This window comes from Sphingobacterium sp. GQ94 (assembly GCF_059758715.1).
In genome coordinates this window covers 115,343-173,013 of record NZ_JCAXEC010000002.1, presented here as the reverse complement: position 1 = coordinate 173,013, position 57,671 = coordinate 115,343, and the positions used below count along the sequence as shown (strand labels likewise).

At 34.0% G+C, this 57,671-nt stretch carries 33 protein-coding genes (1 of these 33 cut by a window edge); 12 read left to right on the top strand and 21 right to left on the bottom strand.

The annotated features are described in order from the left end of the window. The 8 genes from AC6CHH_RS02445 to AC6CHH_RS02410 all read right to left on the bottom strand — a co-directional run. Positions 1 to 1,812 carry the 5' portion of a TonB-dependent receptor gene (locus tag AC6CHH_RS02445; protein WP_498279366.1) on the bottom strand. 1,509 nt of this gene lie to the left of the window's left edge, so the window shows 1,812 of its 3,321 coding nt (coding positions 1–1,812); its start codon is at positions 1,810 to 1,812; its stop codon lies off the left edge, out of view. A gap of 178 nt (positions 1,813 to 1,990) precedes the next feature. Next, entirely contained in the window at positions 1,991 to 3,217 is a 1,227-nt protein-coding gene (locus tag AC6CHH_RS02440) for a FecR family protein (protein WP_498279364.1), read from the bottom strand. A gap of 112 nt (positions 3,218 to 3,329) precedes the next feature. Beyond that, positions 3,330 to 3,917, bottom strand: a complete 588-nt coding sequence (locus tag AC6CHH_RS02435; RefSeq protein WP_498279362.1) for an RNA polymerase sigma factor — start codon at positions 3,915 to 3,917, stop codon at positions 3,330 to 3,332. A 360-nt stretch (positions 3,918 to 4,277) separates the two neighbouring features. Then, positions 4,278 to 5,840, bottom strand: a complete 1,563-nt coding sequence (locus AC6CHH_RS02430) for a RagB/SusD family nutrient uptake outer membrane protein (protein WP_498279360.1) — start codon at positions 5,838 to 5,840, stop codon at positions 4,278 to 4,280. Between the two features lie 20 nt (positions 5,841 to 5,860). Next, complete coding sequence (locus AC6CHH_RS02425) at positions 5,861 to 8,959, bottom strand: SusC/RagA family TonB-linked outer membrane protein (RefSeq protein WP_498279358.1); 3,099 nt, start codon at positions 8,957 to 8,959, stop codon at positions 5,861 to 5,863. Between the two features lie 30 nt (positions 8,960 to 8,989). Beyond that, positions 8,990 to 13,381, bottom strand: a complete 4,392-nt coding sequence (locus AC6CHH_RS02420) for a GH92 family glycosyl hydrolase (RefSeq protein ID WP_498279356.1) — start codon at positions 13,379 to 13,381, stop codon at positions 8,990 to 8,992. A 3-nt stretch (positions 13,382 to 13,384) separates the two neighbouring features. After that, the gene (locus AC6CHH_RS02415) at positions 13,385 to 14,695 is read right to left on the bottom strand and encodes an MFS transporter (RefSeq protein ID WP_498279760.1); all 1,311 of its coding nucleotides are present in this window, start codon (positions 14,693 to 14,695) and stop codon (positions 13,385 to 13,387) included. 29 nt (positions 14,696 to 14,724) lie between these two features. Then, a complete protein-coding gene (locus tag AC6CHH_RS02410; RefSeq protein WP_498279354.1) occupies positions 14,725 to 16,512 on the bottom strand; it encodes a class I mannose-6-phosphate isomerase in 1,788 nt (595 codons plus the stop codon). Positions 16,513 to 16,760: 248 nt separating this feature from the next. Here AC6CHH_RS02410 and AC6CHH_RS02405 point away from each other — a divergent pair, with 248 nt between their 5' ends. After that, entirely contained in the window at positions 16,761 to 17,498 is a 738-nt protein-coding gene (locus tag AC6CHH_RS02405) for a GntR family transcriptional regulator (protein ID WP_498279352.1), read from the top strand. Positions 17,499 to 17,543: 45 nt separating this feature from the next. Here AC6CHH_RS02405 and AC6CHH_RS02400 read toward each other — a convergent pair whose 3' ends face one another. The 3 genes from AC6CHH_RS02400 to AC6CHH_RS02390 all read right to left on the bottom strand — a co-directional run bounded on the left by AC6CHH_RS02400 (position 17,544) and on the right by AC6CHH_RS02390 (position 24,534). After that, a complete protein-coding gene (locus AC6CHH_RS02400; RefSeq protein ID WP_498279350.1) occupies positions 17,544 to 20,129 on the bottom strand; it encodes a TonB-dependent receptor in 2,586 nt (861 codons plus the stop codon). Between the two features lie 460 nt (positions 20,130 to 20,589). Next, positions 20,590 to 21,399 carry a response regulator transcription factor gene (locus AC6CHH_RS02395; protein ID WP_498279348.1) on the bottom strand — a complete coding sequence of 270 codons (810 nt, stop codon included), beginning with the start codon at positions 21,397 to 21,399 and terminating at the stop codon, positions 20,590 to 20,592. Positions 21,400 to 21,402: 3 nt separating this feature from the next. Beyond that, positions 21,403 to 24,534 carry a two-component regulator propeller domain-containing protein gene (locus tag AC6CHH_RS02390; protein WP_498279346.1) on the bottom strand — a complete coding sequence of 1,044 codons (3,132 nt, stop codon included), beginning with the start codon at positions 24,532 to 24,534 and terminating at the stop codon, positions 21,403 to 21,405. Positions 24,535 to 25,005: 471 nt separating this feature from the next. Between AC6CHH_RS02390 and AC6CHH_RS02385 the strand changes: the two genes are divergently transcribed. The 4 genes from AC6CHH_RS02385 to AC6CHH_RS02370 all read left to right on the top strand — a co-directional run bounded on the left by AC6CHH_RS02385 (position 25,006) and on the right by AC6CHH_RS02370 (position 32,822). Further along, the gene (locus AC6CHH_RS02385) at positions 25,006 to 28,176 is read left to right on the top strand and encodes a SusC/RagA family TonB-linked outer membrane protein (protein ID WP_498279344.1); all 3,171 of its coding nucleotides are present in this window, start codon (positions 25,006 to 25,008) and stop codon (positions 28,174 to 28,176) included. A gap of 2 nt (positions 28,177 to 28,178) precedes the next feature. Continuing rightward, entirely contained in the window at positions 28,179 to 29,996 is a 1,818-nt protein-coding gene (locus tag AC6CHH_RS02380) for a RagB/SusD family nutrient uptake outer membrane protein (protein WP_498279342.1), read from the top strand. 135 nt (positions 29,997 to 30,131) lie between these two features. Further along, entirely contained in the window at positions 30,132 to 30,806 is a 675-nt protein-coding gene (locus AC6CHH_RS02375) for a DUF3823 domain-containing protein (protein WP_498279340.1), read from the top strand. A 165-nt stretch (positions 30,807 to 30,971) separates the two neighbouring features. Beyond that, positions 30,972 to 32,822, top strand: coding sequence for a glycoside hydrolase family 2 protein (locus AC6CHH_RS02370; RefSeq protein WP_498279338.1), 1,851 nt, complete (start codon positions 30,972 to 30,974; stop codon positions 32,820 to 32,822). Positions 32,823 to 32,906: 84 nt separating this feature from the next. On the opposite strand, the gene AC6CHH_RS02365 is transcribed toward AC6CHH_RS02370, so the two are convergent. From AC6CHH_RS02365 to AC6CHH_RS02350, 4 genes are all read right to left on the bottom strand, one after another. After that, positions 32,907 to 33,263 carry a hypothetical protein gene (locus AC6CHH_RS02365; protein WP_498279336.1) on the bottom strand — a complete coding sequence of 119 codons (357 nt, stop codon included), beginning with the start codon at positions 33,261 to 33,263 and terminating at the stop codon, positions 32,907 to 32,909. Between the two features lie 181 nt (positions 33,264 to 33,444). Next, positions 33,445 to 34,548, bottom strand: a complete 1,104-nt coding sequence (locus tag AC6CHH_RS02360; RefSeq protein ID WP_498279334.1) for a helix-turn-helix domain-containing protein — start codon at positions 34,546 to 34,548, stop codon at positions 33,445 to 33,447. A gap of 200 nt (positions 34,549 to 34,748) precedes the next feature. Continuing rightward, positions 34,749 to 35,957 carry an MFS transporter gene (locus tag AC6CHH_RS02355; protein WP_498279332.1) on the bottom strand — a complete coding sequence of 403 codons (1,209 nt, stop codon included), beginning with the start codon at positions 35,955 to 35,957 and terminating at the stop codon, positions 34,749 to 34,751. Positions 35,958 to 36,064: 107 nt separating this feature from the next. After that, positions 36,065 to 36,994, bottom strand: coding sequence for a DUF5106 domain-containing protein (locus AC6CHH_RS02350; RefSeq protein ID WP_498279330.1), 930 nt, complete (start codon positions 36,992 to 36,994; stop codon positions 36,065 to 36,067). Between the two features lie 330 nt (positions 36,995 to 37,324). Here AC6CHH_RS02350 and AC6CHH_RS02345 point away from each other — a divergent pair, with 330 nt between their 5' ends. Then, positions 37,325 to 38,227 (top strand): DUF3078 domain-containing protein, encoded by a 903-nt coding sequence (locus tag AC6CHH_RS02345; protein WP_498279328.1) that lies wholly within the window; start codon positions 37,325 to 37,327, stop codon positions 38,225 to 38,227. Positions 38,228 to 38,310: 83 nt separating this feature from the next. Here the strand turns inward: AC6CHH_RS02345 and AC6CHH_RS02340 are convergent, their stop codons facing one another. Then, positions 38,311 to 39,975, bottom strand: coding sequence for an ABC1 kinase family protein (locus AC6CHH_RS02340; protein WP_498279326.1), 1,665 nt, complete (start codon positions 39,973 to 39,975; stop codon positions 38,311 to 38,313). Between the two features lie 282 nt (positions 39,976 to 40,257). On the opposite strand from AC6CHH_RS02340, the gene AC6CHH_RS02335 reads away from it, so the two are divergent. Then, positions 40,258 to 40,848: a YceI family protein gene (locus AC6CHH_RS02335; RefSeq protein ID WP_498279324.1), complete on the top strand. Its 591-nt coding sequence runs from the start codon at positions 40,258 to 40,260 to the stop codon at positions 40,846 to 40,848. A 106-nt stretch (positions 40,849 to 40,954) separates the two neighbouring features. On the opposite strand, the gene AC6CHH_RS02330 is transcribed toward AC6CHH_RS02335, so the two are convergent. Together AC6CHH_RS02330 and AC6CHH_RS02325 are read right to left on the bottom strand one after the other, a co-directional pair. Next, positions 40,955 to 41,815 (bottom strand): aminotransferase class IV, encoded by an 861-nt coding sequence (locus tag AC6CHH_RS02330; RefSeq protein ID WP_498279322.1) that lies wholly within the window; start codon positions 41,813 to 41,815, stop codon positions 40,955 to 40,957. 15 nt (positions 41,816 to 41,830) lie between these two features. Then, entirely contained in the window at positions 41,831 to 42,871 is a 1,041-nt protein-coding gene (locus AC6CHH_RS02325; RefSeq protein ID WP_498279320.1) for an RluA family pseudouridine synthase, read from the bottom strand. A gap of 45 nt (positions 42,872 to 42,916) precedes the next feature. Between AC6CHH_RS02325 and AC6CHH_RS02320 the strand changes: the two genes are divergently transcribed. The 3 genes from AC6CHH_RS02320 to AC6CHH_RS02310 all read left to right on the top strand — a co-directional run bounded on the left by AC6CHH_RS02320 (position 42,917) and on the right by AC6CHH_RS02310 (position 47,279). Continuing rightward, positions 42,917 to 43,795, top strand: a complete 879-nt coding sequence (locus tag AC6CHH_RS02320) for a 1-aminocyclopropane-1-carboxylate deaminase/D-cysteine desulfhydrase (RefSeq protein ID WP_498279318.1) — start codon at positions 42,917 to 42,919, stop codon at positions 43,793 to 43,795. Between the two features lie 69 nt (positions 43,796 to 43,864). Further along, complete coding sequence (locus AC6CHH_RS02315; protein WP_498279316.1) at positions 43,865 to 45,154, top strand: BamA/TamA family outer membrane protein; 1,290 nt, start codon at positions 43,865 to 43,867, stop codon at positions 45,152 to 45,154. Between the two features lie 40 nt (positions 45,155 to 45,194). Further along, positions 45,195 to 47,279: a TonB-dependent receptor gene (locus tag AC6CHH_RS02310; RefSeq protein WP_498279314.1), complete on the top strand. Its 2,085-nt coding sequence runs from the start codon at positions 45,195 to 45,197 to the stop codon at positions 47,277 to 47,279. Positions 47,280 to 47,283: 4 nt separating this feature from the next. Here AC6CHH_RS02310 and AC6CHH_RS02305 read toward each other — a convergent pair whose 3' ends face one another. Continuing rightward, entirely contained in the window at positions 47,284 to 48,018 is a 735-nt protein-coding gene (locus AC6CHH_RS02305; protein WP_498279312.1) for an SIMPL domain-containing protein, read from the bottom strand. 340 nt (positions 48,019 to 48,358) lie between these two features. Here AC6CHH_RS02305 and AC6CHH_RS02300 point away from each other — a divergent pair, with 340 nt between their 5' ends. Both AC6CHH_RS02300 and AC6CHH_RS02295 read left to right on the top strand, forming a co-directional pair. Beyond that, positions 48,359 to 51,151, top strand: a complete 2,793-nt coding sequence (locus AC6CHH_RS02300; protein ID WP_498279310.1) for a S9 family peptidase — start codon at positions 48,359 to 48,361, stop codon at positions 51,149 to 51,151. A gap of 200 nt (positions 51,152 to 51,351) precedes the next feature. Continuing rightward, positions 51,352 to 53,541, top strand: a complete 2,190-nt coding sequence (locus tag AC6CHH_RS02295; protein WP_498279308.1) for a glutamine synthetase III family protein — start codon at positions 51,352 to 51,354, stop codon at positions 53,539 to 53,541. A 58-nt stretch (positions 53,542 to 53,599) separates the two neighbouring features. Here AC6CHH_RS02295 and AC6CHH_RS02290 read toward each other — a convergent pair whose 3' ends face one another. Both AC6CHH_RS02290 and AC6CHH_RS02285 read right to left on the bottom strand, forming a co-directional pair. Beyond that, complete coding sequence (locus tag AC6CHH_RS02290) at positions 53,600 to 54,658, bottom strand: NAD(P)-dependent alcohol dehydrogenase (RefSeq protein WP_498279306.1); 1,059 nt, start codon at positions 54,656 to 54,658, stop codon at positions 53,600 to 53,602. Between the two features lie 327 nt (positions 54,659 to 54,985). Then, complete coding sequence (locus AC6CHH_RS02285) at positions 54,986 to 57,664, bottom strand: cation-translocating P-type ATPase (RefSeq protein ID WP_498279304.1); 2,679 nt, start codon at positions 57,662 to 57,664, stop codon at positions 54,986 to 54,988. Positions 57,665 to 57,671 lie beyond the last annotated feature (7 nt).

Genomic DNA, 57,671 nt, shown 5'->3' with positions numbered 1-57,671 from the left:
TGAGCGAGCTAAAGAGAGGTAATCACTACCGTCCGCATTCTTATGCAAAATAAGTTTGCCATTTTCATCGCGACCAGTTGCATAATAGGTAGCAGGATTTTTGCGCTTATCTAAAGTTGAACCGTTAAATGCATCCCAAGAAAATTTAGCATTTGCTTTCAAACCTTTGGTTAATAACCCGGATAAATCCTGTGTTATATTAAGTAAAGATTGAGCATTATTCCAAAAATCCTCTGAAAATCCTGTGCTGTTTAACGCATAATACGGATTTTGTCCAACCAATGGTTGTGCATGTGTTCCATCAGAATAAACAGTCGGTATAGCAATTGGAGTGGTGTGTAAAACCATTTCATACATAGCCCCCATATCAACACCTAATCTATTCTTCGTTTCATATTGATTTGATAGGCTTAAACCTAAGTCAGTGGAAGGTGATAGTTTAACATCAATATTAGATCTAAAATTTACCTTATCGTAATTTACGGAAGGATCATAATTAGGCGACTTATTGGGTTCAAAAATACCATTTTCAACAACGTACGAACCAGAAACGAAATATTTAATCTTTTCCCCTCCACCTGTAACATTAACATTTAGGCGATCGGTGGTCGTATTATTTTTAAAAATTTCGTCCATCCAATCTACATTCGGATAAACGTCTAGATCGGTTTTATTTACATATAAATCTTTCATTTCTTGAGGGAAAGCGTACCTTCCTGATCCTTCAAAATTTATATCGTTATAATAATCAATCCATTGTGAAGCATTAGCCAGTTTGGGTAAACTAGTTGGACTAAGTACTCCTCTTTCCAATCGAGCGTTAATTATAGGCTTGTCCAATAGCTTACCTCGCTTAGTTGTAATTAAAACGATGCCGTTTGCCCCCCTTACCCCATAAACTGCAGTAGCAGTGGCATCTTTTAAAATAGAAAATGCTTCAATATCCTCCGGGTCAACTAAATCTAAGGAACGTTCAATCCCATCAACTAAAATAAGCGGACTAGAATTCGCACCAAAACTACTAATTCCACGAATCCAAAAAGAGGCACCCGAACCTGGCTCACCAGATCCTTTTACAGAGACAATACCTGCTAATTGTCCTGCCAAACTACTACTTAATTTAGAGACAGGAACCTTAAGATCACTAACCGCCACGGTAGAAATTGCTCCAATTATACTGGCTTTTTTTTGCGTACCATAGGCAACAACGACTGTTTCTTCCAATTTATTTACGGATGGTTCTAAAAAAACTTTAATTATTTGTTGAGAACCCAACTCTACTTCTTTGGTCTTATAGCCAATTTGTGAGAAAACAAGGACTTGTTGATTATCTACAACTTCCAATGTAAATTCCCCATTCTCGTTCGTACTTGTTCCATTGGAGCTTCCCTTGGCAACAATGGAAACCCCTTGTAGAAGCACTCCTGCATCATCAGTTACTGTACCCGAAATAGTTCGTTGCTGTTTTATCGCTTTAGTCTCTTGGATATTGGGTGCCTTTGATGGCTTGGTATTACTCTTCGTTAACTTGATAATAACGGTATTTTTATCCAGTTCATAGGAGAGCATTTGAGGTGTCAATATTTCATCCAAAACAGCCTTGAAATTCTTATTTTTAACTTCAACAGTAATCCTCTTGTCTTTGTTTATTGATTCACTATTGTATAAAAAATCATAACCTGTTTGGTGTTGAATTTCATCTAGAATTTCAATCAGGCTACCCTTTTTAATTGTTAAAGAAACATTTTGACCAAAACTTGTAGCGTGTACATTTAGCATGGTCGCGATGAGAATAATAATTGTTAATTTCATTCTAATTAATGCTTTAGTTAAGGTTTCACGCCCTAATTGGCATTTTTCATTAATCATTTTATACATTTGTAATTGTTTGGTGTTAATTGTTATACATTCTTTGGTCAATTCTTCACTAAACATCTAGATCGGGGGTGTTGGTAGCACTTCCGATTAGTTTTTAGACAGATTCTAAACGTTACATAACTAGGACCCTCCCGTCCTGGATTTTAAATTTATAATTAGATATTTTTTCTAGTTGATTTAATAAATCAGTTAATTTCTTAGTTCTTCGGACCATACCTGAAAATTTATCATTCGAGGTAGAATTAATGGAGAATTCTTTAATATCGTACCAGCCCTTAATTTTTGAAAGAACGGTTTGAATATCATCTTCGTTAAACCTAAAATACCCCTCACGCCATGCTAATACTTCTTTTATATCTGCTTTTCGAAAATCGATTGTTTGATTTTTGAGATCAGAGATAGATTGAAAACCCGGTTTCAGATACCGTTTATGTTCTCCGACACTTATCAGTACTTTCCCAGATATTAGTGTGGTAATAATTTTATCGTTTTTTAAATTTGGTGAAACATTGAATTCTGTCCCAAGGACTTCTATTGCTGTTCCATTTGCAGTTACCACAAATGGTCTATTTTGTTCATGGGCAACTTTCAAATAGGCTTCTCCTTTTAGTTCTATGGCGCGGATATTCTCACTAAATTCATCCGGATAGGTAATACTGGCGTCGGAATTTAACCAGACATGAGTACCATCGGCAAGCTCGAGATGTATTGAAGTTCCTTTGGGACTTACTAAAGTTCTATTTACAACTGAATTACTATTTGCTTCCGATATTCTGTAAACATTGTTTCCCTTGTCATCTTTCGCCACTTCAAGGCCTTCATTTGCCAGATCCTGAATGTTTTCATTGGAAATAACAATTTGTTTACCATCTGATCTTAGCAAAATTGGTTCTTCTTGATTAGGAAGGTTGATTTCATTTTTTTGGGCTAGCGAGCGCACTTCCGAATTTTGAAACTCTTTAAGATTCAGGATAACATATCCAATTGAAATAAAAACCAAGATGCATGCAGCAACTTTTCCAATCCAACGGCTATTACTATATTTTTTCGATGGTATTTTTCCTGGCTGGGTTTTATCAATATTTGACAAAATAGAATTAAGAGTTTTCTTTTTATCAAATTCACCCGGTTGTTGCTGTATCTGTTTTCTTAATTCAATTTCCTCTTCAATCAAATCATCAAAAGTTGAATCTTCGCAGTCATTCAGAAGTATTAATAATTCCCGAAGTTCCACTTCATCAATTTCATAGGATAAATATTTCTTAAAAAGAATTTGTAGTCTTTCTTGTTGCATAATTTGGTCAATGGCTGTGTCATGATTACAGTTAATCTGACTCATTTACATACAATACACCGGAAAAGAAAAAAGGGACTACAGAAAAAAAGAATTTTTAAAAATTAAAATGAAAACCTTATCGATTTTAATTCTCTAGCCATAGAGGTTGGGCGTATTATTTCCTAATTAGATGGATCAAAATTAAGAGGGATAATAAGTTTTTACTAAGGCCAAAATTACGAAGGTGTTTTAGTGATTTGACGATATGATTTTTAACAGTGTTTTGAGATATATTTAATTTTTGTGCTATTTCTTGATGAGACATCCCTTCGATTCTACTCAAGGTAAAGACGCGCTCTTGTTGCTTAGGGAGACTAGAAAAACAATTCGAGAGCTCTTCTGCTAACTCTTTGTTTTCAAGTATTTTATCAGGAGCATCACTAAACTTGTTTAGATGAAATAATAGCCTATCAAATGCCATTTGAGATCGTTTGATTCCTCTTAATTTATTTAAGCATTCTCTTTTTGTCATCGTGTAAATATAGGGCCAGATAAGAGATTCTGCACGTAGTTCTAACCGTTTATTCCACAGTTTAACAAAAACTTCTTGAACAATATCTTCACTCCAACCAGTGTCTTTCAATAAAAAATAGGCCAAATCATACACCTCATCTGCATATTTATTATAAATAGCAGTCAAAGCAGATTGTTTCCCAAAGATTAAATCTAGCACTAAAACCTGGTCTGTTATTTCAGCCTTCATTAAGAATATATTTAGGTTCGGTTATTTCCATAATATATCATTTTTGAGATGATATTGGGAACCAATTTAATAATTATTCATGTTAACAAAGAATTATTATTATTTTAAGTAGAAACTCTCAAGATTTCTTACAGATAATTTCCTGCTAGAAAAATAACATTCATTTTTGATTAACAACTTCCTATTTCTAAGGCGAATTCCTCTCAATTATTGGCAATGACTATCTTAAAACCAAAAATTAGGGAAAACTGCATTATGTTCTCCCTAATTATTTAATTCAAACTACCTTTTGTTTGTTTTAGTTTGATGTTTAAAACGAAATACGTTCTTCTTGATAAAAATAGTTTTGTTTATTAGTGTCTAATAGCCCATGTTCTGTGTTAATTCTGGATTACGTTGCAGTTCATCCATGGAAATCGGCCATAATAAATCAGATTCTTTAAAAGTAGCGCCAGATGCATTTTGAGAACCAATTAATGAGATATAGGTCACTTTTCCTTTTTCAGTTTTCGAGATTACTGGAAACATACCTGTACGTAAACAATCATCCCAAATCTTGAATTCTAATGGTAATTCTCTTAAACGTTCTGTCCAGCATGCCTCAACAAATTTATCAACTGATAAGCTCAAAAGCTCATTCTTATGTATAGCAATTGTCTTCCCACTCATATCAGCCCTTGACTTAACTTCCGCCAAATAACCAGCTGCCTCGGCGTTAACACCTTCTGATTTAGCAATAGCTTCAGCTGCAATTAACAACGCTTCAGCATAGCGATAAATATTCCAATCTTTTGTTCCTCTGCCCGTATTCAATAGTGCATCTTCATCATAAAAATACCATATTCCGGCCCTATCAGAAGTCCATTTTTTACCACTGACAGGATGCGTATACTCCCAATGAAAAAATTGGTTGGGTTGGATTCGCAAATCGTTTGTCTGATAAACATTTAAAAAATGGTTAGAGGGTCCAATGACACGTTCAAAAATTGCATAGGTGCCAAAAACAGATGTAGCAGATGAGCTAAAGGCATAACTTGGCCATCTTCCACTATCATTAATCGCATCATCAAATTCAAAAGCATAAATAACTTCACTTAAATTATCATTGGTTCGAAGTTTATTATAAGCACTACCCATTTTAAGATTATCATTTTTGGCTAAACTATGTTCAGAAGCAGTCACAATTCTAGCATAAGTTGCTGCATCTGCATATTTCCCTTGCTGCAAATAAACGTTTGCTAAGGCCATAGCGGCAACATATTTTGTAATTCTATAACCATTTTCAGTAAAAACCTTTGATGGCAATGAATTAACTGATTCAATTAAATCGGATTCAATTAGAGTATAGATATCAGAAACGGGCGATCTTTTTAAGAACATATTCTCTAAACCTTCGTATGGTTCAGTAGTTAAGGGTAATGCTCCAAAAGTTTTAACTAAATAAAAGTAATTAAATGCCCTGAAGAACTTAGCCTCTGCTAATAATAAAGCCTTATTACTTTCATCCATATCAATGCTTGGAATATGTTTTATAGCTCCATTAGCGATATTAATAGCCCGATAGGAATCATTCCAAATGCTATTCATATAGTTCGAAATTGTTCGTAAATTATTCTGACGGGTTAATAATCTTGAATACATTGCAATAAGCTCCTGTCCTTCATAATCATTAGAAAAGTAACCCGTTAAGAAAGAACCCACAGTCGCAGTAGGACCAATATATGCAGAACTTGCTACACCGTAACGTACCGGTGCGCCCATACGATACATTGAAATAATATTTTCTTTCGCCTGTGCTTGATTTTGGTAATAAACTGAGGAGGTAACCGTTGATTTTGGGTCTTCCTGCAAAAATTTTTCACATGCACTCGTAACAAGTAAACTGCCACTCAAAAATGCAATTGTTATATATTTATTTTTCATAATCATATCTCCTTTTTAAATTATAGTGTAAGATTGATTCCGAACGTAAATGTTTTCGCTCTAGGGTAAGAGAAAAAAACCATATTTTGTCCAAATTTATTATCATCTCCAAGTGAAGTACCTTCTGGATCGTAACCTTTAAAATCACTTGATGTTAATAACCAAGGGTTATTGGCACTTCCATAAATTCTTAATCCAGATATTCCCATCTTTTCAACCATACTAGAATTAAATGTATAACCTAATTGAAGTACATTGACACGTAAATAGGATCCATTTACAATCCATGATGAGTCTACATTAGTATCTTGTCCAGCATGTCCAGAATTTGTCAGAACAAGGGCTTGTTGATTTGTATTGGGATTTGTACCATCATATGCTCCATAGAGCAACTCTTTTAAACCGTTAGTAATTCCAAATCGATCATATGTAGAGTGGTAAAATTGTTGCATCGTTTCAACACCATAAATGAATTGTAAATCAAGCATTAAATCGAAACCTTTATAAGAGAAATTATTTATAAAACTTCCAGAGAAATCTGGCGCCCCTTTGCCTAATATTTCCTGTGTTGAGGAACGTTTTGGTCTGCCAATCTGATTTTTGGTAATATCTCCATTTTCAAAGTCCTCAATTGTATAGACCCCATTCCGTTTATAACCATAAAAACTATTCAAGTTTTCACCTACACGAATAATACTATTTGGCCCCCCTACCCAACCATTTAACAATATATCTTCATTGTTCACACCTAGCTTGAGCACCTCATTCTTATTGTAATTCGTGTTGAATGTGGTATTCCACAAAAAGTCATCATTACTAATTGGACTGGCGGTAATCATCAAATCAATTCCTTGATTTCGGACTGAACCAATATTCCTCATAACGGAAGAAAAACCTGTTGAATTTGGAACAGGTGCATCAAGAAGTAAATCAGTCGTCGTACGGTTATAATATGACACATCAAAGTTCAAACGATTTTGAAATAACCCAATTTCAACTCCGGCATCATAAGTTCCAGTCTTCTCCCATTTTAAATCGCGGTTAGGCAAAGAATTAATATAAGAATATGCCATTCTCGAACCGTTCATCAAGACAGTTCCAGATGATACGTTTGCCAGTGAACGATAAGGATTAATTTCTGAATTTCCAGTCAATCCATAACTCGTATGCAATTTTAAATTACTAATCCAATCATGATCTACAAGAAAATCTTCATTCGATACATTCCAAGCCAATCCTAAAGAAGGAAAAAAAGCATATTTATTATTAGCGCCAAATTTAGAAGAACCATCATAACGTCCTGTAATAGTAGCAGAATATCGATCATTATATGTATAAGCTCCACGGATAAAATACGAGTTCATTGCCCATCTATCCCATTGAGAAGTTGGAGAGGAAGGGGTGCTTCCAACAGCCATATTGTTCCATTCAAAAAAATCATTACTAAATCCTTCAGTACGAGATCCATCGAAACTGTATGTACGCTCCTGCCAAGATAATCCAGCCATTGCATTAATCCTATGTTTGTCAAACTGTTTATTATAAGTTAAATAAGTTTCCTCTTGCCAGTAAAAGCTATTTGAATTCTGAATTTCTGCCCAACCATTTGGCATGGAAATATTATTTAATATAATAGATGAATACCCTTTATAATCTTTCTTATGATGATCGACACCAAATTGCGTCTTTAAATCAAGGCCTTCAGCTAAATGAAAAGTTAAAGCCGCATTAGCAAATATTTGCGTATTATAACGCATTCTTTTTTGTTTATCCAAGATTGCCACGGGATTAGACATACCCTCAAAGCCTAATACATTCGACACTTGAGAGGACGAGGAAGAAGTATAAGAATTATTCGAGTCATAAATAGGATACCATGGAATCATTTCTATCATCGTTCTTCTTGCATCTTGTCCACCACCCGATTCTGGAGTATAGCGACCCCATGTATGATTAGCCGTTAAATTAATACTTGTGGACAACCATTCCTTGGGCTTAGAATCATAAGCCAATTTACCATTGACTCTTTTACTATAAGTGTTATTAACGATTCCTTGTTGATCAGTAAAATTCAAAAATGCGCCCATCGAAGAGCTTTCATCACCCTGTTGAATATTGAGTTGGTGATTCTGAGAAATCGGGCTACGAGTTGCCTCCTTTTGCCAATCGGTATCATAAATTGGATTACCATCACTTGTAAAATATTCTGGATCGTTGAACCAACTTTTTTTATCCAAAGACCAGTTCTTTCCATGCCATTTATTTTCGTTTTCTAAACCTATCATAAAAGCATCTACCCACTCCTGTGCATTCAAAACACCCATATATCGCTGTACTGAACTATTGCTTATAGAGCCTTGGTAACTCAAGGTTTTTCGGCCATCTTTAGTTCCTCTTTTTGTTGTTACTAAAATGACTCCATTCGCACCCCGTGCACCATAAATAGCGGCAGACGAAGCATCTTTTAATACTTCAATTCTTTCAATATCGTTAGGATTCAATAAGTGAAAATCTTCCATAACCACTCCATCAACAACATATAATGGATTCGAAGAAGAGTTAATGGTTGCCGTTCCTCGTATAACTACACGATTTGCATAAGCACCCGGTTGACTCGAGTTTGAGTAAATATTTACACCGGAGGCTTTTCCACGGAGATTGTCAAGCGGACTAAAATTTTGTGATTTAATCATGTCTTCTCCTTTTGCAATCGAAATAGAACCGGTCACATCTGATTTACGCATAGTACCATAACCAACTACGACAATCTCATCAATAGAGGCTTGATCTGGCTCCATATTAATATTAACAACTTCTTGCTTTATTGGAATCTGCACAGTTTTATATCCAATTGAGCTTGCCTTGAGAATCTGTCCTACTTGAGCTTGTATTGAATATTGACCATCTCCATTGGTTTGCGTTGACTGTGTTGCTCCGTCAATTGTGATGCTTACACCGGCAATTGGTTTGCCTGTCGACAAATCGAGAACTATACCAGAAACGCGCTCTTGTTTCAAATTATAATCAATTTTCTCAAGCGCTGAAACACCAGAAAAGGCATGACAATGGTAGCAAATTGCCATAAAAGAAAGCAAAGAACCGCAGAGCTTTCTTTTCATTTGTTTTGTTTTTTTAGCGTTTAACATAATTTATTGGGGGTTAGTTGTAAAGTGTTCTTCCAACAACACTATGGCATCATAGAGCACACCAGCTGAACCTCGGAACTGACCAGAACCTTTAGGTTTATTGTCGATGGAATAAAATTCGTAAAATCCTTTATTAGCAATAACTCGATCCAGCATAGGGATTAGTTGGTCATAGGCTTGTTGAACAAAACCATTTCTGATCATTTGTTTTATAATTCGTCCTCCAAACCATGTCCAATCTCCTCCGTTTTGGTAATTATAAGGGAACATTCCTTTGTTTTTGAAACTCCCCGCTGGATAAGTTGGATAAAGTGTTAATCCCACTGAAGGAGCTCCAGATTTTTGGACATTTTCAATCATCTTATCAAAAGACTGTTCGGCTTGTTCTTTTGAGAGCAAATTTGCCTCAATTGCAATAGCAGTTCCTCCATGATAAAATATCTCATCTTCATTAAAATTCGATGGGAATGGAGATTTCCCTAAATATATATGAGGCTTGAATTTATGTCTACTTTGATCCCATAAATATTTCATTGAGTTGGTCGCTATTCTTTTTCTAATTTTTTGCCATTTTCCAGACTTTTGGGGTATTATCTCCAAATAATTATCAATACCAATCAAAAACATCGCATTATCATAAATGTCAATGGCTAAATTCGAATTCTCATCAAGATAAACACCCCAATCGTGTTCAGGTTGAACATCTCCCCAATCGGCAGTAGTGGCACCCCATAACAGTCCATATTTTCTGTTATAACGATGTTTCATTAAAAATTCCATTGCAAATTCTAATCGTTCACTAACTGTACGACCACCTATGACTTCATTTAAAAATTCACGATCTCCAGTTGCTTTAATGTATTTATAGACAGCTTGAATTAAAGAAGATTCTTGATCGGTTTCTACCGTATTTTTATGCCCAGCAAAATTTGGTTCAAGATCAGAATGGATATATTGATAACCGATCTTTGAACTCAATGCTTTTTTTTTGGGAACAAAGCCATCTATAATATTCCCATCTTTGCCTTGTAGTCTGAAGAACACACGTAAATTTTCTTTGGTTTGCTCTGGATCATGAACGATACTTGCCAAAGTGATGAAAGTATTATAATCTCGAATCCAAACCTCACTATAACCATCGCCTGCAGTAAAACCACTCTTGACCAGCTTAATTGCTTTTTCTTTAACTGTATCAAGACGATCATCCGAATCTATTATGGATCTCAAATCTCCTAAACCCCAATTTTTATTAGGTTGGGGGCCCATTTCAAGGATTAGGCTACCTCCTTTTAACAACTCAGATGCAGGAAATTTAAAATCATATAACGGCTTGCCATTTAACTCGGCATGTTGAACATATATATTGGTTTGGCTTGTATTTTTGGCCTCAATTGTAAATTTTTCACCTCTGTTATATTGTTTGCCGAGATGTATGGTTATTTTTTCGAATTGTGGACTTCCTATTTCATATATTGGATTTACCCGTGTACCGCCATCCGTTTGAAAAAGTCCAATAGCATTCATTAAATACCAAGCGCTCATTTGTCCTTGATCTTCATCTCCTAGATAGGCATTCGAAAGACCAGAACCATAATAGCGATCTGCAATTGAACGACTCCATTTTTGGGTAGACCAAGGTCGACCAACCCAATTAAATAAATAAGCAAAATGCATAGATTGCTGATTACCTTGTACCACAGGATAATCCCAATATTGATCATTTGGACCATTATAACGCCAGATATTACTCTCTTCAAAACCCCATTCTAAACGGTCAATGAACTTATCACGTCCAATCAAATCGGACAATCCGATTATGTTCTGAGGTACAAAAAAAGTTAGTTGCCATGCGTTGCCCTCTACGTAATGTTCATTCGCTCCTGATTTAAAAGGATCAAAATCATTTAACCAATTGCCTTTAGAGTCACGCATCCGAGCATAGCCTGTCTCTGAATCAATCACGTTTTTCCACCACTGACCCCGCTCATTAAACACCTCAAAATCCCCCTGTTTACCCAATGCTTTGGCAAACTGTCCAACAGTCCAGTCATCGAAACTATACTCTAAGGAGTTAGAGAAACGTCCCTCGTCGAAAGGAACATATTTATGTTTTAAATATGTTTCGAGGTCTCTATTACCTGCATAACCTCCCTCCACAGGTTGAGCTTTAGCCGTTTGCATCTTTTTGACCGCCTCGAATGCTTTCTGTACATCAAAATCTCGAATTCCCATTTGATAGGCTCCAACAATCAGCGGAATTTCATGTTCTGCAACCATAACCGGAATATACTCCATTCCCGCTGGACCTTTCGCAAGCCAACCATTAGCATCATACATAGCCAGCTGAGATCTAACCCACTTATTACTCCATTCAGGAGTAACCAGATTCCAAAATTGATTAAGATTCCAAAAGGTATTCCAGAAAGCATCACAACCAAGGGCTAAATCCTCCGTATTAGCAAATTTTCGAATTTTCTCATCTGCTGAACGCCAGCTTCCGTCAACGTCACTAAAAATATTTCGACTAGTTAACGATCTATACATATTGGTATAGAATTTTTCCTTCTTCAAAAAATTATTACTATTAATCTCGATTCGATTCAGTAATTCTTCCCAAGTGTTTCGATTTTGAGTAATAATTTGATCAAAGGACCAGCCAAATGGGTCAGTAATTTCCTTTTGAAGATTTAAGGCTGCATTTTCAATACTCACATAAGATATACCTGTTCGAAGTTGAACTGCTCTATTATTTTTAAGTTCAAATTCTACGAACATACCTGCATTATTTACTTGAAGGGCCTCTAGGTTTTTTTGAATACTTACTGTGTCATTATGCCAAGTGCCATAATTGACAATAGGTCGATCAAACTCGATCACGAAATGTATACTATACTCTTGATCAACTCCACCTGACCAAACATTTCGGGAAATTTGGTGACTAATTCCTTCTATTTTATACTCGTTAACCTTTGTAAGTTTTACGCCTTGTAATTCGTAATTATACTCGGCCGGTATTTTCAAATCGATCATTATCCGACCCGTGTCTCCTCGGTTATAGGTGTACCGTTGGAAACTACTTCTTGTAAGTGAAGTCAATTCGGCTTTAATATCATATTTCTTTAAATCTACTTTATAATAACCCAATGGTGCCTGTTCTGAGCCTTTATCAATTTCCGAACGATAACCACCATGTAATCCATCTTGATCTCCAATATGTGTTATGAGTTTTCCATTAACAGGAAAAGTCCCTAATCCTGCCATAGTCCATTCATGAATGTGACTAAATGTCCCTATCGATTCAAAGGTTGGATCATAACCGGCTTGCCATCCACTATTCTGATTATCAGGACTAAGTTTAACCATACTGAAAGGCATCCATGGTCCTGGGGCTAGCATCCATCTTGAATGTGCGGAACCCATCATTGTGTTTACGTAGTCAACAGTACTTCCTTGCTTTTGAGCTTGCCTTTTAATGGTTCCTTTAGTATATTCTTTATTGTTTATTAAGATCTGATAAGAGCTCGTTTTTTCAGATTCAACACTTGCCATTGGCGCTTCTAAAATTGATCGACCATTGTCCAGACGCTGATTAAGAATTTCTTTACCGTCTAACAGTACGCTCATAACCGGACTGTCATGGGCATCGATTACATCAATTAGTAGATACTGCGTCTGATCTATCTGGAATTTACTTGGTTTGATATCTCCAATTAATGCCTGTGAAGGTGATTTTAGAACTAAATGTGAAGTTCCAGTTAAATCAATTTGGTCAAAGGCAATCCATCCACCATCAAGAGAGGTAATTACTATTTCATTATAGCCTTTCTTTATTAACTCATTGGGTAAATTAAATGCAAAAACCTTTTCATTTTTTTGACTAAAAGGACCGGTAGGGGTTTCAGATCCATCTCCTTTATCCAAATTAATGATATAGGATTTTTTATTTACTAATACCTTTACCTTTGAACCATATTTTGGATCCACTCCTAAAAGGTTAAATGTTAGATTCCATGGATCTTTGGATGAACCATCATTCACCTGTCTGTTTTGAGTGTTATTTAAGGTAGTCAAGTCTTCCAATTCAAAAATTAACTTTATAAAATGTGATCGAATACCCGCTGTTCCTCCAGTCCCACCCCAACTATTTTTTGGTCCAGGTAAAACAAATGGAAAACCCGTTTTAGTATCTGTTTTTCCAATGAGAAAATAGTTGTCTTCAAATCCGAAATCTTGTTTAAGGAATTGATCATATGATTTAGGAAACAAAGCCATATCATTTGCTTGATTGTCATTGTTTCCTATTTTCCAAATCACAGAATCTGTAATAGAGGCTTTAGATTGGTTTATAAATAATCCAAAGAAAATGCTAAGAAAGAATGTAAGAGTAGCTTTCATAATTTATTGGTTAATAGTTGATTTTTTCCAAAAAGATTCTATTTCTTCTAAAGATTTCCCTTTAGTTTCAGGTAAAAGGCGATAGACTGAAATAAAAACAATAACACAAAAGATTCCAAAAATCCAGAACGTATATGTAAGGCCGATTTCTCGGAGCATAATGGCTGTCAATTGACCTATAATTGCATCCGCAACCCACATTACCATGATACTTATGCCTAATGCACGTGCCCGGATAGATGTTGGAAAAATCTCAGAAGCAACAACGAATTTTAATGGTCCAATTGAGAAAGCAAAACTTGCTAAGAATAAAGTAACTGTCGCCAAAATAAAAAGTCCATCAACATTCCCAATGAAAAAGAAAAACCCTGTTAAAAGAAGACTAACTGCTGCACAAAATGAGCCTATTAGGTAAAGTGGTCTTCTACCAAGTTGATCTACTTTCCAAATTGCAATGAAAGTGAATAACATATTTGCTAAACCAAAAAGTATCTGACTTTGGTAAGAATTATCCAAACTAACACCTGCATCTTTTAGAATGGTAGGACCGTAATAAATAATCGCGTTTATTCCACAAAACTGAGAAAACAGAGGCAACAAAATGCCCAATAACAGGGGCCGACGCATAGCGGGCGAAAACAGCTCGTAATAGGAATTTTGTGATTTAATTTTGCGTTCTTTTTTTAGAAGATCTAATCCTTTTTGTTGACTTAACCACCTAGGACTTTCAGGTACAAAAAACAATCCTATCAGAAATAATAAAGCTGGAATTGTACCAACTAAAAACATAGCCCGCCATTTTTCTTTAAAAAAGATAACGCTAAGTGAAGAATGAATTTCTGAAATCCAACCGCCTGTATATATAAGTAAGCTATAATTGCTTAAATAAGCGGCAAGTATCCCTATCGTAATAGCAAGCTGATAGTACGTAACATACCTCCCTCTTTTCTCTTTAGGAGCCATTTCCGATATATATAAGGGAACAATATTCGATGCAATTCCAACCCCAATACCTGCAGTAATTCTCGCCCAAATAATGTTGGCGAAGTCGTTTAAAAGACCACATCCAAGTGCCGAAATGAGAAACAAAATTGCGGCAACAATTAATAATTTTTTCCGCCCTAGGCGATCACTTAATCCACCTGAAACTGCAACTCCAAAAATACATCCGAGCAATGCTGATGAAACTAACCATCCTTCCTGCGCAGAAGATAAATCAAATTGTTGCTGCATTAAAGGCAAAACTCCAGAAATAACAGCCATATCAAATCCGAAAAGAAACCCTCCTATTGCAGCTATCCAACATACGATCATTAGGAATAAATTTGTTTTTTCCATGATTGTCAGATTTGAATTTCATTTTTTAAAAAGGCCTTAATTACCTTTGCTTTTATAGGCCCAAGGTTTCTGAGTGTATAATTTTCAGCTCCAGCAGGGATGATAAAGGTTTCTGCATAGTTATATATTGCAAGTGCTCCGTCTTTCGTTTCAATTTCAATCGATGAACCTTCTACCAGAATCATCAAGTGACATTCATTGTTGGTATTTAGACTAATCGCTGATTCAAATTCTAATCGATGCACATCATAATAATGTTCTGCATGTGTCGGTAAATGTACAATTTCCCAATCTGTACCGGTTTGGATCACTTTTGGCTTGGAAATAAATTCATTTGAAATCCGTTCTCCTTTCCTCTCAAAATCTAGATTGTTAAAGGCATGGTCTATATTAATTGGTCTGGGATGACCCTGATTATCCTTTTGTAACCAATCGTACATTTTAAATGTGAATATATACGGGGTAGCACTTATTTCTAAGACCATATTATTCTTGCCTGAACTATGAATCGTTTTATTAGGGATAAGAAAAAGTTCATGTTTTTTGGATTGAAAGGTCTGAACATATTTTTCAACTTCAATTTTTGTTTCATTCTTATAACTTTGATCTAAGGCATTTCTAAACTCCTCTGAATTAATGTTTTCCTGAAACCCGAGATATACAACCGCATCCGAAGTACAATCCATGATATAATAGGTTTCATCTTGAGTAAATTGTTCGCCAAATTCCCTCTGAATATAACTTAAAGCAGGGTGACATTGAATCGATAGATTACCGCCATCGAAGGTGTCTAAAAAATCAAATCGGATAGGAAAATAAGTACCGAAACGTTCTTCATCTCGACCCAATACTGAATTAGCTTCTCTAAACATTAAGGTATCAAAGCTAACCTCTAACAAATTCCCATCACTTTCAAAAACTAATCCATTCTCTGGAGCAATTATTTCGAAAGACCATGCAATATTATCCTCTTCAGAACTTAAATCTTCTAAATTATTTTTCATCCATTGTCCACCCCAAACTCCAGGATCGAACCATGGCCTTGGCCTAAATACTGAAGTTGACATTTGTTTTAAACCCTGAAAAAGATCTGCAGAAAATATCCAAGAGATACTCTCATTCCACTGCGAATCAACAAAAATTGAAAAATTATCTAAGTGCGTTTGTTTGTGTTTATTTAATACAATCCAATCGACAAAATAAAATCGCTTATACATTTTTGCTGCATCATCAATTTTATTGCTTCCTAAATTACTTATTGAACCTGCCCGCATCCTATAAAGCAACTCGTTTTTGGGCAAATCGAAATAAATTGTTGGCCAAGGAAGGTTAATGAGTGAAGATCCAATCCCCAGGATAATATTCAAATCAAAGGAAGTATCTGGTTTTACGTCTTTCATTTTATCCACCTGATAGAAATCGCTTAAATTCAAATCAGTACTTTTCCCCCAAACTGAATTCTCCTCGCCAAGGAATGGTCTAACTAATGAATCGATCTCAGTTGTAGATTTTAAATAGTCATGAGTCTTTATGAAATTTACACTAAGTCCTTTATTCTCGAATTCCCTTGTTAAACTTGATTCAATAGAATCCCAGCTTACGCCTACATAACCATCAATTTTAATGTTTTTATTTGATGCGATCCACTCAGCAAGTGAATTATAATCCTTAAGAATTTTACCTTCCCCTAAAGAATGAAAAGGATATAAATTATAGGATTTGCTGAATAGGTTTGCCTTATTAACTTTTTTAGGCATCAGTTTTTGATTAGATTTTCTTTTAATCTTTGGCATTTTTATTATTTATTTGTCGTAATGTATGTACATATTAAAATCTAATATTGTACTCTTTATTAAGGATATTAAATAGTTAATTACTAGATATAAAAGGTGTTGTATTTAGGATTGTATGTACAAGTATATAAATTATATTTTCAAAAAAAATGAAATGTTGAAAAATAATTTCAATATTAAAGTCAAAATGTACCTACATTATGTTCAAATGAGATTAATATATTATTTTTGCAACAAATTGTTAAATAATGAAGTTACAAATTGATCATTCCAGCCCTATCCCTCTTCACTACCAAGTTGAAGAGCTTCTCAGAAAATTGATCGATTCTATCGAATTTAGGAATGGTCGGTTGTTGCCCAATGAAATTGATTTAGCGAAACAATTAGCAATATCCAGAACTACGTTACGTCAAGCAATAAACAAGTTAGTTTATGAAGGTTTGTTAACTCGAAAAAAAGGAGTGGGAACTTGGGTGACTGAAAATAAACCCATTAGCTCTAAGTCAAAAAATTGGTTAAGCTTTTCACAGGAAATGGTAGCTAGGGGAATTCCAATCAAAAATTTTGAGTTGCATATTAGTTGGATAACACCGGATAAGGAATTGGCCAATTTTTTTGACATAAAAAAAGATAAGAAAGTATTAAAACTCGTTAGGTTAAGAGGGACAGCTGAAGGTCCTTTTGTTTATTTCGAATCCTATTTTCACCCAAGGGTGAACCTAAGTGGAGATGAAGATTTCAAAATGCCACTTTATGAAATGTTAGAAAAGGAACATTCCATAATTGCCTATAAATCTAAAGAAGAAATAACAGCCATTCAGGCGAGTGAATTCATAGCTCATAAACTGGAAGTAAATGCAAACAGCCCTATTTTATATAGAAAACGATACGTCTACGATCAAGCCGATAGACCTATTGAGTTTAATTTAGGATATTATAAGGCTGAAAGCTTTACGTATACTGTTGAGAGCATTAGAGAGAACTAAAGGTAACTTTTTCTCAATTCTCTATGGGATAACTTTATTGACTAATCATTTTAGTTTATACCTTAAAGTTATCCCATATGTTTTAGGATCCCCAAGTACACCTGCATATTGCCCATAGCTACCCGGTGCAGCTAATAATTGTTCGTAATAATTTTTGTTCGTTAAATTTCTACTCCAAACACTAATTGTGAACCCATTTTTCGCCCTAAAGCCAATTCGGGAATTTAACAATGTGTATCCATCAATATTTAAATATTTGGAAGGTGAGGGACTGGAAGAGAATTTAGACCTGTAAAATAGATCAATTCCAACAAAAAAATCTCCATTAATTCCTATCAAATGTCCATTTCGGGAAATCTCAGCTCCAAACGTTGTTGACCATTCGGATATCCCAGGCAATTTACCTGATGAAATATCCTTAAATGATTCTTTCCCTCCCACCTCTTCTAAAGGAACGGGTGCATTTGTGAATTTAATGTATTTTCCATTGGTATAGGCTAGTGCTCCATTTAATTTAATAAAATTAGCTATCTGAAGATAGCCGTCAAGTTCCGCGCCTTTAACTTGAACTTTTTCCGCGTTGGCTAAATATCCTCGGTTAACTCCAGGTTCAGGAGTTTGCACCAAAGTTTGGTAGTCTTTAATATCAGTCTGGTATAATGTTAAATTTAAGATGCTGTTTTCATAGGGAATCATTTTTATTCCAAATTCTTTATGCTGAACTTTCTCTGGTTTAACCCTTGCAAGATCTAGAAGGACCTTTCCTTGTGAGGTTGGTAATCCTCCGACATTAATGCCTATAGGCTTATAGCTCAAAGCAAATGTTGCGAATGTATTGATTTGGTTCGTCCACTTGTATTGAAGCGATAACTGACCGGAGAGATTATTTGCTGCTACATCGGTATCAAATTCTTGATTGGTATATACAGAATTTTTTAATGCAATTAATTCAGGATCATCTGTTTGTAGCCCACCATAAGTCTGTCTATTATAGTTGGCTGTTTTATGGTCATAATTGAATCTCAAACCCGGAAGTATATGTAGTTTAGGTGTGATTGCCCAATCTAGCTGAGAATACAGTGCTAAACTAGTAGTTTTTAAACCATATTTGGTCTTAATTCCAAAATGATCAAATAAACCTGGAGTTTCCCATTTATCACTTTCCGAATTCTTTGCAAACCTCCATAAAGATGAACCAGCTTCTTCCGTATGAACTGGATCTGTCTCTAAATTTTGATATAAACCGAATAAACCTATTACCGCCGAAATGTTCTCATTTAAGTCACCCGAATATCTAAATTCTTGAGAGTATTGATTATGAATAGAGTTACCTGCTGAGATAGTGAATACAGGAAGACCTAAATAATCTCGGTCATTCAATGGGGTCCATTTCCAATAGCGCCATGCAGTTGTAGAGGTTAACGTTCCATTTCCAATCTTTATATTTGTATTCGCTGAAACACCTCCCAATTCATTATCAGCCTTTGATTGAGTATTCAAATCTACCTTTCTTTCAAACGCATTGGAGTATGGTAGACTGTAGCCTAAATCTTCAATGATACGGTTAAACTGGCGATAATCTGCTCTCTTAGTATTTACGATACCAGCAATTCCCCAACCATAAGCATCAGGTTGTTGGAGGCTTCGGTCCGCTGCAATTAACACATTCACCTGATCATTGGGTTTGTATAACACTTGAGCTCTTACACCTAAATTGTTTGTGCTATTAATGGCTCGATTAGTAAATCGATTTTCTAGCGTTCCATTCCTTTGCGTTCCTGAGAAAGAAATACGAGCAGCAAGTTTTTCATTAATTGGTCCTGAAACTGACGCTTTTGCCTGAATATATCCATAATTCCCATAGGATAGTTCAAAATTCAATTCAGGCTCAAATTTTGGAAGCCTGGAAGTGACATTAAAAGCACCTGAGGTCGTATTCATACCGAAAAGGGTCCCCTGAGGTCCCCTTAATACTTCGATTTGTTCTATATCGATGAAATCTAAAGCGGTCGCCGCTGGGCGAGCTAAATATACACCATCTAGATAAAATCCCACGCCAGGGTCAATGCCATCATTGGTTAGTCCAAATGTAGATCCTAACCCTCGAATATTTAATGTCGTATTTCTGGGGTTTGATGAATATAATTGGACGCTAGGAATCATTTCCTTAACACGGTTAACATTAAATGTTCCTGCGTCTTCGATTGCCTTACCATTTATTGTGGTTATTGGAATAGGAATATCATGTAATTTTTCAGCCCTTCGACGTGAGGTCACAACTACTTGGCTGATCAGTTCTGAATTTGGTACTAATAAGATAGTAATAGGTGAATCACCAACAACCATTTGCTTTGTTTTGTATCCGATTCTGGTTATTGTTAGTTTAAGTGGCAATTTTTGACCAGTCACAAAATTAAACTCTCCTTTATCGTCGGTTTTTACCTGATGTGTGATTTGATCCAATTTTAATGTAACCCCCTCCAATGGCAGTCTGGATAGTGAATCAATTATTTTCCCAGATAAATTTGCATTCACAATTGCCTTGGGTTTTTGACCAAATAGTCCGAAGCTCAAAAGATTAAATAAAACAAGGATTCCATAAAGTCGAAATTGATAGTGTTTTAACTGCATGCTAGTTTGTGTTAAGTTGAAAAAATGGTAGAAATAGATTCATTTTGAATTTCTCGTTGTATTAAATGATATTGTATAGGTAATTTCATTAACGGATTCCAGTACCTGGAACAGAAAATTATAGTGTTGCGAAATCATAGGAAGTCAGTTGGAAATATATCTGCCTTTCCAGTTTAAACACAAAACATGTTTCTCTCTTCAGTTGAATCTTTAAGTTATAACCTAATTATTTTCAAATGTAACAAGTATTTATTATTAAATCTACTAAATACATAGATTATATATACTTAAATAAATAACATATTGATTTTCAGCGAGTAAAATATTATTAACATGGGAGTTATGAAAATATAGTTATTGAAAGGCTATTTTAGCAAAAATTGGGTCACTGTCTTAGGCAAGACGAGTGATTTTCAACCTTTAAAATTGAGAAGAGTGGCAAAAATGTAATAAAACAAACTTACCCGTAAGTAAATTTAAAATACCGATTATGGCTGAATCTCAGTCCCCATTCCTTTGGACTGTAGCCAAAATGTCTTTGAAAATTTCTACTGAATAATGAACAAGAACTAAACCCAACCATAGAAGAAATTTCATATACTTTATAGTTCCCTATATTCAATAATTCTGAGGCTTTGTTGAGTCTTATGTTAACAATTAGTTCATGAGGCGATAAATTTGATGCATTTTTAATCTTCCTGTATAAAGTAGGGCGACTTACATTTAATTTTGTGGCTAGGTATTCTACACATAAAGAGGGATTATCTAACTCATCTAAAATAAGTTGCTGCAGCGTTTCCATAAAATCAGGCTCTAATACAGGAAAATGAGACGGATTTTCAGAGAAGCTCGAATTTGCATAATGTTCCTTTAAGAAAAGCCTATTCTTCAACAAACTGCCGATTTGTGCTTGCAAGAAGGAGGGAGAAAAAGGTTTTTCAATGTAGGCATCTGCTCCAAATTCTAAACCTTCAATTTTGGCCTTCACACTATTTTTAGCCGTAAGGATGATAAAAGGGATATGTTTTAATCTGGGGTTGTATTTTACCTTTGAACAAAGTTCAAATCCATCCATATTAGGCATCATTACATCACTTATAATAAGATCAACAGTTTTGTTCTCAAGTATCTCTAAAGCTTGTATACCATCTAATGCCTGCATAACTATATAATTCTCTTCCAGATCATCACTTAGAAAATCTAAAATTTCCTGGTGATCATCCACTAACAAAATAATATTTTTATTTATGAAATCAGTTTTGGTACTCATGGTCTACGTCAATGGAATAGCTAAAACGAATATATTTAAATTTTCTGAATTTTCCACATAGTGCAAATCCCCTTTATGTAATTGCGCAAATGAATGTGCCAATGCAAGACCTAAGCCTGATCCTTCAATATGAACGTGGTTGGCTGATCTATGGAAAGGTTTAAACATCAATTCTGATTCAGCATTTGATAGAACACTTCCATCATTTTTAATTTTAAAAATCCATTGATTCAATTCTACATCAACAAAGCTTTGTACAATAACCTTTCGTTGCGCATATTTTAAAGCATTTGAAAATAAATTTTCTAAGATTTTAGTGATTACATCTGCATCCATATATCCAGAAATGGCTGCTTCAGACTGATTAGTCAATTCTATATTCCGAATTTCAAAAGACGGGAGAAAGACCATCACAAAATTATCTACTAAGGAAGAAACGTCAATCCATTTAAACTGTAACGTATTCCCTCCTACCTCAATTTTTCGAAAATCCAATATAGAATTTGTCAGTTGTACTAATTTTTCGGTATTTTTTTGCATGGTGTTGAGCAATCTGGAAGATTTTTCGTCTCCTATATTATTTTGTTTAATTAGCTTTTCAAGAGGGGCTTTTATTAAGGTTAGAGGTGTTTTAATGTCATGAGCTACTTGTGTAAAGAAATCTAATTTGGCTTGATATAACTTACTCTCTCTGATAGAATTAATTTTAGCTAACTCCATCCTATTTTTAACTTTGATCCGATTATTAAAATAACTAAATGCAAAATAAGAACCACAAAGGAAAAGAAATCCATAGACCAGTAAAGCGTATCCGTTCGCCCAGAAAGGTTTTTCTACAGTTATTTTAAGTCGTAATTCTTTGGAAATAATTTTTCCTTGACTATCCAAAGCTCTAACGATAAGTTCATAATTTCCAGGAGGAATTCTCGAAAAGAATATTTGATTAATACGAGACAATTTCCATTCAGAATCAAAACCATTTAACCTATATTCATAGGAGGTTGAGGCTGCGTCTACATAATTTAACGCTGCAAATTCAATCTGAAAAGACGATTCATCATGGGCCAATTTAATTGCTGGATACTTAATATAGGTGATTTGCTGACTATTAGGTATATCATTAAAGAAAAATTCTTTTTTCGACGATCGCAAATTGTTCATGTATATCGGAACTACAGTTTGGTTTGCTTTGTATCTAAAGATTGAATCAGGATGAAACTTAATGAGTCCATTTGTCGAACCAAAATATAGGTTCCCACTTGGATCCTTCATCAATGAATTATAGTTGAATTGTAAATTGGACAAACCATACTCTTGATTATATACACTTAATTTGAAATTATCAATATTTATACACGTTAATCCATAGCTTGTGGAAATCCATAAATTCTTTTTTGAATCTTCAGCCATTGTAAAAATAAGATTACTACTTAAGCCATTTCTTTTTGTGAACCTTTTTACGATTCCATTTATTTTGTTCCAAACAAAAATCCCATTTTCAGTAGCTATCCAGTAATTGTTATTGGAATCCTGATAAACTCGATTGGTTCGGTTACTATTCAGACTTAATGAATCATTTGGATTGTGTTTAAAAATTTTAATAATTTTATACCTATCATTTAAATAGTATACTCCGTCTCTCCAGGTTGTCAACCAAATATTATTCTGATCATCTTCTAAAATCGATGTGTAAAAAATCGAATCTGGGACACCATGCACAGTTTTAAATTGATTCACTCCTGGAGTAAAACGATACAATCCTCTTGGCGTACTCATTAAAACTTGACCTTTTCTTGTTTTGTTAATGCTCATGATAAAATTATTTCCCAAGTCACCACCCGTATTCTGGGTATTAAACTGAGCAATAATTTTTTTTGTATGGATATTCATAACATCTAAACCATTATTAAATGTTCCTATTAATAAGCTGTCACCCACTATGGCTAGGCCATGTATATTATTATCAGATAAACCAGTATTTGTAGAGAAATGCTGAAATTTATTCGTTTTGATATCGTAATAGTTTAGGCCATTATCTTCCGTACCGATCCATAAATTACCAGATGATTCAGAAATTATTTCTCGAATTGCTCTACCTGAAATAGAGTTCGTAGAATTTCTAGGAATAATTTTTTGAAATAGATTATGTTTCAGATGGTAATAATTAATACCAGCAAAATAGGAACCAATCCAAATGCCTCCCTGGTGGTCTAATGTTATTGTATAGAGTGCATTATCTGAAATACTCCATGGATTATCTAGTTCATAATTAAATTGTCGGTAAGAATTATCTCTAATATCTAGTACGACTAACCCAGTTTCGGTAGCTATCCAAAGAAAATAAGGATGAACCATTTGGATGTCCCGAACAAATAGATTTACTTCCTGATCAATAAAGGGTAAAACGTGCGTGTATTTTCCATCATCAACTCCGATACAATAAAGTCCATGTTGTTGAGTTCCTATCCAAAGTTTTCCATTAGCACAGAACCTCAAAGACTCTACATTTATGGTTCCAATATTAGGTTTAGGTAAGGGATGAGTAATATTTGAATTAACTTTAAAAATTTCAGAAAAAGTGGCCACCCAAATCTCTTGATTAACATCAACGGTAATGGATTTTGCAGCTCGTTTATTCGAATCATAATAAGGTTGAACTTTGTTAGATTCTTTAATGAATTGCATGAGTTTAAAATTCGAAATAAACCAGATATTTCCATTTTTATCCTCTTCAATTTCAATTATTTCGTCATTTTCAGTTCCATGAATAATTTCAAAATTATCAACCCTCGGGTTATATTTATACAACCCACGATCAGAACCGATCCAAAGCTGATTATCTTGATCAACAAACAACGAAATTATATAATTGCTTATTAAGCCATTATTACTCTCGTTATCACTGTAATATTTTTTAAATCTATAACCATCAAACCTATTTAGACCATCCTTGGTTCCAAACCATAAAAACCCGTTTTTATCTTGTGCACTACATATTACCGCATTGTTAGATAGACCGTCAGCATTGTTTAAATGATCAAAATTAATGGATTGACCTTCAGCCTGTTTTACAATACAAAAAAAACAGAAAAGAAGAATCAGCGATATTATGAATTGATAAGGTTTTGGTATCATAAGGACAATTTAAATATTTTTCTCTACCGATGGAAGGAATCATCAACTCTAGTTCATAGATATGGACAACTCGTTAAACCATACTGCTGTCCGATAGTTCTTTTTAAGATTTAACTGATACAAATACGCAACAAAATGAGATAATAAGACAATTTTATTTTTGACTTCCTATGTAATTTTGACAATAATTATAAACTAACCGAAAAACTCGCAACAATTCCATGCCTATATGATTGGGCAACTATCTTTCATTATGAAATTGAAAACCTTATTTAATATATGTACTTATATTTTTAAGAAACTAAAAGGTTTAACTAAACTCTATTCTTTAACAAAAACATTTTATTTTAATCATAAAATACCATTAAAATCAACCAGTACGTTATTCAAAGATTTATTTATAAACCAGAAGGAATCTAATCAGATTCTGCCCCCTAATTATGAAAAGGAGGTTTTTTTAACACAATACATATGAAAAAAAGACTCTTAAACTCCATGCACATTCGCTATTTATTGCTATTTAGCATTTCTTCAGCGCTAATTCCAATCACAGGATTTGCTGACTTTCCCATTTACAATACGAACCTCCAAACTCAACTAGAAATAAAAGGAACCGTAAAAAGTGAACGTGGTGAACCTCTGGTTGGGGTAACGATTCAAACTAAATCAGACTCATCTGTTGGTACCACCACAGATGACCTAGGTAATTTTAGTATTATGGTTCAATCCGCAAATGAAATATTAATAATAAGGTCATTTGGGTATGAATCAAAGGAGTTACCAGTTCAACAAGAAATCATGAATATTATACTTAATCCCACAGATGATAACCTAGAAGAAATCGTCGTAGTAGGATATGGTACTCAAAAAAAAGAATCGGTTACTGGAGCAATTTCAAGTGTAGGATCAAAAGATCTTGCAAGATCGGTCGCCGCGACCACATCAGGTGCAATTGTGGGTAAAATTGCTGGTGTTAATAGTCGTATGCCAGATGGAAGACCTGGTGCTTCAACCAGGATCAACATCCGGAATATGGGTACTCCCCTTTATGTTATTGATGGCGTCCAAAAAGACGAAGGCCAATTCAATAATTTGGATTTCAATGACATAGAAAACATATCGGTTCTTAAAGATGCTTCAGCTGCTATATATGGAGTTCGGGCAGCTAATGGTGTAATCGTGGTTACAACTAAAAAAGGAAAACGGGGGGATAACAATGAATTTAACATCAATTCTTACTATGGTTGGCAAAGTATGTTTAGATTTCCTGAACCTGCTAGTGTTGGCACTTACATTAAAAGTTATATTCAATCTGACGCCATATTGGGAACCCCAGAACCACAATATACGTTAGAAGATTTAGAAAAATGGGAAGTTGGAACTGAAAAAGCGTATAGACCATTTGACTGGTATGATTATATCTTACAGACAAGCCCACAAAAATATGTCTCTGGAAGCGTTTCAGGTGGTTCAGAGAAAATTAACTACTATTTGAGTGCTGGCCACTTGGACCAACAATCAATCATTCGGAATTATGGAGGTTTTAACAGAACCAACGTCCAAATGAATCTAGAAGCAAATGTATCTAAACGCTTAAAGATTGGTGGTAATTTAAACGGTCGAATTGAAAAACGTAGACAACCCGGCGTTCCTGGAGCAGATGATACCTGGCAAGCCTTATTTGCAATTTACAGAAATCTTCCAACAGCTAGACCTTTTGCAAATGACAACCCCTTATACCCTGCTAGAACAGCCGCTAATACTGAGGTAAACTTTGGAATGTTAAATTATGAACTTTCAGGAGAATTCAAGGATGCCTGGCGAGTAATGCAGTTAAATTTTAATGCTGAATATAAAATCACTGAGCATTTAAAACTAACTGGTTTAGTGGGATATTACTTGGCAAATCGATGGATGGATAATCAGGAATATACCTATAAGCTGTATGATTATGATGAGCCAACTGATACTTATCCAGTGATATTTAGTATGGATAACCCTTGGAGAGAGCGAGACATCCGCCAAGTTGAGGAATTAAGTTATCAAGGTACGTTAAACTATATTAGGAGTTTCAATGATCATAATTTTAATGCAGTATTCGCTGCGGAAGCTATTCAAAGAGATCAACCAAGATTTTGGGCACACGATAGGCCAGCATCTAATGCTTTACGTTTAATGTACTTTCAGACTATGGATCAATTTGATGATTTCGGTAATGAAACTCAAGCCAGAGCAGGATTTGCAGGACGCATAAATTATGATTATGGAGAGAAATATTTACTTGAAGTAGCTGCACGATATGACGGTTCCTGGAAATTTCCAGAAAATAATAGATGGGGATTTTTCCCATCTATATCGGCTGGTTGGAGAGTTTCAAAAGAAGGCTTTTGGACGAATTCATCTTTAAAAAATATCTTCCAGGATTTAAAAATTAGAGGATCATACGGGGTATTGGGAGACGACAATTTGGATGACTGGAGATACTATGCCTTCGGTTTTATGCCTGGCTATACATATAAAAATGGTGGGTCTGCAATTAATGGCGATTATGTTGTTGGTGCCCAACCTAGAGGATTACCCGTTAAAGATTTATCCTGGATAAGAGCCAACAGCTTTAATTTAGGTTTAGACTTTGCTACTTTAAATGGTCAACTAACCGGATCTCTGGATTATTTTAATAGAAAAAGAACAGGACTACCTGCATCTAGATATGACATTTTAATTCCTCAAGAAGTTGGTTTTGAATTGCCATTTGAAAACTTGAATTCAGATATAAATCGAGGGGTGGATGGTCATGTGATGTGGAGCAGTTCCATTTCAGATTTTAAGTATAATATTGGAGGTAATTTCACTTATGCAAGACAAATTGATGGTCAACAGTATAAACCCAGATTTGGAAATTCATACAACGAATATAGAAATTCGATCCAGAATAGATTTGCATTCTTAAACTGGGGATATGAATCAATTGGACAGTTCCAATCATGGCAAGAGATTCAGAATTACGACGTAGATAATGATAGACAGGGTAATACTTCACTTCGTCCAGGAGACATCAAATACAATGACATCAATGGTGACAAAGTTATTAATGACCTTGACCAACGACCAATTGGTTACAGACAAGGGGGTCTACCTTATGTAAATTTTGCATTAAATCTCGGGGTCGGATATAAAGGATTTGACATTGCAGCAGATTTTACTGGAGCTTCTTTTGCGTCTTATCGTGCAAATTATGAAGGTATGCTTCCATTTCACGATGGAGGAAACAATGCCGCATATTATATGGAAAATCAATGGATGTTAAGTGATATCACCAATCCGGATAGCGAATTAATTCCGGGCAAGTTTCCCACTTTAATAAGAGGCAACCAAAACCATAGTAATTATTGGCACAGTGATTTTTGGGTCATGAATGTAACTTATGTAAAGCTTCGCAATTTACAACTAGGTTATACACTGCCTTCCACTTTGATGGAACGTTGGGGTATGAAAAATATAAGAATATACTCTATGATGCAGAACGTTTTCAGCATTGATAACTTAGGCGAAATGCAAGTTGATCCAGAGCTTGATGCAGAATCAGGAATACAATATCCTACAAACAGAGTTATAAACCTGGGTTTAAATATTACATTTTAATCATGAAAAAATTTAAATTAATTATACTATCAGCGTTGATGATATTATCAAGCGTTTCATGTTCCAAGTTTCTTGATCGTGAATCTGAATCAATCTTAATCGATGATCAAGTTTATTCAGATGAGAAAATGATTATTTCGGTATTGGCCAATTATTATGGGCGTGTTAGCTGGGGACAACACATTGGCAACACCGGATCATTTACGCTATTAGATGAAGCTGGTTATTCCTCTGGCGGACCAAATAATATGCAAAATTATAATGATGACCTTTGGAGAGTGTATGATTATAATTTAATCAGAGACCTCAATCTATTCTTACAAGGTATAAAAGGATCTAAACTGGATCAGGAGACTAAAGACAATTTTGAAGGTGAGGCACGATTTTTAAGAGCGTGGACCTATTTTAACATGGCTCGCGGCTTAGGAGGTGTTCCTATCATTAATGATGAGGTATTTGAATTCAATGCCGGTCAGGATGCAAATAATTTGCAATTTCCTAGATCAACTGAAAAAGAAACCTATGATTATATCATACAAGAATGTACGGAAATCAGTGAAAAATTAAATCCAGATAAAACTATTAATTCAGCACGAGCTAATAAATGGACCGCATTGTCATTAAAAGCCAGAGCTGCGTTGTATGCCGGCTCCATTGCAAAATACAATTATAAAACCCCTGAAGTAAAAACTCCGGGAGGAGAAGTCGGAATACCAGCAGATCAAGCTCAAAATTATTATACCATTGCTTACGAAACTTCAAAAGAAATTTTAAACAATAGTCCATATTCGCTTTATAATAAGAATGCTGACAAAGGAAGAAATTTTTATGAAGCCGTCAGTAATAAGTCCAGTACAGAAGTGATATGGGCAAGAGATTATAAATATCCTGGCCAAACCCATATGTTTACAAACAATGTAATTGCATCATCTGTTCGTGGCGATATTGATGCTAATATTATGACCCCGGTTTTAAACTTGGTTGAAGATTTTGAATACATAAACAACAGGAATGGGGCATTAAAGTTAAAAAATGCAAATGGCGATTTTATTTATTATGATAAACCTGAAGACTTATTTTTAAATAAAGATCCAAGGCTTTATGGAACGGTTATTTACTCAGGAGCAGACTTTTTAGGTACAACAATTACTTATCAAGCAGGTGTTCGTTATCTTGAAGGTGGTAATTGGAAAATAAAAACTTCAGAACCGGGAAATTCAGAATCTCCCTACGGATTGATTACAAGTATGGATGGACCAACAACATCAAATGATCAATTTGTAAACAAAACTGGATTTAATCTCAGGAAATTTGTCGAAGAAAATAGAGATGCCTCAACTAGAGGTAGAGGAAGTGATATGTGGTTTGTTCGTTTTAGATTGGCAGAAATAATTTTAATAGCAGCTGAGTCTTCATTGGAACTTAACAAATCTCAAATTGAAGTTGCTGGTTTCGTAAATCAATTAAGGGAACGTGCTGGAATTCAAAATTTAACAACAATAAGTTTGGAAGATATCATTCAAGAGAGAAGAGTTGAATTAGCTTTTGAAGACCATAGATATTGGGATTTAAAACGATGGAGAATTGCACATTTAGTGTGGAATGGACAGCAAAATGACCCAAATTCTACGCATTATGTACTATTTCCTTATAAAATTCATGCTCCAGGAAGTGAAAATCATGGCAAATGGGTATTTGAAAAACGAAAAGCAAGCCATACCATGTTTCCAAGATATTTTAGATTTCAAAATTATTATAATTTTATGGATCAAGCATGGCTAGATAAAAATCCGAAATTGGTTCGTAACCCTTACCAATAAATGAATTCAGTGTATAAAACAATTTATGATTTGTTTATTTAAAGGAATGAATAATATTAAAGTATTAACCAAAGAGGGAATTAGCTCAATTCCTCCCGCAGTTTGATCAACTGTGGGCTTCAAAGAGCCATTTTTATGAAAAAACTATCAATTGCATCCTATTTTATCGTTATCATGACTACACTGATTCTTTCATGTGGGAAGGATAATTACGATGCCCCTTCCTCCACCCTTAAAGGGAAAATCACCTACAATGGCAATCCTGTTGGTGTAAGAGGTTCAAATAATTCTGTTCGGTTGCAACTATGGCAAAGTAACTACCCTCTTAAGACTCCGATTGATGTATTCGTAAGTCAAGATGGTTCCTTCTCTTCAAAACTATTTGATGGAGACTATAAACTAATTACTGTCCCTGGAAATGGACCATGGATGCATAAAACGGACACCTTAGCTATACATGTAAAGGGGAATACAGCCATTGATTTCCCTGTTGATGTGTATTATGAAATGAAATCCGTAAACTATCAAATCAATGGATCAACCCTAACGGCAACAATACAAGTTGATCAAATTGACCAAAGTAAAGAAATTCAAGAGATTGGTCTATTGATCAATAATACAAAATTTGTTGATCAAGGGTATCATATTAAACAAAGTAAAAGCACAGAAATACAAGATGGTCTTACAACTATTAGTATGGATATTGGCCCTGAACTAGAAAATAATAATACAATTTTTGCCAGAGTTGCCGTAAAAATAGTAGGAATAACGGAGGCCGTATATGATCCAAATCCATTTCAGGTAAAATAATAGATATATACCCTAAAAATGTAAGTTGATTTAAATTCTTATTGTAAATTTAAGGCATTATAAAACTTAAACCTTATTACAATTTTAAAATAATTATGAAATGTTTTTTTAAATCGGTTAATTTAGACAAACATTCTAAACCAAAACTAAATAATAATAGAAAATATGATGAAAAAAACAATTGCGATTACATGTATTCTCGCTGCATCTTTTTCCGTTGGGAATGCCCAAACCTGGAAACCTGTTGGTGATAAAATTAAGACGTCATGGGCAGAGGAAGTTACTCCAGAAAATGCGCATCGCGAATATCCTAGACCACAATTAGTAAGAAATAACAATTGGCAAAATTTAAATGGGCTATGGAAATATAAGGTTACCCAAAAGGGTCAAGCAGAAATCCCGAGTAACTGGGATGGTGATATATTAGTCCCATTTGCAATAGAATCTGCTTTGTCTGGAGTTGGAAAACCATTGACTAAGGATGATGCATTATGGTATCAAAATCAGATTAGCATTGACAAAAACGTTAATAAAGGAAAAGTACTTTTACATTTTGGTGCTGTTGATTGGGAATGTGATGTTTATGTCAACGGTAAACACGTAGGAAAACACCAAGGAGGATTTGATCCCTTTCATTTTGATATCAGCGCTGCGTTAAAAAAGGGCAGCAAACAAGATATAGCAATACGTGTATGGGATCCTACCAGTGATGGACCTCAGCCTAGGGGAAAGCAGATCAATAATCCTCATGGTATTTGGTATACGCCTGTCTCCGGTATTTGGCAAACGGTTTGGTTGGAGAGCGTACCGCAAACTTTTATTCAGAGCACAAAACAAACGCCCGATGTTGACAACTCAAGTTTGAAAATATCAGCGAATATTGAAGGAATCAAAGAGGGCGACATTTTTGTAGCTGAGGCTTATGACGGAGAGCAAAAAATTGCTGAAATTAGTGTTTCTGCTGGTGAACAAGGTAATCTAAAACTTCAAAACCCTCAATTATGGAGTCCAGATAGTCCAAAACTTTACGACTTAAAAGTAAAACTTCTGCGTAAGGGTAAGGTCATTGATGAAGCAAGATCATATTTTGCTATGCGGAAAATTAGTATGAAGAAAGACAGCCAAGGAATTCAAAGAATGTACTTAAATGATGAGTTCGTATTCCATTATGGACCCTTGGATCAAGGATGGTGGCCAGATGGTTTACATACAGCTCCCTCTGATGAGGCCTTGATGTTTGACATCATTAAAACCAAAGAAATGGGTTTTAATATGATTAGAAAACATATTAAAGTTGAGCCAGCTCGTTGGTACAGACACTGTGATAGCTTAGGTATGTTAGTTTGGCAAGATATGCCTAGCGGCGATTTAGGAGGAAACTCTTGGGAAATGAACCCTGGAAAAATGAGATCACAGAATCAAGATAAAGTTCGTTCCGCAGAATCAGAGGCTATCTATAGAAAAGAATGGAAAAACATTATGTCAACTCTGCACAATTTTCCTAGTATTGTTGTATGGGTGCCTTTCAATGAAGCTTGGGGTCAATTTAAAACCAAAGAAATTGTTAATTGGACAATTCAAAATGATCCATCAAGGTTAGTTAATGGAGCTTCAGGAGGAAATTTCATTGAGCCTGGTCATATATTTGATATACACAATTATCCTGATGCATCAATGCCAAGAGCTGAATTATTCGGAGATAAATATATTTTAGTCCTGGGAGAATATGGTGGTTTAGGATTACCAGTAGAAGGACACACCTGGCAACAAAAAGACAACTGGGGGTACCAGTCGTTTAAAAATGCGCAAGATTTAAAGAAAAGATATCAGGAAGTTGTCTCAGATTTAAGCAAATTAATACCATTAGGACTTTCCGGTGCAGTATATACCCAAACCACTGACGTTGAAATTGAAACAAACGGGTTAATGACTTATGATAGAAAAGTAATTAAAATACCAGCTAATGAATTAAAAGAGATTCATCAAAAACTATTTGATAAAAATTTAGTAAAATAGTTTTTCTTACTAAATCATAATTAGTAATTTTTTAAAACCATCTAAACTAAAAGTTTAGATGGTTTTGTTTTAATTGAAATCTATTTAAACCCGTTCCATCCTCTCAATTAGATGTTTAATTCTATGTTGAGTCACCATAATATAATGTTGTAGAGTTTTAAAATTTGGTAATATCGAATGACTTATTACATCAACCTCGCAAATAATTTGATTTACATGTTGTCTTAAAGTGTATCTAATATCAATATCGTTAATCAAATCCCAATGGACAACTTGATAATACTCCTTGATAACGTAAACTTCCTTAAACATTTCTAAATCCGTTTCCCAAGATTTAATATGGGAATATTCGGTCAGCATTTTCCATAGTTCATTCAACGAACCGTTAATCGAATTCTTTAAACAAATTCCCTCCTTAGGACTTTTCAAATGATACAACATACTCTATTACTTTAGTCAAGCCGTAAAATTAGTTTAGTCGAAAATAAAAAGTGCTCAGGTTTATAGTTACGAACATGTATATTAAAAAAGCAAAAACAATCTAATATACAGCATGTTAGAAGTTCTCATTCATAAAGTAGAACATATAAAATATGAAGTAAGCATGAAATCATAAGGGCATTTACGAAGCTGATTGCGACCAATTGCTTTTATATTCAGAAGGAGTAAATGACGTCATCTTTTTAAAAGTTGTGTTAAAGGCTGTCTTTGAGTTAAAACCTGCTTCAAAACCAATCGCCACAATGGTAAAATATTCATATTTAGGATTAACTAGCAAATTTTTCGCTTTATTTACTCGATATCTGTTTATGAAATTGAAAAAATTTTCATTAAATCCATTATTTAAAACATAAGATAATTGGTGGCTTGAAATTTCCAATCTGTCTGAAAGCTTAACTAAATTAAGTTCCGCATCCAAATAGGGTTCTTCAGTCTCCATCAGATTTAATAACAACTCCATTATTCCTCTCATTTCATCTTCATTCATCAATTTAACTTTGCTTGGCGAAATGTTGGTAATCTCCTTAGTATTCTTTCTCAAGGTATCTTCAATATCCAATCCCTTTGGATAAATCTCCTTCTGTTTTATGGAATAGTAGGAAACAAAATAAACCACAATTAGAAAAAATAGATTTAAATAGACATTTAACGATTTAATAGGACCAAATAAATTCAATAAAATCAATAATAATGAAGAACCAAAAAATGAATAAATTATATATTTAATCCAGTTTAAGTCAATGGATTCTTTTTCCGATGAAAAAAGCTCAATATCTTTTTGATGTCTAATTACCCTAATATAGGCAAGTATGGTATACAATACCGCATGACCCAAGAAAAATATTAAATAAATTATTAGGAAGGCATTCGATTCAAGAAAAGGTTTTAAGAATAACAGATTTAAAAATAGTATAGGAATAACCAGATAGCGAACATCTGATAATTTTATTCTAAATTCAGGATTTGTATAGAATAATGTGCTGATAAAAAAAATCAATGGCGTTAAAAATTGTATAAATTTTAAACCAATATAATAAAATCCATCTATAGAGTGTTTATCAGCAATAACTAGTTCATCCAACCAAAATGTAGACCACAAGAACGCAAATATTCCAAAATATAAATTGCCTTTTCTATTAACATCAGAAACTTGACTTATTTTGAGAAATGATAAAAGCACCAACCCACCACTGATCAAAGATGAAAGAATTAAATTGATTTCCATTTTGCATTTGGTTATGAACTATCCTGCCAAACTTAAACAAATTTATTGTATGTTTATTTCCTTTAAATATAATTTCAGTTCATTATTGAAGAGTCAATAATGAATCAAAAAAAATGCAACAAACGAATAATAAGCTAAGTAATTTAACAGGATATAAAGTGTTTTTCAGATTAATCAAATAAACACTATTAAAATATTTATCACTTGGTTTTATATTTGACCTTTTGTAAGTTGGGTAAGAAATAAGTTATAATACCAATTAGAGGCAAATAGGAACAAAAAATATAAATATTATTTAATGAGCTATGATCAGCCCACCAACCTAATAAGGCAGCTCCTACCCCTCCCATTCCAAATGCGAAGCCATAAAACAGACCAGAAACCATTCCGATTTTTTTTGGTAAAAGTTCTTGAGCATACACTAAGATAGATGGAAATGCGGAGGCCATAATTAATCCAATTATTGAAATTAAAATAGCAGACCAAAAAGGATCTGCATAGGGAAGTAAAATGGTAAAGGGCGCACATCCTAATACTGAAAACCAAATTATGAGTTTCCTTCCTACAATATCTCCTAATAAACCTCCAAATAGTGTACCTAGAGCAATAGTAATTAAAAAATAAAATAAATAGAGTTGAGCACCAAGTTCAGAAATGTTAAATTTTTGAATCATGTAAAATTGTAAATAGCTCGTAATACTCGCTATATATACATACTTAGAAAAAATAAGTAACAAAAGAATTCCTACTGAAATAATTAATTGATTATTCGTTAAATCAGGTATTTTAATTTCTTTCAACTTTTGTTTCTTGATAGACTCTAAAACCTGTTTGTACCAAACTGCAATATAAGCCAGAATAAACTGAGCAATTACAACAACTAATAAAAACCATAAAATGTATTTCTGACTTCGGGGCAAAACAAACCAAGCAAATAAAAGAGGACTTAATGCTGTTCCCAAGTTACCGCCAATTTGAAAAATAGATTGCGCCAAGCTTCGTCTTCCCCCAGAAGATAAAAATGCAACCCTTGAGCTTTCGGGATGAAATATTGATGAACCTATACCGACCATTGTAACTGAAAATAGCACAGAAAAATAATTACTTGCCAGTGCTAAAGCAATGATTCCTAAAAAACTAAAGGACATTCCAATTAACTGAGAATATGGTTGTGGATACTTATCGGTAAATGCTCCAATTACCGGTTGCAATAAAGAGGATGCAAGTTGAAAACAAAGTGTAATAACGCCAATTTGTGTAAAGTTCAAATCAAAATTCTCCTTCAGCAAAGGATATGATGCAGGAATAATGGCTTGAATTAAGTCATTCGATAAATGGGCAAGACAAATTGCCAAAAGTATTGGATAGGCTGTCTTCGTTTGATCGTATATTAAAGTTTTTTTTAACATTTACTGATGGAATAGCAAATTATGATGACTTATAAGGTCAATTAAATCCGAAGAAAACATCTGTCAAAAATCTTTGTAAAATAGACAGAGGTTTTGAAAACTATTAATTAAAGGTTTTGAAAGAATTGACCTATTTGATTAATGTCAGTATCTTTAAGTACTACTTTTTTCTGTTTGTCGAGTAAGTAAATTGTCGGGGTAGCTTTAATTTGATAAATACCTTTTAAAATAATACGCTGATCAGGATCAATACCATTAATCCAATTACTCGGTATATTCGGAGAATAGTCCTCCCAAATTTGTTGATTTCCATCGGGATAAACTGCTAAAACAGCTAAGCCACCCTTTTCGATCACATCATTGAAACCTGCATTATTTTTTAAAATAGATATTGTTTCCTCACAGTTCTTGCAACCAGGCTCATAAAACATCAAAAGCATAAATGGTGCTTGAATAGAATGAAGGTTCATAGTTTTTCCATTGGAATTTAAAAAATTAAAATCAGCAGCGAGAGTTCCTGGTTTATTTTTCTTAATGATTGGAAGTAATGTTTCGAATTTTGTTTTTTCATTTTCATCTACCAATCTAGAGCTAATCATGTATTCAACTATGGGTTCGTAAAATAAATCGCTACGACTTGGAGAATTTGGATTTGACAAATAATTATCAAAAACATTCTTAAAATATAAAAAAATGTTTGGCTCTTTGCTCACCCGATCAAATAACGTTTTTACCCCTTTATCTACCATATCTAATGGGACTACTGGAAAATACCCAATATAATCAACGATGGCTTGTTCACCGTAATTTGGATTGAATACTTTACTTGTATCGTTAAATTCAAATTGATCCCAATAATGCTCAAAAACATAGTTTATTTTATCTGATTTCGAGGTAAGATGTGAAGGGGCAACAGGAATTTGAAATACTGAATCGACAGTCCCAGGGGTTGATGAGACCTTTTCACCCTCTTGACAGGATGTTATCATACACAGAAACACCACTGATTGAATTAACAAAAGTCTTTTAATATTCATGTATTGAAAATCTAAAGTATTTTTAAAAAACAACGTTGGATTGATTTTTCGGTAAAAATAACAATTTATGTCAAATTAACCTCAAATTAAACCAAACTGCAAGCTGAAAAGTTACAAAAGCAATTACCGTCTTAAAACAATTAAATTAATACTAAAATTTAACAATCAACATTAAACAAGTTTGAAGCTTGTTTTTAATCCGAATGATTATTTTATCGATTCAGAACAAAACTAAGATGAGCTGAGTTTGTTTAATGATTAATTAAAGAATTTATATTTTAGCAAGATCAACTTAAAACTATATTTATTTAAACTCACATTATTTAAGCAATGAAGGTATTAAAATTAGTATTTTACACAGGTATGTTCTTATTGTGCTTACAGGCAAATGCTCAAGGCAATCCAGAGACAGAAAATCCAATTTCCGATACTACTAAAAATTGGAAAATATCCGGAGAAAACACCTTTTTAATTAATCAAAGTTCTTTTTCAAACTGGTCAGCAGGAGGAGTCAATTCAATGGCCGGTAACTTAATTTTTAATTATGATTTTAATTATAAAAAAGATAAATGGATTTGGGACAACAAGGTAATTGCGGCATACGGCCAAACCTTTCAAAAAGAAACCGATTGGAGAAAAAATGATGATAGATTTGCGATTAGTAGTTTATTAGGATATCAAGCTTCAGAGAAGTGGTTATACACCTTTTTTCTAAACTTTAATACACAGTTCGCAAATGGCTATGAATATGATTCTTCAACTGACGCTAAAACTAAGATATCTGCTCCATTCGCCCCTGCATATTTAAGCTTTGGTCCTGGTATTGCTTATAAAGAATCTGACAATTTTAAAATTAATTTCTCTCCTGCCGCTGCTCGATTTATTATGGTAGGCGCTGAGAGCTTAAGAAGTAGGTATTCTGTTGATATTGATAAATTCTCTAGAAATGAATTTGGAGCTTCATTAGATGCTTATTACAAACTAGGTATAATGGAAAATATCGCGCTCGAAAACATATTAAAACTTTATTCAAACTATCTAGAAGATCCTCAAAATATAGATGCTGATTACACTGCAAACTTAGCTATGCAAGTCAATAAATTTATCACCGTAAATGCTTCAGCACAATTAATTTATGATGACAATATTAATGTTCCAAAGAGCGATGGTAGAAGCAGCCCTGGTTTGCAAGTTCGACAAGTCTTGGGTGCAGGTTTGACTTATAAATTCTAAATAGTGTTTACTTCTATATTTCTAAAAAGCGAAAGATAAATTAATCTTTCGCTTTTTTATTTTTACGAACAGACAAATAATCTTCATTTACTCTTGTAAAGATGGTTCAATAAAGCAAAACATAAGAAAAAGCTCATAATAAAGCCAAACCAAGACAATATTGGTATTCCTAAAATTAAATATCCCACCCTTCCATGAGCGAGTATACTTGCTCCTACACCAAAAGTCATTGCCAAAATAGAAAGTAAAAATTTATTTCCCATTCGATGCAAGATAAGTTGCAAATTATCAAAATCATGCATCTTATGATTCAACACGACTTTATCATTTTTTACTTTTTCCAGTATATCCAACAAGTCGTCTGGAAGATCCGTAAGGACATCTTTTGCAACTTTAGCTTTCTCCATTATTTGTCCAAAAATATAATCAGCGGAAAATTTGTCCTTAGCAATCCGATGTGCAAATGGGCTAATACTTTCTGGAATATTTAATTCGGCGTCTAATTGTCTTCCGGTCCCCTCCAAAATAGACACCCCTCTTAATAATATATATACAAAATCAGGAAGTAATATATGATTCCCTTGAAGGATAATGTTCAGCTTTTGTAACATAACCGATATATCAATATCATCGAGAGCGTTCAATTTAATAAGTTCAAATATCTCATACACATCCCGTTCCAATCTTCTCTCATCTTCAATATGATGGACTATAGATAATTTTTTGATGCACTTAATTAATCCCTTTGCATCATTAGCTAGGAAATCCACTACCATAGATTCAATAATTTTTCTATCTTGAGGGATCATAAAACCCATGGAGCCAAAATCAATAAAAACAATTTGACCGCGTTTATTGACAAAAACATTTCCGGGATGCGGATCAGCATGGAAGAAACCATGCATTAATACTTGCTCCAAATACAGGTCCAATACGTTTTGTAAAACCGATTTTGGATATAATCCAAGAAGTTTAAAACCTTCCAAATTATTTACCTTAATTCCATCAATGTACTGCATACATATAACGGAATCAGAACAATATTTTCTATAAACCTTAGGAACATAGACTGTGTTATTGTTCTCAAAATTTCTTCTAAAGCGTTCAATATTATTTATTTCATTAGTAAAGGAAAGTTCGCCCAACAATGAACTCTCAAAAGATAAAGCAATTTGGTAGAGATTCATTTTAGAAATAACTTCATATTTCCGTTGTAATAATTTTATTAAATCTTTTATAAAATCTAAATCTGCTCTTATTACTTCATCAAGATCCAATCTCTTTACCTTTAAAATAACATCCTCACCATTTTTCAACTTTGCCTTGTAAACTTGGGCAATAGAGGCTGATGCTAATGGATGCTTGTCTAGAGATATGAAGTGATCTTCCAGAATAAAGTCGAACTCGGTTTCTATCCTTTTTTTAATATCAATATGTTCTACCAAAACGTCATCCTGAAGTTTAACAAGTTCCTCTTGTAAATCTTTTGGAATGATATCAGGACGGTTACTAAGTAATTGACCGAGCTTTATAAACGTTGGACCAAGCTCTTCTAGAGCTAATCGGATGCGAACATTGAAGTCATCTTCAAAGATTTTACGTGCATGATTATTCCAAAGCAGAAAACTATCAGGTAGAATACGGTCCAAATTAGAACGTGAAATAATTTCATCAAATCCATATTTTGACAATGTTTTAAGGATCTGTCCTACTCTTTTAATTTTTTGAAAACCGCTTACGTGTGCCATATTGTATCTGAAATTATATCATTACAAAACAAAACTCAATCTACTATCACCTCACCATAAAAGAGAGACTCATATAACTCCCTTTAGAAGTAAAGTTAATATTAATAAAGATCTATTTGTTTTACTTATAAATACGAAGATCATTCATATTTATTCTTAATATTATTTTCAAAGAAAAACAAAATATGAATTTTCCGTATTAATTAACATACATCAAGGAATAATACCAATATTAAAATCAATTTTGCATCAGTTAATTAGATAAAAGTAAATAAATTCATCATGAAAAAAATTTTAGGAATCATCGCATCCATGTTATTGATATGTAACATGTCATTTGCACAAATTAAATGGTCTGCAGATCCAGCCCATAGTAATGCTAGATTTGAAGTTCAACATTTAGGAATTGCTTTTGTAGACGGCCAATTCACTAAATTATCAGGGGAAATTGAAACAAAAGATTCAACAAGCTTTGATAAGGCAAATATAAAATTCGAAATAGATGTAAATAGCATTGATACAAGAGTTGAAGCTAGAGATAATCATCTAAAAAGCGATGATTTTTTCAATGCCGAAAAATTTCCAAAAATGACGCTGAAAAATGCAACGCTGAAAAAATCTGGAAAAGGTAAATTTATACTTATAGGGGATTTAACCATTAGAGATGTTACGAAATCAGTTACCTTCAAAGTAGTGCAAAATAATGGGATAATCATAGATCCGTGGGGAAAAACACGTGCAGGTTTTACTGCCAGTACATCCATCAACAGGTTCGATTATAATATAAAATACAATGATAATTTACCAACTGGAGTTCCTGCGGTCGCCCCTGATATTAAGATTGTCGTTAATGTTGAGGTTGTGAAATTATAACAATATTTTTTTTAAAGATTTTATAAATAAAAGGACCTTATCAAATTAAAAATTGATAAGGTCCTTTTATGTTTTAATTTCAATTTTACTCTTGCAGAACAAACAGTTAGGATTCCTCAGATAGATAACTAAAATTTGATAACCTTTCTTGGAAAATTCGTGAAATCTTATTAAAATACCGTTTGTGTTTATATCCCATAACCCACTGAATACCTTCAATAGCATTCGTGCAAAATATCTCATCTGCAACTTTTAGAATTTCTGGTTTAATTTCTGCTTCAACGACTTCAATACCTTCTTCTTTTGCTATATCCATTACAACTTGTCGCATAACTCCAGAAATGCAACCCTCCGTTATAGCAGGTGTATATAATATTTTTTCATACAGTATGAAGATATTAGATGTCAAAGCCTCGCATAAATTCCCCGCTTGATTTAGTATCAAGACTTCGTCGAATGCGTTTTTCTTTTGATATAATCCTGCCATTACGTAAATTAAAGCATTGTTAGACTTTAATTTAGAAAGCTCGCTATAAGGTTTTTTATATTCTGAATACACATCAATAATTAAACCTGTCTTTTTGTTTCTTAAACTTTCCTGTTTCCTATCTACCTGGATAATAAATACTGGTTTATTAGATACGGGACTATAAAGGCCAGATCCAGAACGATAAACAATCAACCGCACTTTAGATACTTGACCTAACATGTTGTTTTTGCGTAATAATTCCTCTACCTTGTTTCTAACAAAATAGGAATCAAAAAATTCTATATCATCAAAATGAAGCATTAAAAGACTTTCTTGTAAACGCTTGATATGAAGATCTAAAAAGCGGATATCTCCGTCTTTCCACAACATAGTTTCAAAAATTCCATCACCATATCTAAATGCTCGATTATCAGCAGTCAGAATGTCCAGATCTTCGGGTACAACAGTACCATTAAAATTAATATAATGAGTTGGCATATATATCTTTATAATCTATTGTTGAATATTTGTACTATAATTTCTCCATTTCTCCAATGCTAAACGGAAATCTTCAGGCAATGGTACCTCAAAGTTCAAATATTCTTTAGTTTTTGGATGAATAAAGCCTAAAACTTTAGCGTGTAAAGCTTGTCTTGGCAAAATCGAAAAAGCGTTCATTACAAATTGTTTATATTTTGTAAAAGAAGTCCCCTTTAATATCTTATTTCCCCCATAAGATTCATCGTTGAATAACGGATGGCCAATGGATTTCATATGAGCACGGATTTGATGGGTACGTCCTGTTTCCAATTCACATTCTATCAAGGTAACATAACCTAATCTTTCTATCACTTTATAATGCGTAACAGACCACTTTCCTCGTTCAGGATCTTCAAACATATCCATTATTCGTCTATCACGAGGGTTTCTTCCAATATAACCTGACACCGTTCCATCTTCCAGTATGTCACCCCAAACCAAAGCAACATACTTTCTTCGTATACTATGTTCAAAGAATTGTTTAGCCAATGCTGTCATTGCCCATTCATTTTTTGCAATAACAAGTAGCCCAGTGGTATCCTTATCTATTCGATGTACTAAACCAGGACGACCCGTATTTCCTGGTAAAATAGGTAATTGGTTAAAATGAAAAGTTAAGGCATTTACTAAGGTTCCAGTGTAATTATTGAATCCGGGGTGCACCACCATTCCTGCTTCCTTATTAACTAATAAAACGTCATCATCTTCATAATGTATGTTCAAGGGAATATCCTCCGGATAGACTTCGGTATCTCGTGGGGGATCAGGAAAAACAACTGTAATTATATCAAATGGCTTTATTTTATAACTAGCCTTGATTTCTTTATCATTAACTTTAACATTTCCAGCATCTATTGCATTTTGAATTCGATTTCTTGAAGTGTTTTCAACTCGATTCATCAAGAATTTATCTATACGAAGTAAGGCCTGTCCTTTATCCGTAACAATACGCAAGTGTTCGAACATTTCTTGCTCATCTTCATCGTCCTGCTGGTTATCCACGTAATCTACCATTTTACAAAAGTAGCATTTAAATACTAAAAAGTATATCTTTACACGATGTCACTTTCGTTTTCATTTTTCAGCCCAGAGGAAGAAATTAAAGACTCAAATTTAGCCTCTAAAAAAGTACAGATATTTGTAAAAAGAGATGATAAAATTCATCCTTTTATTTCAGGTAATAAATGGAGAAAGCTTAAAAATCCAATGCAATGGGCAAAAGAGAATGGCATTAAAAACCTGGTAACTTTTGGCGGATCTTGGTCAAATCATTTGCTAGCTACTGCTGCCGCAGCGGCTACATTTGGGTTTAATTCATTTGGATATGTCCGTGGAGAAGAAATTTCCAATCCTGTATTAAGCATGTGCAAATTGTTTGGAATGCAGTTAAGTTTCATAGATAGGCAGTCCTATCGGAATAAACAGGAAATTTTTGATAAAAATTTCAGTAATACAGAAGCTTTATTTATTGATGAAGGTGGTCGTTCTGAATTGGGTATTCTTGGTTGTTCTGAAATCATAGATGAGCTTAATCAGCAATACGATTACATATTTTGTGCCTCGGGTACAGGAACCACGGTAGCTGGAATTCAAAAAGGAATAGAAAAACACGACTTAGCCACCCAAGTTCACAGTATTCCTGTACTTAAGGGCGGGGATTTTCTATCAGAAGATTTTAAAAAATGGGATATTTCTGAAAATAAGATCACAGTTCATACATCGTACCATTTTGGAGGATATGCTAAAACTAAACCTGAACTCAATGAATTTATTCAAGAATTTGTTAGTCATACAGGGATTATGATTGAGCCTACTTATACCGGAAAACTCTTCTATGGGGTATTTGACCTTCTAAAAAAAGATTATTTCAAAAAAGGGAGTAAAATTCTAATTATTCATTCAGGAGGTTTAACAGGTCTTTTGGGTTATTTAAAATAATAGATTTTAACAGATCAAACACTGTATGCTACATATTTTATTTCAATCTATTCTTTATATTTACAGAATATGTTTCGCTATTTTATATTAATTACTTTCGTATTGTTTTTGACAACAAGAAGTAATGCCCAACTGCAACTTCAAGACACAATCAGCACGAAGGATCAATTGGATACTACAAAATCACCTACTCAATTATATGATATTGTTGATGCATTCAAAGATATTAACCCATTTAAACGTAAGAATGCTAAAAAATCAACCAAAAAGCGATCCCCCATCACCTATCTTCCAAATTTAAATTACAATCCATCAATTGGGGCACAAATGGGAATAAAGGCCGTCGGTGGATTAGTTTTGGGAAATAAACCAAATACAGCAATGTCCGTTGGAGCTGCAGCCTTGAGTGCAACCACTCGAGGGATTATTGTTGGCTATATATTCCATGACATTTATACTCCAGGAAATAGTTGGAATGTTAAAGGAACTGCAATGGTCGCAAAAGCGGTTGGATTAGATTACGGATTGGGAATCGGGGGAAGTCTAGAGGATCCAACTCAAGAAGAAGAAATAATAGGAAACCCAAGCCGAAAAAGATTTGTCAATAAATTCATGGCTTATAGTTTTAGTGAAAGGATTTATAAACAATTATTTCCTGGTGCATTTATCGGAGTAGGTGCATTTTTCGAGTTAAAAAGAGACTTAAGTACCATTGGAAGTGAAGAGAATATGTCCCCAAATGAAATTTACAGCCGATGGAATAATTTCAAATCAACCAAAGTCAATAATAATGGATTAATGATTAATATGCAATACATGAACAGAGATAATCCCAATAGTGCATATAAGGGAATGTATTTTGATCTAGTTTTGCGCATGAATCAATCTTGGTTGGGTAGTGATCAAAATGCTTATCAACTACAAACAGATTTACGAAAATATTGGCAATTATCAGAAAATAGACCAAATCATGTATTTGCATTTTGGAATTTCACCTCCATCAATTTAAATGGAAATTTACCATATATCGATCTTCCTGGAACAGGAAAAGATCCTTATGCAAGAAGTGGAAGGGGGTATACGATGGGATATTTTAAAGGAAAATCTTATTTTTATTCAGAAATAGAGTATCGGTATCCCATACTAAGAAACCAATTTTTAAGCGGTGTCGTTTTTGCAAATATCCAAACAGCAAACGATCAAATGGGCACCAAATTATTTCAAACCTGGCAACCAGCTGCAGGTGCGGGATTACGAGTTCTATTTAATAAAGCAACACGTACAAATTTATGCATAGATTACGCATTCGGTAGATTTAACCAACATGGTTTATTCCTTGGTCTAAACGAAGCCTTTTAAATAGTTATAAATAAACACAAACAGCATATAGCTCACAAGTATGTTCAAAAAACCTTGCCATCTAGTTTTCATCATCTTGAGTTTCATTAGTAGTCAATCTGCCGCACAGAATTTAACCGATGACACCACCCAAACCGAAATAGAACCCGTAGAAATAAGAGCGCATTTTAATTCACAAAAACTATTGGATTTTACTAGCTCTGCTAGAATAATAACAAAGAAAACATTAGAGGCCCAAAGTCCTAGTAGTCTGGTTTCAGCTATTAACACTAGTCCTGGAGTGCGAATGGAAGAGAGATCTCCAGGAAGCTATAGAATAGCCTTAAGAGGCAGTATGATCCGATCTCCATTTGGAATAAGAAATACGAAAATTTATATCGATGAAATTCCTCTAACCGATGCCAGTGGAAATACCTATTTAAATTTACTTGACCCTGTAGGAATTAATAACATTCAAATTATTAAAGGGCCTGACGGTTCGTTATTTGGTCCAAATTCTGGTGGTATCATCAGGATCAATCCAAGTGGAGCCAGCAACTCTATTTCCAATAAATCCTTGATGATATCTGCTGGTTCATATGGACTTTTTCATGAACAATTAAATTTCGAGCACACTGTTAATCAAAAGTATTCCTTCTCATTTAACCAAGCTTATCTAAGATCAGACGGATACCGTCAAAATTCCGCGCTTGATAAAAAATTTTTTCAGACCTCCCATCAATGGAAGTATAACCATAAAGGCCATTTAAAGATAATTGCCTTATATTCTGATTTAGGATATCAGACCCCAGGTGGTTTGACTCAGGCGCAATATGATCAAGATCCAGAACAAGCAAGGCCAGCTGGGGGGCCATTTCCAAGTGCTCAAGATCAACAAGCGGCAATCTACAACAAAACATTTCTTGGAGGATTAATAAACGAATACCAAATCAACACGTATTTAAAACATGTAATCTCCATTTTTGGCTCCAATACAGATTTTGAAAATCCGTTTGTGACAAATTATGAGACCAGAAAGGAAAATAATCTCGGTTTTAGAACGTATCTTTCGTATGAGAACTTAAAAAACACCGATCTAACGTGGGAAATTCAGTTGGGAGCTGAAGGTCAAAAAGGTTGGTATCATGTTAAAAATCATGAAAATAATTTTGGACTGATCGGAGATTTAACTGATGATGACAAGTTGAAAAATGGACAACATTTTTATTTTTATAGAACAAAAATTCGATTATTTGAAAGATTAAATGCTGAGGGGTCAATCGGCTTAAACTTCAATGAATTTCAATACGAAAGAAAACAACCCACTGAAAATTTCGCAAATGGAAAAATATCTTTGAATAGTACTTGGATGCCTAGGTTTGGTATCTCGTATCTCATTGACCAAAATTTAGCTATTAGGGGATCCGTTTCAAAAGGTTATTCAACACCAACAATTTCTGAAATACGTTCTTCAGACAATCAAATAAACGAAGGTTTAAAACCAGAAACAGGGACAAACTATGAATTGGGAATTCGCATGGAGAGTAAAAATAGAGCATTTATTGCAGATCTTTCCACATATCGCTATAACTTAAAGGATGGAATTGTAAGACAATTGAATGAAGCTGGGAATGAATTTTTTGTAAATGCAGGAATAATTAGTCAAAAAGGGATTGAAGGCAGTCTATTATCGCAATTAATTTCAAATAATACTGGAAATCTTGTACAAAATTTAATCTTGTCTAGTAATTTGACTTATCAGGATTATAAATTTAAAAAGTATAAAATCGACGATCAAGATTTTAGCAATAACAGGGTAACTTCAATCCCAAAATGGATATGGGTTAATACACTCTGGTTTGAATTGTCAAATGGCCTTGATTTAAATATTTCACATAACTTCACCTCAAACATCCCTTTAAACGATGCAAATACCTTTTATTCAGATAAATACCATTTATTGCAAGCTAAAATATCTTGGCTAACACCATTCACAAAAAGGCACAAATTAAAGCTATTTATAGGCGCTGATAATATTTTAAATGAAAAATACAGTCTAGGGAATGACATAAATGCAATGGGCAATAGATTTTTCAATGCCTCCTCACCAAGGAATTATTACTTAGGGGTAAAATTTATTTATTAATTGCTTATCTACTCAGATAACTAGCTTTCACTGTAATATTGGCTGATTTACTTCTTGAGGTAGTATTAAATGCACCACCATAAGAAAATTCTTCGTTATCATTTTGACCTGTAATTTGAAAAATACCCAAATCAGCTTTTATTAATGGACCCAAAGTAGAGCCCGCCTCTGAAGAAATATTTTCAGCCCTTAAACGCGCATTTTTAGAAGCCTGAGAAATTAACTTTAATTTTAGATCTTCTAAAGCAGAATAATAATAATTAGGGGCTGCCGAACTTAATTCAATTCCCTTTGAGATTAAGGTAGAAATTTCCCTTGAAGCATTATCAATTTTATTTAAATCCTTCGATTCAACACTTACTTTTTGAGAAAGGCTATATCCTGTGAACGTATTATAAGAATTGCCGTTGCCGTCAGTGTGGTAAGAGAAATCCCGATTTATATTAACCGCGTCAAACAAAATTTCACTCTCTTTAATTCCTTGGCCTAATAAAAATTCCTTTACTAGGTTTCGGTCCGTTCTGAGCTGTTCAGATGCTTCACTTAAATTCATGGATTTACGACTGTAAGAAGCTGACCATTTCACAATATCGGATTCAAAATCCGTTTTGGCATTTCCAGTAACTTCAATAGTATTCGCGTTTTTATATTTATACTTATATGCATTGGCAAAAATACAAGCGAAAATCACAAAAGATACACCGGCAACTAAACTTATAACTATTCCTGAATTTTTCATAAAATTGACTTAAAGAAACCCATTTACATCTTTTTATGAGAGGAACTGAGTCACTATTCCTTCTTTGGTTAAAAAATACTTCTTTATTTCTGAGAATAACTAATTATCGTGTTAAAAATGAGATAAACCTTTAAACCATACTTCGTTTAACGGCTGAATGACTAAGTGCTCGCTGAAATTATTCGTAAAACAAATACTGTTTTTAATACTATTTCGAATAGCGATCTCGTTTACACGAAAATTGTTATATTTAACTTGAAACCAAGTTAGTCTTTTTTTATTAATTATGAATCTCAACTTTAATTATTATATAACAAAACAAAAGTATAGTATTCTGTTTTTGTCAGTAATATTTATTTCCTCTGCTTATTCTCAAAAAAAACCAATTGATCATTCTCTATATGATAATTGGAAATCTGTAGCAGATCCAAAAATTAGTAAAACAGGAGAGTATATCTACTACAACATCGAACCACAAGAAAATGATGGATTAGCAATTCTTAAAAAATCAAATAATGATCTTATAATTGAGATACCGCGGGGAAAAAATATAAAACTAAGTGAGGATGAAAAGTTTTTAATTGCGACTGTCAAGCCTATGTTCCAACAAATTAGATCGGCAAAAATTAAAAAAGCACGTGCAGATCAAATGCCAAATGATTCCTTATTTGTCTTGAACATACAGTCCAAAGTTAGCCAAACTTTTGGACAGCTCAAATCCCTTCAGACCTCTCGGAAAATTAAAAACTTCATTGCTTTTCAAACGGTAAAGCCGAACAAATTAGTCAAGGTAGATTCATCAAATAGCAATGATAAGCATAGGTCTACCTCTAGCAATAATGAAGTGGAAAAAAACGGAACTTTGCATCTTTTAAATCTTAAAACAGGAGATACAACTAATTTTTTGGATGTTGAAACTTATAGTTTAAGTGAGGATGAACGATATTTATTATTCACTAGGAAGGACACTTATAAAGATTCTTTAGATAATTCAGGATTATTTTCATTCAATATTAATTCTGAACAAACAAAAAAAATCAGTAATGGAAAGGGCATATATAAACAGTTTACGTTTAGTGATCAAGGCGATAAATTAATATTTTTGGCGGATAAGTCTCCTGAAAATTCACAGTTGAAGAATTTTAAATTATATTATTACACAACAGACCAAGATACAGCAAAAATACTTGTTCAAAATAATAGTAATGGAATACCTGAAAATTGGCAAGTTTCAGCCGATGGCTCATTAAGTTTCAATAAATCAGCCGAGCGTATATTTTTTGGGTTGGCTCCTATTCCTAAACTTAAAGATACCACTTTAGTGGATTTTGACCGTGCAAAACTAGACATCTGGCATTGGAAAGATGATTATCTTCAATCCATGCAACTTGTGAATCTAAAAATAGATCAAACCCGAAGTTACGTTGCAATGATGGATTTAGACCATATTAAGAATAGTATAAAACCTTTATCAGATATCTTCTACAACAAAATTACGTTTACCCCAGATGCTGACAACGAATGGGCTCTTGCAACATCAGATCAAAACTATAGAATAGAATCTCAATGGCAAGGGGGAGGAAAATCTGATATTTATGTAATTTCCATGATAAATTCTAAAACCAAACTTGTTGCTAAGGATATTAAAGGACAAGCCTATCTATCCCCTGATGGAAAATATGTTTTATATTTTAACCAAAAAAATTCCAATTGGTGTACTTTCGAAATCGAACATGAAAAAACCTTTGAATTAAATTCCAATATTCAATCTGGTTTCGTAGACGAACAGAATGATACTCCCTTAGAACCTAGGCCATACGGAATTGCTGGTTGGTCAAAGGAAGGAGATCATGTTTATATTTATGACCGATATGATGTATGGAAATTCAATTTGGATGGACATAAAAAATCGATCATAACATCCGGTAATGGTAGAAAGGAAAAAATTATATATCGAATACAAAATTTGCGAAAGGAAGAAGATCCGAGAATTAGATTTAATTTTATTGATGAACGTGAGACCATTTACTTAAACGGTTTTAATGAAAAGACTAAATATAGCGGGTTGTATAAAATTGAAAATAAAACGTTTAAACAATTATGGTCAAAACCGCACACCTTCAAATATTATATGGCAAATCTTAATTATGATAAAATCATTTATACAAAAGAAGATTATCAAAATACACCAGATTTATATTTATTGACCGAATTAAATAAAGAAACTAGGCTTACCAATATCAATCCTCAACAATCAAATTATAATTGGGGTACTGCTGAATTGGTGCAATGGATAACGCCCAAAGGATTTAAGGCAGAAGGGTTATTATATAAACCTGAAAATTTTGATCCTAATAAAAAATATCCAATTATTGCTTATTTTTATGAGAAGTTAAGTGATGGATTGTATACTTATCATGCTCCAGGCCCTACTCCATCGCGTTTAAATATCCCATACTTTGTAAGTAATGAATATTTAATATTTGCGCCAGATATTCAATATGAAATTGGTTATCCAGGGAAATCAGCAGAAGAATTTGTTAATTCTGGAATGCGATTTCTTTCAACGAATTATAGTTGGGTAGATTCGACAAGAATGGGAATTCAGGGGCAATCATGGGGAGGATATCAAGTTGCCCATTTAATTACCAGAACAAATATGTATGCAGCTGCTTGGTCTGGCGCCCCAGTCGTCAATATGACCTCAGCTTATGGTGGAATTCGTTGGAGCACAGGGATGTCTCGACAGTTCCAGTATGAGCAAACGCAAAGTAGAATAGGGAAACCACTATGGGAAGCATTGGATTTGTATATCGAAAATTCACCCTTATTCTTTATGAACCAGGTTAATACTCCAGTGGCCATTATGCATAATGATCATGATGGCGCTGTGCCATGGTACCAAGGTATTGAATTCTTCTCCGCGTTGAGAAGATTAAACAAACCTGTCTGGTTATTAAATTACAATGGCGATGAACATAATTTAACATTGAGGCAAAACAAAAAAGACATTCAAATTCGCCAAGCACAATTCTTCGACCACTTCTTAAAAGGAAAACCTGCTGCAAATTGGATTAAGAAAGGTGTAAAGGCGACTGAAAAAGGGATAGACTGGGGCCTTGACAGCAATTAAATCAATAATATATTAGTAATTATGCTTTATTTTTGTCAAAACACCTCCTTTTTACCAAGGTAATATTATAAAACTGATAAAAATTTGATTTTTTTTAAAAAAAACTACAACAAATGCTAAATTTACTCTACTTTTGGATTATCAAAGAAGATATACTAACGAAATCAAGTTGAAATTATATATTAATCAATAAATAAAACATGTCAAACTCTAGAATGAAGGCAGTTGAAACTGCCTCTAAGCATCAATTCAATGCTAAAACTGAGGTAACCTCTGAACGTGCAATTAATATTTATGGTAAAAACGTCTTCACAATCGCTAAAATGCGTGATTTTTTACCAAAAGCAACTTTCAAAGAAATATCCTCTTCCATTCATGAAGGTAGAAAGATAAGCAGAGAAATGGCAGAATTCATTGCCCAAGCGATGAAAATTTGGGCAATAGAAAATGGAGTTACTCATTATACACATTGGTTTCAACCATTAACAGGTTCCACCGCAGAAAAACATGATGCTTTTTTTGAACCAGATAGTGATGGATCAGCGATTGAAAAATTTACAGCAGACGCTTTAGTTCAACAAGAACCGGATGCATCATCATTTCCCAATGGTGGAATCCGAAACACCTTTGAAGCCAGAGGATATACAGCATGGGACCCATCATCTCCAGCATTTATTTTCGAAACGGGAGCAGGTAAAACACTTTGCATTCCGACTGTATTTGTTTCCTATACAGGAGAATCTTTAGATTATAAAGCTCCTTTATTAAAAGCAATTTCCGCAATCGATAAAGCAGCAACAGAAGTTTCTCAATATTTTGATAAGTCTGTTACCAAAGTAAATGGTTCATTAGGTATTGAACAGGAATACTTCTTAGTAGATCTTGCGTTGTATAATGCTAGACCTGATTTACAACTGACAGGCAGAACTTTATTCGGACATATGTCTGCTAAAGGTCAACAATTGGAAGATCATTATTTTGGAGCTATTCCTGAAAGAGTATTAGCCTATATGGTTGACCTTGAAAATGAAGCCCTAAAACTAGGAATTCCTTTAAAAACCCGTCATAACGAGGTAGCTCCTTCTCAATTTGAGTGTGCTCCAATGTTCGAAGAAATTAATTTGGCAATTGATCATAATCAGTTGTTGATGAATCTGATGGAACAAGTAGCGATTCGCCATAATTTTAAGATTTTATTACATGAGAAGCCTTATAGTGGGGTAAATGGATCAGGGAAACATAACAATTGGTCGCTTATTACAAATACTGGTGTAAATTTGCTAGCGCCAGGTAAAACACCAAAAAACAACTTAATGTTCTTAACTTTCTTTGTAAATACCATCAAAGCCGTTTTTGAACATGCCGATTTATTACGTGCCTCTATAGCCAGCCATTCAAACGATCATCGTTTAGGAGCCAATGAAGCACCCCCAGCCATTATTTCGATATTCTTAGGATCTCAGTTAGATGAAATATTAGAAGAGGTTGAATCCGCTCGCGTCGCCAAAAAAGTAAAAGCGGATAGTAATTTATGGCATGGTATCCCTAAAATTCCAGATTTAAAATTGGATAATACGGACCGAAACCGTACCTCGCCTTTTGCATTTACGGGGAATAAATTTGAATTCCGTGCGGTTGGATCCTCTGCAAATTCTGCATTACCAATGATTATTTTAAATGCAATTGTCGCAAATCAATTGAATGAGTTTAAAATTGAAGTTGATAAACAGATAAAAAAAGGAACTAAAAAAGATTTAGCAATCTTAAATGTTGTTCGTAAATATATTAAGGATTCAAAAGCAATTCGTTTTGAAGGAAATGGATATAGCGAAGAATGGGAAAAAGAAGCATCACTACGTGGATTATCCAACATTAAATCTACACCTAAAGCCCTAGATGTTTATGTAACTCCTGAATCGTTAGAGTTTTTTGAAAATTTAGGTATTTATACAAAACGTGAATCTGAGGCTCGTCACGAAATATTATTAGAAAATTTCTATAAGAAATTACAAATTGAAGCACGTGTTATTGGTGATGTTGTCACTAGTCAAATAGCTCCTGCTTGTATTATTTATCAAAACGAACTTATTGAAAATGTAAAGGGATTAAAAGATTTAGGATTAAGTAAAGAGTCTTACAGTTCACAACTTAACTACCTTGAACGGATTTCAAAACACGTGAACATCATTCTAGAAAAAACGGAAGAGATGCGTCAAGCGAGGAAAAGTGCGAATAATATAGAAGACCTTCGTGAAAAAGCGATTGCTTATGATGAAATTGTAAAACCATTCTTTGATGAAATCCGTTATAACGTTAATAAGTTAGAAAAAATTGTAGATGATTCAAAATGGCCTTTACCTAAATTACGTGAACTACTATTTATTCACTAAATTTAATTAACGACTGAATATAAAAAGACCTGGGCTTATATTTGACCCAGGTTTTTTTTTAGTTTTGTCTTTTCAAACTTGCCATATCAATAACAAATCTATACTTGATATCCCCTTTCAGCAATCTATCATATGCCTTATTAATATCTTGAATATTAAGCATCTCAATATCGGAAGTAATCTGATGTTCACTACAAAAGTTTAGCATTTCTTGTGTTTCAGCGATACTACCTATAGTTGAACCCGAAAAACTTTTACGCCCAGGTATCAAGCTAAAAGCCGCGACAGGTATAGCGTGTTCAGGAGCACCAACCAGCGCTAAGGATCCATCTCTCTTTAGTTGTGATAAATAAATATTTATATCATGTGAAGCGGAGACACAATCAAGAACAAAATCCAATTTATTTAAATACTTTTTCATTTGTTGAGCATCAGTTGATACAACCACATCATGTGCTCCTAAACGTTTTGCATCATCTTTTTTTGATTCAGATGTCGTATAAACAATAACCTCTGCTCCCATGGCATTGGCAATTTTCACGCCCATGTGCCCCAGGCCACCAATACCGATAACACCAATTTTTTTCCCTGGTCCAACATTCCAATGTCTAAGAGGAGAATACGTCGTAATACCAGCACATAATAATGGAGCGGCAGCAGCGGGATCCAAATTTTCTGGAATATGTAGAACAAACTTTTCATCCACAACTATTTTTTCTGAATACCCACCATACGTATGATTTCCTAGATGAGAATCGGCACCATTGTAGGTTTGGATATTCCCATTCTCACAATATTGTTCTAGTCCTTCTTTACAAGACGAACAACTGCGGCAACTATCTACCATACATCCTACACCAACCAAATCCCCAACTTGAAATTTTGTTACTTGTTCGCCTATCGATAAAACTTTACCAATTATCTCATGACCAGGAACACAAGGATAAACTGTAGCATGCCATTCATTTCTTGCCGTATGCAGATCAGAGTGACACACTCCACAGAATAAAATATCAATTTCTACATCTTGAGGAGTGACTCCTCTCCTTTTAATTATTAGTTGATCTAAAGCCGCATTTGCAGCTTGAGTACCAAATGATTTTACATGACTACTCATTACTTTATTTTGTTTTTTGTGATTATTATTGAACTATAACGCGGACATGAACTAAAAAAAACGGCTATATTTTCTGAAATTAATCATTTGTTAAGTTAACTCCTAAAGGTTTATAATTTTTTCTAGTATGTTTTTTAAAAATTCAGACGAACCATCCTAAAATAAGGAAATCCTGAAGCGGGGAGCTTCAGGATTATACCAAACCAATTATTAACCTAAATTATGAAATTATATACTCTTATTACTCTTCTTTGCTTTTAAAACGCAAATTCAATAACTTTAGTTTGTACAAGCTCTGAGATTAACAATTTTTAACATTGAAGGTTTTTATGATTTTTTTAATCGCTTAAAGATTTTGAATATCTCACTTATTATCAATGGAACTATTCCAAGGCTAAGGGAGATTAACCAATCGTTCAATCCAAGACTTTGAAGTTTAAATGAATCTTTCAAAAATGAGATATTAAGGACCAGTACTTGAAGACCAAAGCCAAATATAATAGCGGAAATCAAATATTTATTCGCAAATAGATCAGTTGAAAAAATCGATTTAATTTCATTCTTGAAACTAAGAGAATACAACAATTGAGAAGAAATAATGGTCAAAAAAGCCATGGTTCTAGCATATCGATTGATTTCCTCTGGGACATTATCTGAAAAAGGATTGTACCCTTGTGTTTGGTATCCATAAAGGAACGCGATGATTGTCAAAAATCCAATTGAAATTCCCGCAATAATAATACGTTTAATACCTCCATGAGAAAAAAAGTTTTCTTTTAAGGGTCTTGGCTTCTCCTTCATAACTTCCGGATTGCTTGGTTCTAAACCAAGTGCAACCGCTGGCAAGGTATCTGTTATTAGGTTAATCCAAAGTAATTGGGTTGCCAATAGTGGAACTGGCAGACCAGAAACTATTGCAACGAACATTGCAACTACCTCACCCAAATTAGAAGAAAGTAAGAATATTACAGCCTTTTTAATATTATTATAAATATTTTTACCTTCTTCAATTGCACTAATAATAGTTGCATAATTATCATCTGCAAGAATCATATCAGACGCGTTTTTAGCAACATCAGTTCCCGTAATTCCCATGGCGACACCGATATCAGCAATCTTCAACGATGGGGCATCATTCACACCGTCCCCTGTCATTGAAACTATATTTCCATTTGCTTTAAAAGCCTTAACAATATTGACTTTATTTTCTGGAGAAACCCTAGCAAATACTTTATAATCCATTATTAAGGTTTGAAGTTTTTCGACAGACATGTTGCTGATTTCTTTTCCAGTTATTGTTTGGGAATCCTTATTTGCAATTCCCAGTTCTTTCGCAATAGCCAATGCGGTGTTTCGATGGTCTCCAGTAATCATAACCGTAATAATTCCGGCTCCATGTGCTGTTTCGATAGAACCTTTAACCTCTTTCCGAGGAGGATCAATCATACCAACCATACCTATAAATATCAAATTATCTTCGAATTGCTCACGCGAAATTTTTGTTTTACTTGATTTATATGCAACAGCCAAAGTTCTTAATGCATTGTTTGCCATTTGCGAAGCCATTTCGTCCAATTGTGTTCTATGCGTATCGGTGAGGGGAATAATTTCTGAGTGCTCAAGAACCGAATCACACTTAAGAATTAGATTATCAACCGCTCCTTTTGCGTAAACCACAAAATTACCATCGGATTCATGAAGAGTTGACATTAATTTGCGATCTGAATCAAAAGCTCGTTCATCTATTCTAGGTTGTTCTGTCTGAAGCATTGCTCTATTAATCTGAAAAGAGTCCGCTAAAACCAATAAAGCTACCTCTGTTGGATCACCTGTTTGTTTATTAGCTTCTAAGGTTGCATCCGATGCTAAAGTCATAGCTTTAGCAAGAAATTTTTCCTCATCGGATGCCTCTTTTGGCCCATTAACAGTCGATAAATTATCAGTAAAGGTGAATAATTCCTGTACTGTCATTTTGTTTTGAGTTAAAGTTCCTGTTTTATCCGAGCAAATAATATTTACTGACCCTAGGGTTTCAACAGCTGGTAATTTTTTAATTATTGCATTTTTCTTTGCCATTTTTGTTACTCCAATGGAGAGCACAATAGCAACTATTGCGGCTAAACCTTCGGGTATAGACGCAACAGCTAATGATACAGAGGTCAAGAACAGTTCAGACAAATCACGACCTTGAAAATAAGATATCACAAAGATTATCAGACAAATAATCACAGCTATCTTACCTATTGTTTTCCCCAAGTGATTTAATCTGACTTCTAAAGGTGTTTTATCTTGCTGTTCTTCTCCTAAAAATCCGGCAATTTTTCCCACTTCAGTTTTATCGCCTGTACCAATAACAACGCCTGTTGCCCTTCCGAAAGTTACTAAGGTTGACATAAACGCCAAGTTTTTCCTATCCCCGATAGGTAATGATTCATCTTTAAGTATAGCGCTTGCATCTTTTTGCGTAGCGACAGATTCACCCGTCAGAGCCGATTCATCAATTTTTAAATCTGCCGATTCAATTAGCCTTAAATCAGCAGGGACGTATCGACCAGCATCTAAAAATACTATATCACCTGGAACTAAAGTCTCTGCATCAAGTTCTTGATTCTTTCCCTCCCGAAGAACGATTGCATTTGGTTGTGACAAACTTCTTAATGCATCAATAGCATTATTGGCGCGAATTTCCTGAAATAATCCCAGAAATGCGTTGATAAGAATGACCATTAAAATTATTACTCCATCGGTGTATTCACCCATTATAAAAGTGATCAATACCGCAACAAAAAGCACATAGATGAGTGCATCATTTAATTGAGAAAGAAATATCCTCAAAAAAGATTTCTTTTTTACTTCCATTAATCGATTAGGACCAGAGTCCGCAGATCTACTATTGGCTTCTTTTGTGCTTAAACCTATTTTTGGATCTACATTAAATTCAGCTATCACCTCATTGATGGATAGCCTAAAAGAATCTTTAATTTTATTTTCATTAAATGTATTCATGTTAAAG

Coding starts and splice junctions, on each gene's coding strand:
- AC6CHH_RS02440 (WP_498279364.1), bottom strand. CDS start 3,217: ATGAGTCAGATTAACTGTAATCATGACACAGCCATTGACCAAATTATG.
- AC6CHH_RS02435 (WP_498279362.1), bottom strand. CDS start 3,917: ATGAAGGCTGAAATAACAGACCAGGTTTTAGTGCTAGATTTAATCTTT.
- AC6CHH_RS02430 (WP_498279360.1), bottom strand. CDS start 5,840: ATGAAAAATAAATATATAACAATTGCATTTTTGAGTGGCAGTTTACTT.
- AC6CHH_RS02425 (WP_498279358.1), bottom strand. CDS start 8,959: ATGAAAAGAAAGCTCTGCGGTTCTTTGCTTTCTTTTATGGCAATTTGC.
- AC6CHH_RS02420 (WP_498279356.1), bottom strand. CDS start 13,381: ATGAAAGCTACTCTTACATTCTTTCTTAGCATTTTCTTTGGATTATTT.
- AC6CHH_RS02415 (WP_498279760.1), bottom strand. CDS start 14,695: ATGATCGTATGTTGGATAGCTGCAATAGGAGGGTTTCTTTTCGGATTT.
- AC6CHH_RS02410 (WP_498279354.1), bottom strand. CDS start 16,512: ATGCCAAAGATTAAAAGAAAATCTAATCAAAAACTGATGCCTAAAAAA.
- AC6CHH_RS02405 (WP_498279352.1), top strand. CDS start 16,761: ATGAAGTTACAAATTGATCATTCCAGCCCTATCCCTCTTCACTACCAA.
- AC6CHH_RS02400 (WP_498279350.1), bottom strand. CDS start 20,129: ATGCAGTTAAAACACTATCAATTTCGACTTTATGGAATCCTTGTTTTA.
- AC6CHH_RS02395 (WP_498279348.1), bottom strand. CDS start 21,399: ATGAGTACCAAAACTGATTTCATAAATAAAAATATTATTTTGTTAGTG.
- AC6CHH_RS02390 (WP_498279346.1), bottom strand. CDS start 24,534: ATGATACCAAAACCTTATCAATTCATAATATCGCTGATTCTTCTTTTC.
- AC6CHH_RS02385 (WP_498279344.1), top strand. CDS start 25,006: ATGAAAAAAAGACTCTTAAACTCCATGCACATTCGCTATTTATTGCTA.
- AC6CHH_RS02380 (WP_498279342.1), top strand. CDS start 28,179: ATGAAAAAATTTAAATTAATTATACTATCAGCGTTGATGATATTATCA.
- AC6CHH_RS02375 (WP_498279340.1), top strand. CDS start 30,132: ATGAAAAAACTATCAATTGCATCCTATTTTATCGTTATCATGACTACA.
- AC6CHH_RS02370 (WP_498279338.1), top strand. CDS start 30,972: ATGATGAAAAAAACAATTGCGATTACATGTATTCTCGCTGCATCTTTT.
- AC6CHH_RS02365 (WP_498279336.1), bottom strand. CDS start 33,263: ATGTTGTATCATTTGAAAAGTCCTAAGGAGGGAATTTGTTTAAAGAAT.
- AC6CHH_RS02360 (WP_498279334.1), bottom strand. CDS start 34,548: ATGGAAATCAATTTAATTCTTTCATCTTTGATCAGTGGTGGGTTGGTG.
- AC6CHH_RS02355 (WP_498279332.1), bottom strand. CDS start 35,957: ATGTTAAAAAAAACTTTAATATACGATCAAACGAAGACAGCCTATCCA.
- AC6CHH_RS02350 (WP_498279330.1), bottom strand. CDS start 36,994: ATGAATATTAAAAGACTTTTGTTAATTCAATCAGTGGTGTTTCTGTGT.
- AC6CHH_RS02345 (WP_498279328.1), top strand. CDS start 37,325: ATGAAGGTATTAAAATTAGTATTTTACACAGGTATGTTCTTATTGTGC.
- AC6CHH_RS02340 (WP_498279326.1), bottom strand. CDS start 39,975: ATGGCACACGTAAGCGGTTTTCAAAAAATTAAAAGAGTAGGACAGATC.
- AC6CHH_RS02335 (WP_498279324.1), top strand. CDS start 40,258: ATGAAAAAAATTTTAGGAATCATCGCATCCATGTTATTGATATGTAAC.
- AC6CHH_RS02330 (WP_498279322.1), bottom strand. CDS start 41,815: ATGCCAACTCATTATATTAATTTTAATGGTACTGTTGTACCCGAAGAT.
- AC6CHH_RS02325 (WP_498279320.1), bottom strand. CDS start 42,871: ATGGTAGATTACGTGGATAACCAGCAGGACGATGAAGATGAGCAAGAA.
- AC6CHH_RS02320 (WP_498279318.1), top strand. CDS start 42,917: ATGTCACTTTCGTTTTCATTTTTCAGCCCAGAGGAAGAAATTAAAGAC.
- AC6CHH_RS02315 (WP_498279316.1), top strand. CDS start 43,865: ATGTTTCGCTATTTTATATTAATTACTTTCGTATTGTTTTTGACAACA.
- AC6CHH_RS02310 (WP_498279314.1), top strand. CDS start 45,195: ATGTTCAAAAAACCTTGCCATCTAGTTTTCATCATCTTGAGTTTCATT.
- AC6CHH_RS02305 (WP_498279312.1), bottom strand. CDS start 48,018: ATGAAAAATTCAGGAATAGTTATAAGTTTAGTTGCCGGTGTATCTTTT.
- AC6CHH_RS02295 (WP_498279308.1), top strand. CDS start 51,352: ATGTCAAACTCTAGAATGAAGGCAGTTGAAACTGCCTCTAAGCATCAA.
- AC6CHH_RS02290 (WP_498279306.1), bottom strand. CDS start 54,658: ATGAGTAGTCATGTAAAATCATTTGGTACTCAAGCTGCAAATGCGGCT.
- AC6CHH_RS02285 (WP_498279304.1), bottom strand. CDS start 57,664: ATGAATACATTTAATGAAAATAAAATTAAAGATTCTTTTAGGCTATCC.